This is a genomic window from Microcoleus sp. S28C3 (assembly GCF_036700785.1).
Lineage (GTDB): Bacteria > Cyanobacteriota > Cyanobacteriia > Cyanobacteriales > Microcoleaceae > Microcoleus > Microcoleus asticus.
Map to the genome: position 1 here is coordinate 1 of NZ_JAUBPO010000048.1, position 57,466 is coordinate 57,466.

The following is a 57,466-nucleotide window of genomic DNA, read 5'->3' on the forward strand; positions in this document are numbered from 1 at the left end:
GGGAATCTCTCTCTAAATTCACCATAATTTCTACTCAGCTCCTTCTGAGTAAATTTGTGCTTAGTCTAAACTCCAGTAACCAATAACCAATAACCAAATATAATGTCTTTAGAAATTCAAAACTTAACTGGGGGTTACGGCGAAGTTGCGATCGCCCACAACATCACTTTATCTTTACAACCTGGTGAGTGGTTGAGTCTCATCGGTGCCAACGGTTCTGGTAAGTCTACTTTCTTGAAGTTAGTTAGCCGCATCCTAACTCCGCAGCAAGGAAGTGTGTTGCTTGATGGCAAAGCAATTCATACTCAACCTGCGGCTGTTGTCGCTCAAAAATTAGCGATTTTGCCGCAGCAGCAAACAGTGCCAGAAGGTTTGACGGTAAGGCAATTAGTGAGTTTGGGACGTTCTCCTCATCAGAGTTGGTGGCAGTGGGAATTGAGCAAGGAAGATGCGGAAAAGGTGGAAGTTGCGATCGCTCAAACTGGGATTGAGGAATTTCGCGATCGCCCTGTCGAACAACTCTCAGGAGGCGAACGCCAGCGCGCTTTTCTCGCCTTAGCTTTGGCTCAAAATCCGCAAGTTTTGCTGTTAGATGAACCTACTACTTATTTAGATATTTGCTATCAGTTGCAATTGTTAGAATTGCTTAACCAACTAAATATCCAACAAAAATTAACGATTATTACGGTGCTGCATGAAATTAATTTAGCTGCTAGGTACAGTTCGCGGATTGCTATGTTAAATAAAGGCAAACTTTTTTGTGTAGGAACTCCCGCACAAGTTTTAACTCCTGAGAATTTAGCTCAGATTTTTGGCGTAGAAGCTATCATTTTAGAAACTTCTGTAGGCTTGCAGATTTGTGCGATCGCTCCCACTCTTCACACTTAATGTTTTTATGATAAGTATAACCTTGCCCTAGCACTAAGTTCTCAATTTATTCATAATTATTTCTATTAACTGATTGCCGCAATCCGCTGTTATATCTGAGTGTCACAGGCTTTAAACTATTGCCTAGTCTTGATTCCCAAGGGTGGAATAAAACTTAAGAGATACTTAAAAAATCCGCATTCAGGCAACAAAGGCGGTTTTTTATACAAAATATACCGTAAATTATTGATATTTAAATCATTAAGCGCTAAAGTGCGATCGAACTTCCCGTCCATTCTGTCTCTACCGCGCCTAAACTCGCTGTAACTCCAGCCTAAACTATGTACAAAACTTTGTTTTCTCGTACCGCTATCCTGCTGCTGAGTTTAGCATTTGCCGCTTGCTCCGCCGCAACTCCACCACAACTTCAGCAATCAACTCCTGCTGTTTCGCCATCAGCAAATCAACCACAAACAACTAACAGCGAATCAGTAGAAAAAGTTGTAGCTTTAACACCTTTAACCGCCGATATTATCCATCAACTCGACAAAACCAAACTTGTAGGAATTCCCGGCAGCAAATTAGTCAGCAGCAACTCCAAATTTACAGGAATTACCGCAGTCACTGGCGAACGCACCCCTCCCAATTTGGAAAAAATTATCGCATTGAAACCGGATTTGGTGGTAGGTGCGTCGGGATTTCACGACCAAACAATGCAGAAATTGCAGCAGCTTGGAATTAAAACTTTACTCACTCAAGTTGATAGCTGGACAGCCCTAGAAGAGTTAACAACAACCTTAGCTAAATCCCTCAAAGCCAATCCCGAACCTCTGTTAAAACGCTACCAAACATTTTTAGCAGACATCCCGAATCAAAGCCCCGCCACTTTAGTTTTGATAAGCCGACAACCGATTTTATCGCCCAATAAAAGCAGTTGGGCTGGAGATTTACTGGGTAAGTTTAACGTAAAAAATGTCGCAGCCCAATTGCAAGGAGATAGCCCCGTTCGAGGCTACGTGACGCTTTCAGCGGAAAAGATTTTAGAGGCTAATCCCGAAGTAATCATTTTAGTCGATCGGGGAGAAGGAATTTTAGACCAATTTAAATCGGATTCATTTTGGAATCAACTAACAGCCACAAAAAATAATCGAGTTTACGTTTTTGACTACTACGGATTGGTCAACCCAGGTAGTATCGAAAAAATTGAGCAAGCAACTGCTAAACTTAAACAAGTTTTCGCTAAAAAGTAGAGCCCCGATTTTGAGAGATAAAAAATTTCTTTCTCTAAAAGTGAGAAAGCTAACAGCACTCAAAAGCACGCAGCGATCGGAAACCTGGTTTTTGAGCCTGATTCCCAATGCTGTCCGATCGATCGGCCTTACACCGGTAACAGCGGCACACCGCGCAACAGGCGCAGGGAATTGATACAAGCCGGACAGTCGCAGCCAAACATCGCCACGGCGGCATCGCTTTCTTCTTCGGAAAAGTCCAGCATTGCCACCTGTTCGTCAGCAGGGCGCTGCCAACTGATTTTTGGTTGAGAATTAGCAGCAGCGGTTTTGGCGGGGAGGCGCACGCAAGTCAGGCGCTGAGTGTGGGGCGATCGCACACACTTGGGCGAATCAGCCGATTGGCCTGGTGTTTCAGTAATTTGAGCGGGATTTGCGATCGCGCTTAAAGACATCACAGATCCAAACAGCGTTGGACTTACCAATAAAGTGAGGAGCAATCGATTCATTTGTCGTCCTTCAGAACTTCAACGTATACAGTAGCCGATTATCTGTTGCAATTCAACAAAGTTTTCGTCCGACATCAGTACGATTTGCCGTAATTAAGGCTTAAAAGCCGCATATTTGCTACCAAAACCTTGAACAATTATCCGCCTATTGAAAACCAGCATTTTCTGATAAGTATCACCTTTGCTTCCCTGTTTAAGATTTGTTGCAATTTGAGTAAATTTAGATTGCGAGTGATAACAAATTCATCCTATGCGGGTAAACTGATTTCAGCAAGGACAACTCGCAGCAGCGGACAAGTTTACCTCAAAAACCAGGTGGGGAGTGATGAGTACAGTTTTAGTTGTGGAAGATTCCCGCAGCCAGCGCGAGTGCATTTCACATCAGTTGAGATGCAGCGGATTGAATGTAATTCAGGCATCTGACGGTGTGGAAGCGCTGGCTAAAATGGAGAAAAATTGCCCCGATTTAGTATTATTAGATGTCATAATGCCCCGTTTAGACGGCTACGGCGTTTGCCGTTTAATTAAAGCTAATCCCGAAACTCGGAACATACCGGTGGTATTTTTAACAGGGAAGGGACAGCAGTTAGCTTTATTTTCGAGGTTCCAGGGCGATCGCGCCGAGGCTTATGTTAGCAAACCTTGGCAGCCGAGGGAACTTTTGGCAACGATAAAAAAAGTTTTGCTCAATGCCAATATTAAGTTCGATCGAGCTTCTGCTGACGCTTGGACGGAATACGGAATTTTAAATTTAAATACAGTCGAACTTTATCAAAGCCACGCCGATGCTTGGACAAAATACAGCCCCCAAATTATTAAATTGTACGATTCCAGCTTAGCAGCTTTCGAGCAAGCTTTGGCAATAGAACCGAGTCACTCGAATGCTAACAAGTATCGCAACCGAGTTCAGACAATCCGGGCAATTTTGAGGAAAAAATTAGAGCAAACTAAACCTTGCAAAGTCTGCGATTATTATTACGGTAGGGACGGGCTAAACTGTGCGGTTCATCCTGCTGGCCGCCCTCAAGAACTGTGTCGCGATTGGGAATTAAATTAAATAAACTTAAATGAAAACAAATAACCGGGCTAACTTGGAAAAGTTGCTGCAAGAAAGAAACGAACATCCCGAAAGAATGGATGAAATTGATGAAAAAATTAATGCAACTTTCCGCAAAAATTACGCAATTTTAGTAATGGATATGTCGGGATTTTCGCGCACGACAGTCCGCTACGGAATCATTCATTTTTTGGCAATGATTCACCGGATGCACGGAATTGTCAAACCAATAATTTCAGAATGTGGCGGTACTGTAGTCAAGGAGGAAGCCGACAATATTTTTGCAGTATTTACCGACGTAAAATCGGCGGTGGAAGCTGCGATCGACTCTGTGAAACAAACGGCGGCTGTTAACACGACACTGCCGCCGGAAATGGACATTCACCTCTGCATTGGTATTGGTTGCGGCGATGTTTTGATGCTGGAAGGAGAGGATATGTACGGTTCCGAATTTAATCTGGCATCGAAGCTGGGAGAGGATTTGGCGGAACGGGGAGAGATTTTGCTCACCTCAGCAGCCTTTGAAAATTTGGAAGGTGACAAGCAAGATTGGGAAAGAATGGATTTTTCGATTTCGGGTTTGGAGTTGGTGGCATACAAACGGATACTGTCTGCTTAATTTATATATTCGCGATTAAAATCGCATTTACACAAACTTTCGTCCGCCTGCGCAGACTAAGAAATAAGTGGGATTTGGTATGACATGATTGACGATCGCCAAAATTGGCAACGTATGAATTTAGCTGCCCTTCAACAGCGGCTGGCTTGGCTGCAACAACAGCCAGACAAAGTTATTTTTTGCAAAGATTCTGGTGTTCACTATGTTGCAGTCACAAAAGATCGATCGCACATTAAGCTATCTTTAGTAGAAAAAGTTAATTTGCATACAGATTTACTGCAATCTGTATTCGATTTCAACAATCCTTTACATCTAGTGTCTGAATATACTCAGGCGATGATGTTGGGTTTAGTGTGGCAAAACCAACCTCAAAGAATCTACATAGCTGGTTTTGGCGGCGGCAGAATTCCCTTAGTGTTGCACCACTATTTGCCCGAAACTGTTATAGAATGTGCCGATGTCGATCCGATCGCGATCCAAGCAGCTACACAGTGTTTTGGGGTGCAGTTGGACGATCGCCTGAGTGTGACAATTCAAGACGGCAGAGAGTATCTGGAACAGCAAAAACCCGATATCCAGTACGAGATCATCATGACCGACGTATTTTTTGGCAACGGCTACTTTCCGCACAGGCTGGCCACCAAAGAATTTTATCAACTCTGCGAAAAACGCTTGTCAAGGGAAGGAGTTGTGCTGGTAAATCTGCTGCAAAGAGATGAGTTTTATGCGGAAAAAATCAAGACTTTTCAAAGTGTCTTTTCTCAGGTATGCGTGTGTCCGTGGAAGGACATTAACAGCGTTTTGATTGGTACTAAAAGCGCTCTTTTAGAGAAAGACGAGATTGTTGCTAGGGCAAAATATTTGCAAGATGGCTATCAATTTTCATTTCCATTAACAGACAGATCACAGGAAGTAAAATTAGGTACTGAATTGGCGGAAGCTATACCTAATTTAGATCGATCTCAAATTTTGCATGACGATGCGCCGCCTGTTGGTTATTTTGATTCTTGGTTGCTTTGATATTGATAATAAGTCCGGGTTTACTCTTTGTGGAACCGGCATCTTGCCTGTTCCTGATGCGGCTTTCACGGTTTTGATGCGTAATCAGATGATGTGATTTTTTGCCAAATTTTCAGCATAGATCGCCGATCGAGAAAAATTCTATAATAAATCCATATTCTAAAATCTATAATCAAATGGCGACACCAGTTGATTTTCCTAAATATCTGCAATCCCTGGTTGAGTCTTATAAAAAACAACAGCATCTCTACACCCTGACGGATTTACAGGTGGAGGTGCGGGTGGAAAAGCCACCGGAGGATCGATCGCAACCTCGATCCGCAGAAAATAAACCAGAAACGAAAATCGATCGGCTGGAAGTGCTGGCGGGAATCCGCAAGTACGTGCAGCAGGGAAATGTGCTGCTAGTGGGCAAGCCAGGTTCGGGAAAATCGACGGTTTTGCAGCGTTTTCGGTGGGAATTGGCACTAGAAGCGCTCAAGGAGGGCGATCGACAGATTCCGGTGTTGGTGCAGTTGAGGAGCGATCGCTCGATCGTAGATGCAATCTGTGCCGGATTTCGACAGGGAAAGCTCAGGGTTAGCCCCGACCAGGTGGATGATTTGCTGCTGGATCGCAAGTTGCTGCTGTTGTTGGATGGGGTGAATGAGATGCCATCGCAACAACGGCGGCAGGAATTGCAGCAATTTCGCGAGGAAAATTCCGATACGCCGATGATTTTCACGACGCGGGATTTGGCGCTGGGTGGGTTTTTGGGTATTGAGAAAAAGCTGGAGATGTGTGCGCTGACGCAACCGCAGATGCGGGAGTTTGTGCACAAGCATTTGCCGCAACATGGGGATTCGCTGCTGCGACAATTGGGTGATCGCCTGCGAGAGGTGGCGGAAACGCCGTTGTTGTTGTGGATGCTGTGTGAAATATTTGAACCTACCCGGAAAATTCCCCAGAGTAAGGGCGAGTTGTTTCGGGAGTTCGATCGCCGATATGACAAGTTTAAGGATGTTCCCTTGGTTTCGGAGGATTTTCGGCGGTTCAAGTCGGATCTTTTGCAGCAGTTGGCTTTTGCGATGTTGCAGGGCGACTCGCAGCGCCCCACGGATGGCTTGGTGGCGATTTCTCGCGATCGGGCTGAGGGGATTTTGGAGTGCTGGTTGCGCGATAAGAAGGAACAGGAACCCCTAAAGAAGGCGAAGGAATGGCTAGAAGATTTGCTGAAACATTATCTGTTGCAGGAGGCTGCAGAGCTGGATGACATTGAGTTTCATCACCAATTATTTCAGGAGTATTATGCGGGGCGGGCGTTGCTGAAACTGTTTGATGATAAGCATCCTGATGCGATGGATGCTCAACGGTTACAGCATTTCTATTTGAATTATTTTAAATGGACGGAGCCTCTGGGGTTCATGCTGTCGTTGTTGCCGGATGAGGTGCAGGCGGTGCGGGTGGTGCGGCTGGCTTTGGAGGTGGATGTGATGTTGGGGGCGCGGCTGGCGGGGGAGGTGCAGCGGGATTTTCAGAAGCGCACGGTTGGGTTGGTGGATGGGTTGGATGTGCCGGGGTGGTTAAAGGTTGGGCTTTTGGGGGAAGTGCGATCTGATGAAGCGATTCCGAGATTGCTCAAATTCGTTGAAGATTCAGACTCGGATGTGCGTAGTAGCGCGGCAAATGTGTTAGGCAAAATTGGTTCCGAGGCAGCGATTCCGGGATTAATTAAACTCGTTGAACATTCAGACTATGATGTGCGTTGGAGGGCAGCAGATGTGTTAGGCAAAATTAGGTCCAAGGCTGCGATTCCGGGATTGATTGAACTCGTTGAACATTCAAACTCTGATGTACGCAGAAGGGTGGCAGATGCCTTAGGCAAAATCGGTTATGAGGAGGTGATTCCCGGATTACTTCAACTGGTTGAAGATGCAGATTTTCAAGTGCGTAAGATAGTAGCAAATGCTTTAGAAAAAATCGATTCCGAGGCAGTGATTACGGGATTGCTTAAACTTGTGCAAGATTCCAATTATGGTGTGCGTAAGAGCGCGGCAATAGCCTTAGGCGAAATTGGTTGTGAGGACGTGATTCCCGAATTACTTAAACTGGTTGAAGATTCAGACTGTAATATGCGTTGGAGGGCGGTAAAAGCCTTAGGTAAAATTGGTTCTCAGGTGGCGATTTCGGAATTGCTTAAACTCCTTGAACATTCAAACTCTGATGTGCGTAGTAGCGTTGTAAAGGCTTTAGACGAAATCAATTCCGAGGCATTGATTCCGGGATTGCTTAAACTTCTTGAACATTCAAACTCTGATGTGCGTAGTAGCGCGGCAGATGTCTTAGGCGAAATCGGTTCCGAGCTGGCGATTCCCGGATTGCTTAAACTCCTTGAAGATTCAGACTCTTATGTACGCTGGATTGCGATATATGCCTTAGGTAAAATCGATTCCAATCTGGCGATTTTGGTATTGCTTAAACTTCTTGAAGATTCAGACTCTGATGTACGTTGGATTGCGACATATGCCTTAGGCGAAATCGGTTCCGAGGAGGCGATTCCCGGATTGCTTAAACTCCTTGAAGATTCAGACTATGGTGTGCGTATGAATGCGGAAGATGCCTTATATAAAATCGGTTCTGCGGCGAATCCAGGATTACTTAAACTCCTTGAATATTCAAACTCTAATGTGCATTTGAAGGTGGCAGATGAGTTAGGTGAAATCGGTTCCGAGGAGGCGATTCCGAGATTGCTTAAACTCGTTGAAGATTCAGACTCGGATGTGCGTATGAATGCGGCAAATATGTTAGCCAATATCGCTAAGCAGCACAAAGAGAAAGTCGCCTCCCATCTCCCCCACCTCCTCACCTTAATTCCCTCCGAATCCGTCAAAGAAGTTCACCGCCTCATCCTCGTCATCCAAGCCGCCTGCAAATACTACAACTACGAGATACGTCAGTTAGCTCTACTCCCGGAAAGTGGCAAGCAGTCGGCGAATGCTTCTGCTAACGTATACATACAATCTGTCGAGAAATTCAAACTCATGTCAAACGAACCACCCATCTTCCACCAACAAAATGCCACCATAGGCGTTAACTATGCCGCTGAAAACAGCAATCCCAAGGTTATTCAAAAAATCGAAGCCGCCCAGCAATCCTCCCCTGAAGCTGCACTAAATGCAGTAGTGCAAATTATTCAGGCATTGGAAAAAAAGTATACCTATGTGCAAGACGAGGAACAAGCACGCAATATTATTGATGCAGAATTTAAGGAAATCAAAGAGCAAAAACCCATCGAGTGGCAAAACCTAATCAGCTTCAAACGGGTTTACAACGGTGGCAAAAAAGCAGTGCTGAAAGTTGGCGAACACTTCGCCGAATCAAGCGTCTGGGGCAAAGCAGGCGTTGGCTTCATCGAAGGCATATCCGAAGACGTGAAATAGCCAGCCAACCCAAAAGTTTGCTGAAATATTGCAACATTTTTAATAAGGCTTTCAGGGCGGGCGAGACGCCCACCCCAGAAGAAAATTTACTCTTTGTGGAACAGGCCCAAAAGCCTGTTCCTGACAGAGATGCAAGATGTAAAATAAAACAGCAGTAAGCTCTATGCAAACCGGAGGCTCACAGCATGATTCAAAATCCCGCATACTATCAGATGGTGCTAGAAACCTTGTGCACCGCCCTAGAGGATGCCCGCCCCGCTGTCAGGGCGAAAGCAGCAGAAGCACTGGGAAAAATAGGAGATGTCGCCATCGCGCCCATATTAGTTAAAGCCTTCAAAGACACCTCGCCAGAAGTCCGTTCCAGCGTCATCCAAGCCCTCGGACAACTGATACTAAATGAGGCTTAAATACTCCTTTCATTTCTTAGTCCCCCTCGGCTCGGACTTCGTTTGTGTAGACGCGATTTCAAGATCCGAGTAATCTTATCATTTCATACATTCAACCATCTGCTGTTCGAGCTTAGCCAACAATGTATCAACATCTGTTGCGGCTTCCTCAAAACAAACAGGAGGTTCAGGCTTAGGTTCAAAAAGAATTAACTTAATTTGACCTTCACCGATCGCCAAAATCGCCACTTCCTTCTCAGGCTTGTGAGCGTTCAACACACCTACAACTTCCTGAATATGACTTCTCACTTGACGGTTCAACTCCTCAACCGCCTCTTTCTTACAATACACAAAACGCGCAGTTTCTGCAATATCAATTGCTAAAATCTCCTCGCTTTCCTCTCCCCTTTCCAGAAATAGCCCCCAAGCCAAAGCAGCCAATTCATGTTGATTAGCTTTCACGAATTTATCTAATTTGCGGCTCCAGCTATTTTCGTTGGGTTTGGACTCAGGGCTATCAAATAGAAACATTTTCTCTTCTTGTTTGTATAAACTAATATTTTACAGTCAGCAGTCACTTGTCAGTTGGCAGTTGTCATTAGTTAGAATTAAAATTACCAATTATATCATGTCTGGTTGATTCGCGATCGGATAATTTTCGATATCGTAAGGGCGGCTTTTACCAACAATCTACGTGTCAAACTAATTATCTCATAAACCCGCCCCACCGATATAGTTATGATGCGACCAGACATGATATTAGCAATTACTAATTACCAATTCCCAATTACCCAAAACCGCTGCGTTTCTATCTTATACCAGATTGCACGCGCCAGAGCGCCGCATAAACTCCGTCCTGTTCGATCAGTTGTTCGTGCTGCCCCGATTCTACCACTAGCCCCTCTTCCATGACACAAATGCAATCGGCATTGCGGACAGTAGAAAGACGGTGGGCGATCGCAATTGTAGTGCGATTCTTGGTAATCCGTTCGAGCGATCGCTGAATAGCCGCCTCCGTCTCGTTATCCACCGCTGAAGTAGCTTCGTCAAGGATCAAAATCGGCGGATTCTTCAAAACAGCCCGTGCAATTGCTATTCGCTGCCGCTGCCCCCCCGACAATTTTTGACCGCGTTCCCCTACAATAGTGTTGTAACCGTCGGGCAATTGCGAAATAAACTCGTGAGCCTCCGCAATTTTAGCAGCATTTACTATCTCTCGATTGCTTGCCTCAAAACTGCCGTAAGCAATATTTTCGGCCACCGTACCGTGAAACAAAAACACATCTTGACTCACCAATCCGATCGCTCTGCGCAAATCTTTTAAATTCAGGTTATTTAATTCTATACCGTCGAGATAAATATTGCCGTACTGTACCTCGTACAGCCTCAAGATGAGTTTCACCAGCGTACTTTTTCCCGAACCAGTAGCGCCAACAATCGCAGTAGTTTTTCCAGCAGGCAGAGTCAGGGAAAAATACTGCAAAATCGGCTTTCTTTGATTGTAAGAAAAAGTAACATTTTTAAATTCCAACTCACCCTTAATCGAACTAACCGGCCGCCGAATATCACCCGTGTGAATCGCGATCGGAGTATCCAACAAATTCATCACCCGATTAGTAGAAGCCATGGCGCGCTGGTATTGATCCAGAGTATCTCCCAGGCGAGTCAGCGGCCACAACAACCGCTGAGTCAAAAACACCAAAACGCTGTAAGTTCCCACAGACAACCTGCCCGCCACAACCTCCAAACCGCCCAGAAATAGTGTTGCAATAAACCCCAAGAAAATCACAACCCGAATCAGCGGAATAAAAGCTGCCGAAAGTGCGATCGCCCGTCGGTTGCTTTGGCGGTAAGCTTGGCTTTGTGTTTCGATGCGCTGAATTTCATAGTCTTCGGAAGTAAAACTTTTAATAGTAGTAATTCCCATCAAATTATTCGACAGTTGCCCGTTCAGAAAACTCACCTTTTCCCGCACATCAGCATAGAGAGGAGCGAGGCGATCTTGAAAGGCGATCGATCCCCAAATAATAAAAGGTATCGGCAGCATTGACAGCCCAGCAACACCAGGAGAAGCAGCAAAAAAAGCCGCGCCAATCACAACAACAGTGGTAATTACCTGAATTACCTCATTAGCGCCGTCGTCCAAAAAACGTTCGAGTTGATTGATATCATCGTTGAGAATAGAAATCAAACCGCCAGTGCTGCGTTCTTCAAAATAAGCTAATTCTAATTCCTGCAAATGGCTGTAAGCTTCCAGGCGCAAATCGTGTTCGATATCCTGAGCCAAATTGCGCCACAAATAATCATAGGCATATTCAAAAACAGATTCCAAAGTCCAAACAATCGCGCTCAAAAGAGTGATAATTGCCAGTTGCCAAAAGACATCTTTGATGCCCCACTGAGCGAGGATAGAATCTTGCTGTTTCACCACCACATCAACGGCAATACCGATTAATGCTGGCGGCGCTAAATCGAAGAATTTATTCAGCAGCGAACAGATACTTGCCAGCCAAGCTTTCAGGCGGTAGCGGCGGCCGTACTTCAGCAGCCGCTTTAGGGGATGGACAGGTTTTGATGGATTTGGTGATGCTTGAAAATCATTCATAGGGCATGGGGCATCAGAAATAGGGCAGAGAATTAAAAATTAGTAGGGTGCTCGGCGCGCACCTTACCCTTGTTTAATTTTTAATTCTCAAAAACCCCGTTCCTAGGCTTTAAACGTTAACACTGGCTTCATTTTAGCGACTACACCAACTATTTGCGCCTCAACCTGAACGTCAATTACTGGTTGAATTGGCTTGTAAGCTGCCGGTGCTTCTTCGATTCTGCGTTCTTCGCGCAAGGTAATGCAATCTACGCCGGTTAATCCCAAAGCGGAGTCAGTTTTGTCAACACCTTCGCGACTCATATCGAAGCGCGATCGCGCCCTTCCTGCACCGTGAGATGCCGATCGCAAAAATCGATCGTTCCCCTTCCCAACCAGCAAATAAGACGGCGCGCCCATCGAACCCGGTACAATTACAGGCTGGCCCAAATGTGCGGGACAAGCGCCCTTGCGCGTTACCCAGCCGGCACCTTCAGCTAAAGTGATATTGTGAGGCACATCGTATACTAAGGGAGCTTCGACATCGCCGAAAACTTGCCGCAAACGCCAGCGCAGAAGTTCTGCTAGCAGCAAACGGTTGATAAAACCGTAGTTAGCGGCTGTTGCTTCCGCTTGCAGGTAGCTGTTCACAAGTTCGGGATTTGCTGCGACAGACAGCGGAAAAAGCCGGGATTCAGGATGTTTCAGAGTTTTCGGCCAGGCGTCGCAAGCTCGATCGCGCCACATTCCGCCGATGTATTTGCCGACATTCCGCGAACCCGAGTGAACCATGAAAGCGATTTGTCCCGATCGAACTCCCCAAGTATAAGCCGTAGCTCGATCGACAACTTCCTCAACCACTTGAATTTCCACAAAGTGATTGCCGCCGCCGATAGTACCTAAGCCGCCATCCCTGACTAAGCCGTCGTTTGGGACTAATTCTTCGGGAGCCCATTTCACATCGCCATTCATGGAACCGCCGAGGAAAGTGCGATCGCACTCTGACGCCAACTGCTGGAAATCCGAATTAGCTGCGCTGCCGGTTGGCTTGTCTCGCAAAGCATCCAGCCATCCGGGAATCCCGTGTTGGAACATCGCGCCAGCAGTTTTTGCAGTCATGCTGACATCGCGAGTACCGAAGAAATAATCGCCTTTGAGCAATTCTACAAATCGATCGCGCTGACTGAGGAATTGTTCGATCGACAAATCCGCAACGTGTAACCGCATCCCGCAGTTAATATCGGAACCTGTGGCCGCCGGAATCACCATTCCTACTGTTTGGACGATCGAGCCGATCGCCACCCCCGAATCCCCCGGATGGAAATCTGGAGTAGCGCAAGCGCGGCAAACGCAGCCGCCTTGAGGGTGACGAACATTCGCCAAACTTGCTAACTGTTTGAGCGCCTTTGCTTCCACAGGAAAATCCTCTGGGAGCAAAACTTCTGCTGTTGGAGCATCGGCATCTTGCCCGTGTTCTTTCAGAGAACTATTCAGAGAAATAGAGTAGACTTTATTGTCGTAACTAACATCAAGACCTTGCCGAGACAAAGCTCGCAAAAGCCTGTTCAAGTTTTTTGGCTGCTGCATAAATAGTCTGTTGCGGATTGCATAGCAATCCCCAAGAGTTGAAGAGATTTTTTAGGGAACAAAAGACTTGGGTTCAGCAGCCGCAATCTTTTTCAAGATAAGTTGAAAGGCAACTTGTCTAATGACTAAATTTATGACATATCAGAAATGATATGTCAACTATTTCATTGAATTTTTAATAAATATATATCATTTACCAAGCAGTGTCAGAAATTCGGTTTCTGCCTAGATAAATCGCATCCAAACCAAAGATTTTGCAAAGAAACCCGGTTTCCTTTGTCAGCGCCTCATCCAGCATTCCAGCCTTCATTGCAGGAAGTAGGGGCAATCCCGCGCGGTTGCCCATCCCCCTTAAAGAAAATACCTAACCGTCGTCACCACCCGACTTCTTTTAGCCCGCAAAGCCGCTTTCAAAAAGAAAGCAGTTTGATTGTGCAGCAGTCCCTCCCACCAATTTCGCGTCACAAAAGCCGGAATGATCAGCGTTAAATATACTCCCGGTCGCTGCTCTTCAAACAAAGTCAAAAAGTGAGTCAAAGCCTCACCAACAGAACGGTAAGGCGATTCCAAAATTTCCAAAGGAATGTCTGACTGCAAATCTTGCCAAGCCGCTTGTAATTTTTCTCGATCGGTCAAACCAATATCTACGTGAACTGCCACAACTTCATCAGCAATTAAACGAGCGTAATCGAGGGCCTCGAAAGTTCCTCGGTGCAACTGCCCGATTAACACCACTGCCGGATGTGTCACCGTCTTAACTCTAGGTCTGCGAAGATAAGACCTCGGTTCTATTCCCTGAATGCTCAAGCGAGCCGCTACATACCGATAGTGCCGGTGAATAGCTAAAAATAGACTGACTACGATCGGAATAGTTACTACGACAACCCAAGCTCCCAAAAGGAATTTTGTAGCGAGAATTACAGCCAAAACTCCCGTTGTTGCCACTGCACCAATACCGTTCATCACAGCACTAACTTGCCAACCTTTACCTCGCTCCTTAAACCAGTGAATTACCATTCCGGATTGGGAGAGAGTAAAAGAAGTGAAAACTCCAACCGCATACAGGGGAAGCACGGCACTTGTATTGCCTTGAAAGATGATAATTAAAAGAGCAGCGCAGAAGCTTAGCAGATTAATGCCATTAGAATAAACCAGTCGATCGCCCAACAGCGACAACTGCCGGGGCAAGTACCCGTCCCGCGCCAAAAAATAACAAAGTCGCGGAAAATCAGCATAACTCGTATTCGCCGCCAACAGCAAAATTAACAGAGTTGCTGCCTGCAAATAGTAATAAAATATACCGACACCAAAAATCTGTTTTCCCAATACAGAAAGGAGCGTTTCATGTTCTGTAGGAATCACCTGATAAATATGAGCCAAGTAACTAATCCCCAAAAACATCGCTCCCAGAATTCCCCCCATATAGCTCAAAGTCAGGCGCGCATTCTTCCATTCAGGAGGCTTAAAAGCCAACACCCCGTCTGATATGGCTTCAACTCCAGTCAGGGCTGTACAGCCCGCCGCAAAAGCGCGCGCGAGCAGAAATAACCCCAAAGGTTCCTTAGCTGGAATATTTTGTAATGTCGGCATAACCTGACCTGTTGCTTGTTGGAATAAACCGCAGCCAATCAAAACAAAAATCCCAACGAGAAACGCATAGGTGGGAACCATAAATACATTGCCAGATTCCCGCAATCCCCTGAGATTGGCAAACATGATTAGGACAATAAAAAATAAGCACAGTTCAACTGTGTAGGGGTGCAGCGAGGGAACTGCTGAAGTCAAGGCTGCCACCCCAGCCGAAATACTGACTGTGACGGTGAGGATGTAATCAATCATCAGCGAAGCTGCCGCGATCAAACCAGGATAAATACCTAAATTTTCTCGCGCCACAATGTAAGCGCCACCGCCGTTGGGGTACGCTTTAATTGTCTGTCGGTAAGACAGCGCCACGATCGCCAACAGTAAAATAATAATTCCAGAAATAGGCAGCGATAAACTCAAACTGCTACTCCCCGCTAGTAACAGCACGAGCAGAGTTTCTTGAGTAGCGTAGGCAACAGAAGAAAGTGCATCGGAAGCCAGAACAGCTAGTCCAGTAGCGTTGCTCAGCCGTTCATGAATAGATGCGCTGGTGGGGAGAGATTCACCCAGTAAAAATCTCTTGAGTCGAGAATAAGTGTACATTGAAACTCAATATATAGGCGTCCACAAATCATAATCGAGACGGGGACCGTTTTAAGTATTTTTTGGCCTATAAGTTGTAATTCTCTCTCGCTTGTTGAGTCAGCTTCAGCTTGTGTTTGAGAGCTTGCCAATTTTCGGCTTCGATATCGCTGATGAACTCGTCGAGACTGTCGCGGTAAATAGAGAGCGATCGCAACAATTCCTCTCGATTGTATTTCGCCACCATCACTCCCAGTTCGGGATTGCCGCCCCCAACGCGGCTCGTATCCCGAAAACCCGAACTCGCCAAATGTTGGGCTAAATTAACAATATCCCGATCGCCCTCTCGATCGCAGGCAGCAACCAGCGTCGCGCTCGCCATGAGCGGCAAATGAGAAATCCAAGCCACAGCTCGATCGTGCTCTTCCGGCTCACATCGGTAAACTTTAGCACCCAGCGATCGTGCAATCTCCTCAACCTTATCCACCGCAAGCGCCGGCGTTTGAGCCTGCGGCGTCACCACATAAGGCCGGCCCACAAACAAATCCTTTACCGCCGCCTCAATCCCGCTTTCAGTATTCCCCGCCATCGGGTGTCCCCCCACAAAATTCGGCCACAGAGAAGACACAGCCTGCACTATGGGTGTTTTTACGGAACCGACATCCGTTACAATAGTATCAGGGGAAAGATAGGGCACCAACTCTCGGACAATCTGCTCGATCGACCCCAGCGGCGTGCAAATAAAAACCATATCGGCTGCTGCCATCAGAGACAGGTTGATGCTGGCTTCATTGACAACACCGCGAGCTTGCGCCCGATCGCAAGTCTGCTGCCGGCTCGAAACCCCAAAAACATTAAACCCGCGCGATCGCAAATCCAGCCCGATCGAGCCACCAATTAAACCCAGTCCTACAATACCGATATTCATAGCAATAAAATGGGGATATTTGATACGGTGCCGCCCCCATGACAGTCGAGGAACTCCTGAAAAAATATGCTGCCGGAGAAAGAAACTTTGCCGGAATCAACCTAACTGAGGCCAACCTCAGCGGTGTCAACTTGAGCGGAGCAAACCTCAAGGGTGCGAATCTGAGTGTAGCAAACCTGAGCGGTGCCAACCTCACCGGTGCCAATCTCACCGGTGCCAAACTCAACATCGCCAGACTCAGCGGCGCCCATCTCGGTGGCGCCGACCTCACCGACGCCGACCTCAACGTCGCCTACCTAGTGCGAGTTGACCTCAAAAAAGCCACACTCACACGAGCTAAACTGATCAGAGCCGAGCTAATTCGAGCCGAGCTCAGCGGAGCCAACCTCAGCGAAGCCAACCTCAGCGGCGCCACCCTCACCGAAGCCACCCTCCGAGGAGCCAACCTCGCTCAAGCCAACCTTCGAGGCGCTCACCTCAGCGGCGCGTGCTTGACAGAAGCCAACCTCGAACAAGCCAACCTGCAAGGCGCCGACCTCAGCCGAGCCGACCTCAGCGGCGCCGACTTGCGAGGCACAGAACTGCGGCAAGCCAACCTCACTCAAGCCGTACTCAGCGGCGCCGACCTCAGCGGCGTCAATTTGCGCTGGGCCATCCTCAGCGGCTGCAATCTCCGCTGGGCCGACCTCAGCGAAGCCAAATTGAGCGGTGCCGACCTCAGCCGAGCCGACCTCTGCCACGCCAACTTGCTGAATGCCAGTTTAGTTCACGCCGACCTGTCAAATGCCTATCTGATCCGCGCCGACTGGATTGGAGCCGACTTAACCGGAGCCACCTTAACCGGAGCCAAACTCCACGCCGTTTCGCGGCTCGGCATCAAAACCGAAGGCATGACCTGCAAGTGGGTGGATCTCAGCCCCAACGGCGACCACAGCCAAATTTACTGGTTAAACTCCGGAGGAACCCACGAATTTTTTCACGAAACCTTGCCCACAGTTCGGATTGTGATTGACTCGCCCTTAGATCAAGGCGCTCATTTTGCCCTGGCTGCAACTTATTACCAAATTGCCCAACAATACCCGAGTTTAAGTCAGCCGCCCACGATCGAAGTCAGCTCCAGGCGCACCGTACTCGCCTTTAAAATGGACAGCGACGATAAATTATTTGCCACCGCTTACGTTGCCATCATTCCTTTTAACGACGCCGCCACAACTCAAAAAAACCTGATCGCTTTGATGAAAATGATTCAATCTCACGATGCAGGCAAACTTAACGTCAAAGAATCCAAACACGTCCAATTATGCAGCAAAGCTCTCAACCAAGCTATTAGCAAAGTAGACCAAATCAAAATTTCAAGTTCTTTTCCAAAAATCGGCGAAAGCATCAATTTTTTTCAGATTCCAACACAGATGATCTTAATTAATTCCCGCGACCAAAGACTCAGCGTATATCACCACCCAGCCTTCGGCAAGCGCTTGATTAAAAAATATGACCCGAACAACTCAACCTCTGGCAAGTTAGCCGAAAGCACAAAATTGGCTCAAGCTAATATAAATACCATTTTGGATTTTATAAAAGGCTTCCACAATATAGATGTTTAGGCATATTGCATCAAGTTACAAAAAATGCTTATTCTAGTTTAAAGGTTGGCACAACAAAGCTTTGTTCTAGCTAACACATCAGGGAAATTGAAAAGCATGGATGCCGAAGAACTAATCACCAAATATGCAGCAGGAGAAAGAGACTTTACTGCCATCCTCCTTTGCGAGGCAAATCTCAGCAGGATCGATCTCAGCGGGGCTAATTTCAGTGAGGCAATCTTGAGCCTCACCAACATGAGCGGCACCAATCTATCAAACGCCAACATGAGAAAAGCCAAACTCAATGTTGCCAGACTCAGCGGTGCCAATCTCAACAAAGCCAACCTCAGCGGCGCTATCCTCAACGTGGCTAACTTGATTCGAGCCGACCTCCGCGAAGCCCAACTCGTCGAAGCTACAATGATCAGAGCCGAACTGATCAGAGCCGACCTCAGCAGTGCTAACTTGAGCGGTGCAAACCTCAGCGAAGCAGATTTGAGAGAAGCAACCCTCAGAGAAGCCAATCTAGAGCAAGCCGACCTCAGCGGAGCTCACCTCAGAGGCGCTTCTCTAACAGCGGCCAACTTGGAACGGGCCAACTTGCACAGAGCCGACCTCAGTAGGGCAGACTTGCAAGGAGTCAACCTCTGCAATGCCGAACTCAGACAAGCTAATCTTTCTCAGGCAAACCTCAGCGGCGCTGACTTGCGAGGCGCTAATCTCCGGTGGGCTGACCTCAGCGGGGCGAACCTGACCGGCGCTGACCTCGACGAAGCGAGATTGAGCGGGGCAAACTTGTACGGGGCAAATTTGAGCAATGTCAACCTGTTGAACGCTACTCTGGTACACGCGGATTTGACCCAAGCGAATTTGATTCACGCTGATTGGGTGGGCGCAGATTTGACGGGGGCGGCTCTGACGGGGGCAAAAATTTACGCGGTGTCCAGGTTTGGTGTGAAAGCAGATGACATTACCTGCGATTGGGTTGACCTCAGTCCTAACGGCGATCGCAGCCACATTCAGCGCTTTACTTCAGAAGAATCTCAAAGGTTTTTCAATGCTACACCCCCGACAGTTCAAATTATTGTCGATCGACCCCTAGACCCTGACGCTAACTTTATCCTCGCGGCTACCTACCGTCAGATTGCCCGTCAATACTCAGGTTTGAGCAATCCTCCCAGCATAGAAGTTAATTCCCGACGCACAATCATCTCATTTAGAATAGACCAAGACGAGCAACTATTTCCCACAGCTTTCGTTGCCATTATTCCCTTTAGCGACGCGGCATTTACGCAGAAAAATCTCATTACTTTGATCAAAATGATTCAACCCCAAAGTGGTAATAACCTGGGTGTCAGAGTCTCAAATATGGTAGTGCAATTGAACGTGACCCTGACCAAAACAATGAGAAAAATAGGGGAAATGAAAATTCAGCCGGTTCGCCTCGATCGCGAACCTGTGTCTAATTTTTTCCAATCGCCTACCCAAACTGTACTGTCTAACTCCAGCGCCGAAAATTTGATGGTTCACTATCACCCAGACTTTGGCAGAAACTTGACCAATTTGCCGGGAGTCAACAAAACCTCTATCAGCCCTGCAATTAAAGCCCAAAGATTCACAACCCCGCCGCTAAATACAGTCGTTGAATTTGTCAAAAGCTTTTATCAGCTCGGCGATTAAATACTATAAATTAATTTGAGATAATTTATATTCATGGTCTATAAAAGTTAGCGTACTGCCCTTTCAGTCAGGTAAAAAAATGGAAGCTGATGAACTTCTCAAACGATTTGCAATCGTCAAAAGATACAAAGAAGGTGACAGAGATTTCACAGGAATCAACCTGAATGAAGCTAATCTCAGCCGCATCAACCTCAGCCAATCAATTTTAATGCGGGCTAGCTTATTTGTCACCAACATCAGCGGCGCTAACTTGAGCGAAGCTAACTTGAGCGAAGCTAACCTGAATGTGGCTAGACTCAGCAGCACCAATCTCTCGCGGGCAATCTTAAACGGGGCTAGTCTCAACGTAGCAAACTTAGTGAGAGCCGATTTAAGTGCAGCTCAATTAATCGGAGCATCCCTGATTAGAAGCGAATTAGTCCGCTGCGAACTCAGCAACACTAACTTCACCGGCGCCAACCTGACTGAAGCAGATTTAAGAGAGGTAAAATTGACGCAGGCTAACCTGTGCGGTGCTAATCTTTCCGGTGCAAATCTCAGAGGTGCTTCGGCTTCTTCAGCTAACTTTGAAGGAGCTAACTTGCACGGGGCGGATTTGACGAAAGCAGAACTTAGCGGCGTCAATTTGAGCAATGCCGATATGAGACAAGCTTCTTTGCAGCAGGTGAATCTGTGCGGTGCCGATTTGAGCGGAGCTAATCTCAAATGGGCTGATTTGAGCGGAGCTAACCTCAACGGTGCAGATCTGAGCGATTCTAAATTCAGCGGAGCCAACCTCAACGGAGCAGATTTAAGAAATACTAATTTAGCAAATGCTAGTTTGGTTCACGCTGATTTGACAGAAACTAATTTGATTAATGCAGATTGGGTGGGCGCTGATTTGAGAGGAGCAAATTTAACTGGGGCAAAACTGTATTTGGTTCCCCGGTTTGGTATCATCGCAGACGATATTACTTGCCAGTGGGTTGATCTCAGCTCCGCCGGCGATCGCACTCAGATTCAAAAATTTAATTCGCCCTCAGAATCGAGAAAATTTTTAAATCGCACGCCCGGGTTAGTGCGAATTGTGGTAGATGCACTTTTAGACCACTCAGCCAACATCTTTTTAGCAACCGCTTACAGGGAAATAGCTCAACATTACCCGGCGATGAGCTGTCCTCCTAATATTGAAGTCGGCTACCGCCGGACAATTCTTACTTTTAGATTTGATAGCGACGAGCATTTATTTGCAGCAGCTTTTTTAGCGATTCTTCCTTTTAAGGATGCTGTACGAACTCAGGACAATATTGTGGCGATTGGCAAAACTATTGAAAGTCAAAACTTGGATAAAAAACGGATAGTGCAGTTGTGTAAAGCATTGATTGCAGCGAGGGATAATTTAAATAAATTGATATATTTGCTTTCTACTATCCCAATCGTCGATCGGACAACTAAGTTTTTTGAGTCACCTACACAAACTATTTTAATTAGTTCGGGAGAGGAGAGCTTGACGGTGAATTCTCACGGGAATTTTGGGAAAGGAGGTGCAATTCATCAGGATAGTATATTCAGTGTGCCTCTCGGTCAAAAAGTAGTTGATTTTCTGGCAAGTTTTGATTATGTTGAGTGAGGAATGTTAACAGTACAATCGATTGATTGAGGTAGAAGTCCACAACTCGCTGCTCCGCTTCCTGCGATCGAACTCCGAGCCGCACTGGCCGCATCATTTAACGATGGCGCGACTTGTGGCGCGGGCTTTGCGCTTGGGGCGCAGCGCCCTGATCCAAACGGGGCTTCCCGCTGGAGCTTACCGACAGCGGTATCGAGTCAGCTATTTGATGCCGATTTTGATGTGGCCGGAGCCTGTGATTTTAGTGGCGCCGAAACCGCTGCTGGAACATTTGCAGGCGGTGGAAATTCCGCGTTTGCAAGAGTGGTTGGAAACTGATAAGTCGATCGAGACTTATTCCGATAATTCCACTGGACGAGGATTGATGCTAGCAGATCCCGAGTCTTGGCTGGCGGCTCGCTTGGCTGCGGATTCGCCACTTCAGAGCAATATTCCGACAATTATCGACGGTGTGGATGACTTGGAAGTTTGGACGCGCGAGCAATTGACGGCGTGTTTGCAACCGGCTGACTGGAACGATTTAATGCAATCTCAGCCTTTGGAAGCCGATGCAATCCTCCAAGGGCGGGTACTGCTAACGCGGGCTTTCTTTCAGCATCCGGCGAAACCAGAGGAGTGCTATTTGCTGGAAACGGCAGAGCAAAATATTTTGGAGGGGCTGTTTGAAAGGATCGAGCCGAATTCGCTGATTCCGGCTGCTTGGAGCAATTTTTGGCAGCGGTGGGAAGCAAACGGAAAACTGCGGTGGGCGCAAATTCATCGGGAGGCTGGGTCATTTTCTCTGTTCTGCGCGCCGGTTCAGGTGGCTGAGGTTTTGAGCAAAATTTGGGATTGTCAGCCTGTAGTGTTGATTGGGGGGGCGGTGGATGTGGAACCGAAGGCTCCGATCTTCCGGCAAATGCTGGGACTGCCAGAATTGACGAGCGTGAAGTTTTCGCCCGATCGACAAAGCGAATTAATTCAACTGTACATTCCCAACTGGCTGCCGCTGCCGAATACGCCGGAATTTCAGGGAGTTTTAATTGAAGAAATTCGGACTTTGCTGTTTATGAGCGCGTCGGTGGCGGGTTTAACGGTGCTGATTGTGGGTGATGTACCGCTGAAGGCTAGGCTGGCAGCAATTTTGGCTGCTGAATTCGGTTCTCGGGTGCAGGTAGAAAAAACAGATGTGGGCGAGAATGCGATTTTGGTGACTGGGTGGGAGTTTTGGCGGGAACATCAGGGGGAATTGAGCGCGCCTCACTTGCTGGCGATCGCAACTTTGCCGCTACCTTCTTTGGAGAATCCTTTGGTGACGGCGCGTGTGGCTTATTATAAGGAGCAGCGCAGGGATTGGTTTCGGTTGTATTTGCTGCCGGCGGCGCTGAATGAGTTGCAGCGGGCGATCGCGCCTGTGCGAGAACGTCAAGGGGTGGTGGCGATTTTCGACAGCAGGGTGATTCACCGCAGTTACGGACAGCAGGTTTTAGCGGCTTTGAGTCCTTTTGCAAGGATTGATTATTTGGATACGACTTGGCTGACGCAGGCTTGAGATCACCTGTTGGCGTATAATTTGGTTAGGTATCCAGTTGAAATCTAATTTAGCAGACAAAGATTATGGGCGAATCTAAGCGTCGCAAAGAGTCGATCGGCGACGAATACGGTAAAGAAGAACGCATCCTTCCCTGGCTGCCAATCACGAAAACCCAAAGCGAAGATTTTGTGAAGTGGACAAGTCGCGGAAGCTGGATGGGGATTAGCCTTTTGGTGGCTTGGTGGATTGTAGTGCGATTCGTCGGCCCAGCGGCGGGTTGGTGGCAGGTTAACTGATGCCAGACTCGACAAATGCCTGTATTCTTGGCATTGTGTCGAGTTTAACAACTGGGAAACAAGCGGCTGATTTTTTAGGAAAATTTTAGTTGCGAATTTGGATTTGGTATGGTATCTTAATTATCTGCGGGCAATTAGCACAGTGGTAGCGCACTTCCTTCACACGGAAGGGGTCACAGGTTCAAATCCTGTATTGCCCATCGAAATTATTTTCTGATTCCTCTTATTTCTTAGTCCCCCTCTGCTGGGACGAAATTTTGTGTAGCCGCAGTTTCAACTGCCCTCAGCTTCTTAAGCTTCAACATATTCGCAAATAGAGACAGGTTCGGGAATCGGAAAAGCATCCTCTTGTAGTCCTTCAATATGGAAGGCGATCGCCTCTTTAATTAAATGCCTCACCTCTTCTAAACTTTCAGCCACAGCTACACATCCAGGTAAATCGGGAACATAAGCACCGTAGCTAGTTTCACCCTTCTCAATTACAACAGCATAACGCATTAATCTTCCTCCTCTTCTAGTTGAGCTTGCCGCCAAACACTTTTAAGCGTACCAATTGGCATATCAACGCCTAAATTACCCGACACCGTGACAGTCCCAGCCTTTTCTGGGTGTTTAAATTGACGATGACTGCCCTTTGTTCTAGCTAAATACCAACCATCATCTTCTAACATTTTAATAACTTCTCTAACTTTCATTTTTCATCTATAAAACTCATCAACTCCCGCACTTCTATCCCCATAATATGCTCTAACTTCAGCAACCTCTCCATTGTAACCTGCGCCGCTGATAAAAAACCTCATCCTGCTTTGGGTTCCAGAGTCCCGACGATCGTAATCTCTCCCTAATTGGGTCAACTGGCCGGAGTTCAGCGTCAGTGAGCATTTTTTAGAGTCTGTTTGTAAAGAAATTTAGATTCCTAAATCCCCTTGCTAATGATTCATCCAATTACTAAGCTTGAGAGTTGAGTTTTCTACCCAATATTCTCGTCCAAGTTTTATCAATCCTCTAGGCAACGGATTTTTGGCTAGCGGATTATGTATCAATACAAAATCGTTTCCAGGGTAATTTGGATAATTTAGTGCATCTACATTTGAAAATAAGATAGCACTGATTACGTCATATTTAGAATTTAAAAATATATTTGTTGACACAAGGCTACCTGATTCATTATAAGATGCGCCTTGATATTGATGATGTACATCTAATACTTCTAAGGAGTCGATATTTATTTCTATAACTTCATTTCCAAATGGAAGAACACAACGAACTATTCTAGGAATATCTATCTCTTTGCTTGCCGATGGGATTGCACCACCATTCACAGCTATAACATAGCAATCATCTTCTAAAATGATTTTTTTCTCAGTATATAAATAGTATTTCTTATACTTTTTATCTATCACAGAACAGTAACGTAGTTTGATTTGCTCATCGGGAACATCTCTAACTACTCCAAACTCTATTTCAGGAACTGCATTAGCACTCCTACCTGCTGTTGGGGCTACGGCTTCCAACCATACCTTCAATTTTCCACTCAAAATCAGTAAATCTGGTCCCCCTTGACGCTTATTATATTGATCTAATGATACTCCTTGTTTAATCAAAGAAAACCCTAAGTACATTTCCCAAAACCGAGGATGAAAATCTTTTCTTACTTCTTGCAAAAAATCCTTATCTGCATAAGGCTCATACAAAGACCACATATGCTCAATATTTTTCTTGTCATCCTTCAAAAACATAGATTGAATAATTTTTTCGTCTTCCGAAAAAGTGAGACCGTCTCTAAGACTATTATATAAATCATCTTCAGCAGGTTCAAAGGTAAAAAAAGAAGACATGGCAATTCTAAATTAAAATGAAACTCTAAGCAGCTAACCGTTCCGTAAACTCAATCAACTCATCCACCTGTTTCTCCCTAAACCACCGCTCCACCGCATCCTGTCCAAACCTATCCAACGGTTCCTCATACAAATCCGCCACCTCCAACCGCCGATTCTTCAAAAACACATTCTGCACCGCCCGTAAAAACCGAATCAGATTCGCATTAAACTGCCGCTGGCTAATAAACTCCTCAAAATTCCGCCGCACGACCTCCTGATAATCCGGCAATGCCTCAATCTCCATCAACTCCCGCAAAAACGCCAGCAAACTATTCACCTTCAAATTAAACGCCTTGCGAATATTCGACTCCGACAACTGCACGTTTCCCCCGCCTAATTCTTGCCGCATTGTACGTTCTAACGCCACCAGTTGCAAGTCTGTCACCGTTTCCCCATTCCGAATTGCCGCGATCATCGGGTGAGTCTCCACAATTTCCAACACCTTTTCCTTAAGCCGCTGGCGGTGTTCCTCCTTGATCATTAGACAATGTTCAACAAGACCAAATCCGCGATCGCCCAAAACTTCCCTTCTATACTACACATATGCTACACTAATATCGTAGCTCGTGCCCCGCAGGAGGTTCCCTCATGGCAAATGCCAATATTTCTCAAAATTTCAACTTAATCATCCCCGCAGGAACCCAAATTGTCACCAAAATCGAGGTCAAAAACCCCGCAGGCGACCAATCTTGGAAACCGGGATTAGTAGGGGTCATCGTTCAATCGCCTACGGACAATTCCCACGCATATTTAGTCAAACTCCCAGACGGAACACAAGTTAGTTTGCGGCGACACGAACTCAGCATCCGCAAGCAGTTTCAGAGCGAAGGATTGCAGTCAGGAGGAGATTTTCTTGCAGAATACAACCTCTATGATTCTGTAATTTACCGCTGCATTGTTGGTTCGAGAGCTTACGGTCTTGATAACGAGCAATCCGATACAGACAGACGCGGGATTTACCTGCCACCGGCAATACTTCATTGGTCGCTTTACGGGATTCCAGAACAATTGGAAAACAAGGAAAATCAGGAATGCTATTGGGAACTGCAAAAGTTTCTGGTTTTGGCACTAAAAGCTAATCCAAATGTGCTAGAATGTTTGTACACGCCTTTAGTAGAAACTGTTTCTCCTGTAGCACAAGAATTGCTGGAAATTCGGGAAATCTTTCTTTCTCAATTGGTTTATCAAACTTACAATAGCTACGTTTTGTCTCAATTTAAAAAAATGGAGCAAGACCTCCGCAATACCGGGGAAATTCGTTGGAAGCACGCGATGCACTTAATTCGCTTGCTGCTGTCAGGAATTACGGTGCTCAAGGAGGGGTTTGTGCCGGTTCGCGTGCAGGATTATCGATCGCAACTTTTATCTATCCGCAACCAAGAAGTATCCTGGGAAGAGGTGAATCGCTGGCGGTTGAGTTTGCACGGTGAGTTCGATCGCGCTTTTGCTGCAACTTCCTTACCGGAACGTCCTAATTACGAGAAAGCGAATCTGTTTTTGATAGAAGCGCGTAGAGGTGCGATCGAAATCGGATCTTGAAATCGCTTCTATACAAACAAAGCCCGCCTGCACGGACTGAAATAAATGACAGAATACATTTCCGATTTAGCCCAAATTATCTCCGTTCAACCTTATCCGCTGCTGTTTGCGACTGTCAGCGGTTCGCACTTATACGGCTTTCCTTCCGCAGATTCTGACTTCGACTTGCGGGGAGTACACATCTTACCGCTACCGAAAGTAATTGGACTGATTTCTGGAGAAGAAACAATCGAAGTTTCTGAGGTTCGGGAGGGAATGGAACTAGATTTAGTAACTCACGACATTAAGAAATTTTTTGAGTTGCTGTTGAAGCGCAACGGCTATGTGCTAGAACAACTGTATTCGCCGCTCATAGTTTACAGTACAAAGGAACACGAGGAATTAAAGGAGATCGCCTCTGACTGCATTACCAAGCACCACAGCCACCACTATCTCGGGTTTGCTCAAACTCAATGGAAATTATTTGAGAAAGAACGCCCGCGTCGGGTTAAGCCGCTGCTGTACGTTTACCGGGTGTTGTTGGCTGGGATTCACTTGATGCAAACCGGGGAAGTCGAGGCGAATTTGGTGAAACTTAACGAGAAGTTCCAGTTGTCGTATATTCCTGATTTGATCGATCGCAAGCTGGCTGGGGAGGAAAAATCTGTGCTGGAAGATACAGATATTGAATTTTATCAGCAAGAGCGCGATCGGCTAATCAATATATTAGAAGAAGCAAGTTTTACAAGTCATTTGCCGTCAAATCCTAATGCAAAGGTTGCTCTTAGCGATTTTCTGGTAAAGGTGAGGATCTCCTCTCTAAGCTCTTCCACCTCTAATTAGCCATTTGGTGGAGCAAGCAGCCTATATATTAGTCGTTTGGTGCGCCGAAGAGCGCAGAACCTCCAGTCCAAAACGCATCAGTACCAAATAAACCGGGCTTTTAATCGCCAGTAAAAGCCCGAATGCAGTATATTCGTCTATCAAACCCGGTTTCAAAAGATTTACTTTTATAGGTTTCTGTTTGCTGGTTCGCTAAGGGCAGGTATGCTGAAATTTTGATACTCGGTAGCTTGTGGGCTTTTTCCTGGTATGTAAATATTCCAATTTACCCCGCCTAAATAGGTCTTGATATATGAAATCAAGGCGTGGATAAATACAACGATGCCCACCATTTCAAATGACTCTTCAACGGTCGTTAATATCACGTAGGATATAGTCCCCGGGCCCGCTGTATAAACTATGTATCCCGCTAGCATTTCCACTCCGATGGCTCCTCCAATATAAAGAGCGCTTGCTGCAACAAACAATTTTCTTGTAGAAACCGGAAGGTGGAACAGAAACTTACTGTAGGATAAGAGAAATACCGCTACTAGAAAACCTATCGGCACAACCCAACTAAAGTAAAGAAATCCTGTAGCATTTATCAGGCTTCGCATCGGGTTAACAAGCTTTTCATGCAATTGACTCACTTCGTCTAAAGATAGATATAAAAAGATGAACGATAAAATTTTCCAGTGATGCTTGTAGCGACAACTATCCAAATTTTTCGCATAGGCGATCACACCCAGCAAGACAGAACTAAACAGCAATGCCAAAAATGAGTAGAAGGTTGGAATGTTCCCCTCGTAATCAACGTTGAATCCGTTTGCCAAGAAATCTCTAGACGGGTAATCCGGCAAGAAATACAAAGTCATCTGACTTAAGAAAGATAGTACAGCTAGACAGACCACCACTCGAAGCAGCAATTGGGTTACAGCTCCTGGATTTAGAGGAATTTGGAATTTCATGTTCTCTTAACCGTTCTCTTAACCTTTGGTTAAATGTATGTTATCAATAAAAATCTTTTTCCCGTATATCTACAGACATAGAAGACTCATTCTGGTGAAAGGGCGCTTTTGTTACCGTAAGATTACTGTAAGATTAAGGAATTTAGCAGACATCGATCGCCTTTAATTTTATTGTTGCTATAGAAAAAATGTTTTATTTCCAGAGGACTAAATTATATCTATCCGAAGATGAAGCTAAAATCCTTACTACGGTAGGTAGATATCTAAATTAGATCGATGTCTGCCAGAAAAACTCGGCTTCAGGAAGCCGAGATCCCTCAGTATCAAAGATTGCTGCAATCAAAGGCGAGCGCCGATCGATCTCAGTGAAAACCATGAGATGAAATAAGAGACCGATCGAGTGATTCGCCGCCATTTGTTAACCTCGACTCCCCCCAGCGAGAGTAAAATATTTCCTTGTCAAAGTCAATTAGCTTTGAGTCAATTGCTTATTTCCCAAGTTTTTGCTGCTTTACTTATTTTTCGTACCTGCGCGGCGTGTAAACCCAAACATCTCCATATTTGCGGGGAATAATCCGAGTCTGACTCGAACCGACAATCACTAAAGTTCTCATATCGGCGTCTTGCGGCTGGAATTCGCCGAGGGTGCAAACCCGCACAGATTGACCGGGCCGACCGAGGTTTCGCCCCAGTACGACGGGGGTTTTAGGATCGCGACTTTGCAACAAAATCTCGATCGCCCTAGAGAGTTGCCAAATCCGCTGTTTCGAGATCGGATTGTAAAATGCGATCGCGAAATCTGCGATCGCAGCGGCGGAAATCCTCTGTTCAATGACCTCCCAGGGCTTGAGAATATCCGAAAGCGAAATCACGCAAAAATCGTGTCCGAGGGGTGCTCCGATCGCAGCAGCGGCCGCCTGCATGGCTGAAATGCCCGGTGCTACCCGAATATCTATGCCCTGCCATTCGGGTTTGGCATCAAAGTCGATCGCCTCAAACACCGCCGCCGCCATCGCAAAAATCCCCGGATCTCCCGACGAAACCACGGCGACCGATTTTCCCGATGCTGCTAAATCTAGGGCAAAACGGGCGCGATCGATCTCTTCGCGGTTGTCGGAATCGTGCCGCTGTTGCCCTTCCCGCAGGGTTCCGGCTAAGTCGAGATAGAACTTGTAACCAACCCAATCCGTGGCTTCGCGCAGGATTTCTTTAACTTCCGGCGACATCCAGGGCGCGCCGCCGGGGCCCGTACCGACGATCGCCAGTTTGCCGCGGCTAATTCCGATCGCCCTAGCATCAAAGGGTTGGGCGGCCAGGGCGATCGCGCAATTCAGGGCTAAAGTGCGATCGCATTCGATTAACTGACTGTTTGCACCGGCTGCTGTGAGGGCAATTTGTGCGGCCTGATTTTCGATGAATTCAATAGAGTTTAATTCGACAAGTTCGGAGAGATTGAAAAAACGGACGGGAACTTGAAATTTTTCTGCAACTGCTTCTAATGCCGAATTTCCCATCTCATCTTTTAAGGCAAAAAATCCTGCAATTGCAGCGGCAGCTAAATTTGTTTTTGCCAGTAATTCCCGCAAGCAAGACACGGCTATTTCTGGCTGAATATTCGATAGGTTCGCGAGGGCAACTGCCGCAATTTTCGGATGGTAAACCAAACAATCTGGCGCAGGCAAAACTGCTTTTTCGGTAACGCGGATGGTCGATCGGGCATCGGGGGCGATCGGCAAATTGCTCTCGGAAAGCCAGCTTGCAGCGCCTTCTAGGCGTACTTTTGCCCCGGCGAGCAAATTTGAAATAAAAGTTTTCGCGTCCTCTGGATTCGCCAAATAATAGCCCTGGGGAGGGCTTAGCAGCGCGGTGCGAAACCGAATATCTCCGGTGGTGGTAATTGCAGGTTGTACGCCCAGGGCTGCTGCAATCTCTCTGGCCAAATCATTAACGCCGTGCAAACCGCCCAGCAGAGGTACTACGGCGCTTCCGTCTTCTGCGACGGCTAAAACTGGCGGTTCGGCGCGTTTGTCTGACAGCAGCGGGGCAAGGGTGCGGATGATTATTCCGGCGGCGCAGATGCCGATGATTGGGGTTTCTGTTGCAAACAATTCCCGCAATGTTTCGCCGAAGTTGGTAAAGTTGATGTCTGTGTCGTTCGTGCGATCGATTAAACCGTAAATCTGGGAACCGGGGAAATGTGCGGAGATTTTTTTGGCGATCGGCAGGCTGTTTTGACCTAAGATAACTATTGCGGGAGGTATTCGATTCACTGTTGTAAATATGGCTGTGTTTGGATTGGTTTGATTATTTTAATTGGTTCTTACATTAATAAGACATATTTTATGAACCGCGAAGGCGCGAAGGGCGCGAAGGAAGAACAAGAAGTGAAGCAAGTAGTTTTTATCTTTTATTAGTGGCACAGGCATCTTGCCTGTGATTTTCTGCAATTAGTCTATCATTAAAAGAAGCAAATATTTCGAGGTAGGGCTGTGAAACGCATTGTTTTAATTGCAGGGTTTGAATCTTTTAATGCTGATTTGTACCGCAAAGCTGCCGAGTTGGCTGTTTCTGGGTGTCAGGGATTGGAAGTGCGGGTTTTTAGCGATCGTGCCCTCGCAGATGAACCCGATGCTGTAGCAGCCGCCCTCTCTACTGCTGATGTGTTTTTCGGGAGTTTGCTGTTTGATTACGATGCGGTAATGTGGCTGCGAGAAAGGGTGCAACATATCCCAATTCGCCTGGTTTTTGAGTCTGCTTTGGAATTGATGAGTCTTACTCAAATCGGCGCTTTTAAAATTGGCGACAAACCGAAGGGAATGCCGAAGCCTGTTAAGTTTATTCTGGATAAGTTCAGCAACGGGCGAGAAGAAGATAAGCTGGCTGGTTATATCAGCTTTTTGAAGGTGGGGCCGAAGTTATTAAAGTATGTGCCGGTGCAAAAAGTGCAAGATTTGCGCAACTGGCTGATTATTTACGGTTACTGGAATGCGGGCGGTGCGGATAATGTTGTTTCGATGTTTTGGATTATTGCCGAAAAGTATTTGGGGCTGAAGGTTGCAGAAATTCCGCCGCCTGTGGAAACTCCCAATATGGGTTTATTGCATCCCGATTATAATGGTTATTTTGAATCGCCCCGGCAATATTTGGATTGGTATCTCGGTAATCAAAGTGCTAGGGGCGGGCAAGATGCCCGTTCCACAACAAAAGAAGCTAGACATCTTAATAGAAAGGGTTATAACGGGCATCTTGCCCGTTCCACAAAATTTGAGACTAATTTGTCTGAAAATTTAGACCGGGTTTCTAACGGGCAAGATGCCCGTTCCACAGAATTTGACACCAATTGGTGTCAAATTTCAGACATAGTAAAATCTCCAGTTGTGGGAATTTTGCTTTACCGCAAGCACGTTATCACCAAACAGCCTTATATTCCTCAATTAATTCGCTATTTTGAAGATGCGGGAATTGTGCCTTTGCCGATTTTTATCAATGGCGTTGAAGGCCATGTGGCGGTGCGGGATTGGATGACTACTGCTGATGAAACTGCGCGGCGAAAACAAGGCAATATTGAAACTCTTTCGCTTTCTAAAGATGCTGTGGAAGTTGACGCGATTATTTCTACTATTGGCTTTCCTTTGGTTGGCGGGCCCGCTGGTTCGATGGAGGGTGGGAGGCAGGTGGAAGTTGCTAAGCGCATTTTAACTGCTAAAAATGTACCTTATTTTGTGTCCGCACCTCTGCTGATTCAGGATATCCATTCTTGGACTCGTCAGGGGATTGGGGGTTTGCAAAGTGTGGTATTGTATGCTTTGCCTGAGTTGGATGGCGCGATCGATCCTGTTCCCCTGGGCGGTTTGGTGGGTGAGGATATTTATCTGGTGCCCGATCGCGCGAAACGCCTGACAAGTAGAATTAACAATTGGGTGAAACTGCGGAAAACTCCGCCATCTGAACGGAAAATTGCGATTATTCTCTACGGGTTTCCTCCCGGTTACGGGGCGGCGGGTACGGCTGCTTTATTAAATGTACCGAAATCGCTGCTAAATTTCCTGCACAAACTTCAAGCAGCAGGTTATACAGTTGGAGAAATTCCGGCTGACGGCGAGGAGTTAATTCGCAGGGTGAAAGAGGCGGATGATGCAACCGCAGATGCAGGCGGATTAACGCGGATGAACGCAGATACGGAGGGAATTTACGGCAATACTGTTAATGTTAAAACTCTGGAGAAATGGCTGGGCTACTTGTCAACAAGCCGCATCGAAAAACAGTGGAAATCTCTGACTGGTACGGGCATTAAGACAGACGGCGACGAGTTCCAAATCGGCGGCATTCAACTGGGGAATGTTTGGATAGGTTTGCAGCCGCCGCTGGGAATTTCTGGCGATCCGATGCGCTTGATGTTCGATCGCGATTTGACGCCTCACCCTCAATACGCTGCTTTTTACAAGTGGCTGCAAAATGATTATCAAGCTGATGCTGTGGTTCACTTCGGAATGCACGGCACTGTTGAATGGTTGCCGGGATCTCCTCTGGGAAATACTGGCTATTCTTGGTCGGATATTCTGTTGGGAAGTTTGCCCAATCTTTATATCTATGCCGCTAACAATCCGTCGGAATCGATGTTAGCTAAACGTCGCGGTTACGGCGTTTTAATTTCTCACAACGTGCCGCCCTACGGTCGCGCTGGTTTGTACAAGGAATTGATGGCTTTGCGGGATTTGATTGCGGAATATCGGGAAGATACGGCAAAGAATTATGTGCTGAAGGAGGCTATTTGTAAGAAAATTTTAGATAGCGGTTTGGAGGCTGATTGTCCGTTTGATGATGCTCAAAAATTGGGGATTGCTTTTAGTTTTGAGAATGTGGGAATGTTCAGTGCTGATGCTTTTAACCGCTATCTTGTGAAGCTGTACGAGTATCTGCAGGTGGTGGAATCTCGCTTGTTTTCTTCTGGTTTGCACGTTCTGGGGGAACCGCCTAATTCTGAGGAAATGACCTCTTATCTTGAGGCTTATTTTGGGGATAGGTTGTCGGAGGAACAGGTGAAAGCAATTGTTTCGCAAACAAGCACAGGCAAGATGCCTGTGCCACAAGAGGGGTTTGGTGAGGTTGTTGAGGAGGGTTTGTTGGTGCGGGATTTGTTGTTGCAAACTTCGGATGAGTTGACAAATCTTTTGCGGGGTTTGAATGGGGAATATATTCTGCCTGCACCGGGTGGGGATTTGTTGCGGGATGGGGCTGGGGTGTTGCCAACTGGTCGGAATATTCATGCTTTAGACCCTTATCGGATGCCTTCTCCTGCTGCTTATGAAAGGGGCCGCGAAATTGCTCGGAAAATTATTGAGAAGCACCTTAAGGAACAGGGAAATTATCCTGAGACTGTGGCAGTGATGCTGTGGGGTTTGGATGCGATTAAAACGCGGGGCGAATCTATTGGAATTCTGCTGGAATTGGTGGGGGCTGAACCTTTTAAAGAAGGTACTGGCCGCATTGTTCGCTATGAATTAAAGCCGTTAGCTGATGTCGGTCATCCCCGGATTGATGTGTTGGGAAATCTTTCGGGGATTTTCCGAGATAGCTTTGTGAATATTATTGAATTGTTGGATGATTTGTTTGTGCGGGCGGCGGATGCTGATGAACCGGAATCGGATAATTTTATTCGCAAACACGCTTTAATTTTGCAGGGACAAGGTGTGCAGAATTATTCCGCAAGGTTGTTTTCTAATCCGGCTGGGGATTTTGGTTCTTTGGTTAACGATAGGGTTGTTGATGGTAGTTGGGAATCGGGGGATGAGTTGGGGAAAACTTGGGAAAGTCGCAATGTTTTTAGCTACGGGAGGAAGGATAAGGGGGAAGCGAGGCCGGAGGTTTTGACTCAGTTGTTGCAAGGGTGCGATCGCATAATTCAAGAAATTGATTCTGTTGAATACGGTTTAACTGATATTCAAGAGTATTATGCGAATACTGGCGGTTTGAAGAAAGCCGCAGAAAAGCAGCGCGGCAAAAAAGTCAATACCAGTTTTGTCGAAAGTTTTTCTAAGGATACAACTCCTCGCAATTTAGAAGATTTGCTGCGTTTGGAATATAGAACTAAGTTGCTCAATCCTAAGTGGGCTAACGCGATGGTCAATCAAGGTTCTGGCGGCGCTTATGAAATTTCGCAGCGGATGACGGCGTTAATTGGTTGGGGCGGAACGGCTGATTTTACTGATAGTTGGGTTTACGATCAGGCGGCTGATACTTATGCTTTGGATGAAGAGATGGCGAAGAAGTTGCGGGAGGCAAATCCTGAAGCTTTTCGCAATATTGTAGGGCGAATGTTGGAGGCTAACGGGCGTGGTTTTTGGCAGCCGGATGCGGATAAGTTACAGCAGTTGCGCGAGTTGTACGAATTGACTGATGAGAAGATTGAAGGGGTGGCAGTGTAGTTTTTTTAGTCTAAATATGTAGGGGCGGGCTAGAAGCCCAACCCACAATAGTTTCAAAATTTCTCAGGTGCAAGCATTGGAATTAATATTACCCACAGCCAGGACACGGCACTGCCGTGTCCCTACCATTAATCGCGGTAGGGACACGGCACTGCCGTGTCCTCTATGTCTGAATGCAATCGGGAACGATATTAGAGGCGCGGCTATTAAATACCCCGATCGCCCTGCGGTTTTGCTACAGGAACTGACGGTTTATTGTTTGGAGAATTAAAAGCTCGATCGACCATATCTCCAAAGGGAACAAACTGCGGTGCAGATGATTGAGTTCCTGTTCTGAACGTTGTAACTGGCCCGCCGCCGTCTTGGGCAAAATTAATCAATCTCGTTAAAGCATCACCGGGATTTTTAGCATTGCGCTTGTCTAGGGTGAACAGCAGATTTTGAGAGTTGCAGCGCCCCCGTCCGTTCACGTAACAAACTACGGGCAAGTTATTAACAATTCCTGTTGTTAACTGCAAGTTGCTCAATCTTCCGCCATTCTGGGCAACAGCTTTGGTCAGTCTATTGGAAACAATTTGACAGCGCTGCCAAGGTGTATATTCGCGGCCGAACTCGGTAGATTTCCAAAGAATCATCGGATCGGTCGTGACATTTCCGCGCCGCGCAATTGTCACAAAATTGCGACCGGAAGTAACGCACTGAAATGTTGTTTTAGTGTTATTCAAAGAGTTGCTGGCTGGAGCTGCTTGCACTTGGCTTGCAAAGGCGACAGTACCGGCGAAAACTAAAGCGGATGCTAATAAGGGTGCACTCAATTTCATAATAACTCCTGCCGCTAAGGCAGCTAAATTTATCTAGGAAGTCATAGTTGTAGGGACAGGGCAGTGTCCTGTCCCTGCCTATTCACATTCTGCGGGTTGGCTGTCGCACCCGGATATTTTTCAAAGATTAAATTAGGTTATTGCACCTCATATCTGTAAGTACAGCGCACTGCTGTGTCCTTGTTTCAAAACTTGGGAACGCGGCTGTAGAGACACGGCACTGTCCTTTCCTTGTTCCAAAACTTCGAGGCCACGGTGGCACAAGTTTCCTAGATAGTCTTTTTAGCTACATTCTGCAAAGCCAGGAGAGTCAACAATGGTAAGTAAAACTACAAGGACAGCTCCGAAATTGGCTGGCAAATAAATTTTTATGAAACCTCGAATCATTGTTTGCGGGTTGGGCCACACGGGACACAAGGTTTTTTGTTTGTTGAGACAGCAAGGAGCTATTGTTGTTGGTATTAGCGATCGCCCAATTCGCGGCGAAACTTCAGATGTGGTTGTCGGCAATTTGCAAGCAGCTTCTACCTTGTTGGCGGCTGGCATTCAAAATGCTCACACTTTAGTAATTGCAGCAGACGATGATGCTGTGAATTTGGCAATTTTGATGCAGGCGAGGATTCTCAATCCTCAGATTCGCATCATCAACAGATTGTTCAATACTAGCTTGGGCGACAGGATTGACCACACTTTGCCCGAGCACACTTCCATGAGCGTTTCATCATTGGCTGCTCCGGTTTTTGCCTTTGCGGCTCTCGGAAATCAAGCGATCGGACAGTTGCGTTTGTTCGATCGCACTTGGCCGATTCACGAAGAATATATCGATGAAACACATCCTTGGAAAAATCGCAAACTGAGCGATTTGTGGGAGGATCGATCGCGAATGTTGATTTATTATCTCCCGGCTGCTAACAAAACTGATTTAGTATCGGCGGTGCTTGCCGATCGGCAGTGTCAGCAGGGCGATCGGCTAATTGTTGCCACTCAGCCGACTATCCACAGCCCCCAAAAAACTTTAACTCAAAAACTGCTCAAAACATTAACTAGCCTGCGCCGATTTCAGCAGCACAGCCAAGCAGCAGTAATTGTTGTACTGACACTGCTTTCAATGATTGCCGTTGCTACTGCTACCTATATTTGTGTTGACGATAATATCTCAATTGTCGATTCTCTCTATTTTTCAGTAGGGATGATTACCGGAGCCGGAGGCCATGAAAAAGTAGCCGAACAAGCTCCGGAAAGCATTAAACTATTTACAATTGTCATGATGTTAGTTGGAGCCGGCATCGTCGGCATCTGCTACGCGCTGCTTAACGATTATGTATTGGGAACTCGCTTTACCGAATATTGGGATGTGGCGCGAGTGCCGCAGCGCAATCATTACATTATTTGCGGACTCGGAGGAATGGGTATCCAAATTGCTAAAGAACTGTACACTAACGGTTACGATATTGTGGCGATCGAGCAAGATCCGAACAGCCGATTTCTGAGCACGGCTCGCTCAATGAAAATTCCGGTAATTCAGGGAAGTGCCAGTTTGGCCGCAACTCTGGAAGCTGCTAATGTTAAGGAAGCGGCAGCACTTTTGGCTGTTACTAGCAGCGATATGTCTAATGTCGAAATTGCCTTGAGCGCTAAAGGATTGGCGCCAAAACTATCAGTTATTGTCCGCAATCAAGACCCACATTTTGCTTTGATGGTGCAGCAAGTTTTTGAGTTTGAAGGAGTTTTGAACCCTACGGAATTGGCTGCTCCAGCTTTCGCAGCGGCGGCGATTGGAGGCAGAATTTTAGGGAACGGAGTGACGGCTGACAGTCTATGGGTTTGCTTGGGCACATTGATTACCCCAAAACATCCTTTCTGCGGCCACCGCATTCAAGATGCCGCTAAGTCTGCTGATTTTGTGCCTCTGTATGTGGAAACTAATTGTCAAACTATTCACGGCTGGGATTTACTGAATTTTTGTTTGAGTACGGGGGATGTTTTGTATTTGACGATGCCGGCGAATCGGTTGGAGCAACTGTGGAGAACGACCTCGGAATTAATTAAAACTTAATGGTTTGACGCGGAGATTTATGTGGCAGCTCGCTCAATTGCAACTACAAACCTGATAAAATGGGTTCTGTCTAGTAAATAAGACTTAGGACTAATCCTCAGAAATCCGGTTTCTTAGGGCAAGTTCTAGTATAAATAATCAACAGACTCTCAATTAGTTGCGATTTAGAATGAGAAAATTTTTAGGATTAGTTGTGTTTGGGATTATCGTGGCGATCGCCTCTGTAGCTGTCGCCGCTCAACCTTTGTTTCTCGCTTATCCTCCCGCCAACCACAAAACTACATCAGATCGCATCTTTTTAATCGGTACAGCGCCCGCACCGGGACAAGTGTTAGTAAATGGCAACCAAATTTCGCGCACCGCATCCGGGCATTTCGCCCCGACTTTTCCGCTGCAACTCGGCGAAAATCTCTTTACCTTGCGTTACGAAAATCAGGAAGTCAAAATTAAGGTGACGCGCCAGTCGAATCAGCCGGAAGCCCCTGTAGGATTGGCTTTTGCTAAAGATTCCCTGACGCCGAAAGTCGATGTGGCGAGTTTGCCGGGGGAATATATTTGCTTTGGGGCGATCGCACCTGCGAATGCTCAAGTTTCGGTAAAATTGGCGGGCATTACTATGCCTTTAAAAGCGCGATCGCAAGTCGAACTACCCGACAACAAATCTGTACTGTTAGGTGAAAACTCCCCGATTAAAAAAGGCGGCAGCGAACAGTATCAAGGCTGCGGTAAAACCCCTGAGAACGCCCTCTCATCTAAGGGAGAAACAGTTGATTTAGGCGTGCCATCGTTTGAGCTAACAATGAACGATCGAACTATCAGCCAACAGGGTACTGGCAAGATTTCTATTCTTTCTCCGGCTGACTTAGAAATAGCCGAAGTAACAGCAGATCCTGGTGTCGCCAGAACCGGAGCGAGTACAGATTTTTCTCGGATGACACCGCTGCCGAAGGGAACGCGAGCAACAATTATCGGGCGCGAGGGAGAATGGCTCAGACTCGATTACGGTGCTTGGATTAAAGCAGCGGAAGTGCGAATTGTCCAGGATTCCGTGCCTCCGCGATCGATTATTCGCAGCGCCAGCTCGCGTCAAGTTTCCGGCTGGACAGAAGTATTATTCCCCTTAGAAACACCAGTCCCAGTCACTGTGCAGGAAGGAGAAGGCACTTTTACTTTAACGCTATACAATACCACCGCTCAAACTGACATTATTCGTGTCTCTGATGACCCGGTAATTTCACGTTTGGTATGGCAACAAATCTCGCCGCAGCAAGTACAATACACTTTTAATCTCAAATCTACCCAGCAGTGGGGCTATAAGCTGAGATACGACGGCACAACTTTAGTGCTGTCTTTAAAACACCCGCCGGCGAATACAAGCATGATGCCGAATTCGCAAGCAAAACCCTTATCGGGAATTAAGATTCTCATCGATCCGGGACACGGCGGGCCGGAGGATGGAGGTGCGGTGAGTCCAGTGGGAATTAGGGAAAAAACAGTAGCTTTAACAGTGTCGAAATTGGTGCAACAGGAATTGGTCAATCGGGGTGCGAATGTGCTCATGACGCGGGTAGAAGATGTCGATTTGGATTTGCCACCGAGGGTGGAAATGATTCAAAAAGAAGAACCTGCGATCGCAATTTCAATTCACTACAATGCTTTGCCGGATAACGGCGATGCCATTAAGACTAAAGGCGTCGGCGCTTTCTGGTTTCACCCGCAAGCGCACAGTTTGGCAATGTTTTTGCACAATTATTTAGTTGCCAAGTTGAACCGTCCGAGCTATGGTGTATTCTGGAACAACTTAGCCATGACCCGTCCTGCCGTTGCTCCATCTGTTTTAATGGAATTGGGATTTATGATCAATCCCGAAGAGATTGAATGGATTGTGAATCCGACAGAACAGAAGAAATTAGCCGAGGCGATCGCTCAAGGTGTTACCGAATGGTTTGCCTCTGTCAAATAACAGTTAGTAGTAACGACTGAAGTCCTTCTCAAAAAAATCACAGTCAGGACTTCAGTTCGGTCAATCCAAGGAAATGAAATAATGCTAATTTTTACTCAATCAAAAGCCTTTTTTATTGCAGCCGTCGTTGCAAGTTTTAGCTTCTCACTTTACAGCTTTCCTGTTTTCGGCAAGCAGCAAAGCCTTGCTCCCGCAAAAGCAGAAGCTTTAAAAAAGCAAACTCATTGCTCGTTTATTACAGGTGAAGGTGGCGCTGTTAACATTCGCAAAGGCCCAGGCAATAAGTACCCGGTTGTAGCTAAACTCAAAAGAGGAGACGGAGTTAGGGCTGTCAGCAGACAAGGTAATTGGGTGAAAATTGCGGCCAGATTTTCAGGAAATCCTCCTAATGAAACTTTTACAATCCTTGACGGTTGGGTGAACAATCAATTTATTAATGGCTGTTCCGAAGACCAATTTGACAGGTGGCGGCAATAGGGGATTTGGTTTGTAGTAAGGACTTCATTCCTGGGTTTAGATGATGACTTACATTCTTCACTACAAACCCAACCGGGAGATTTTGAAAATTGGCACAAAAAAGACGATCGCCCTGATTCATTCTTGCATTCTCAACCAGCTAAACACCTGTTCGGCGGTGATATTAAGGGGAATCATTTCGGGTACAGGAAGGACATCGCTACCTTCGCAGAATTGAGGTTGTTGGTTGGGTAAAAACGCTAAAATCGATCGATCGTCTGGATCGATTAGCCACCCCAACTGACAATTATGTTGAAGACAGTGAATAATTTTTCTAGTTACGCGATTTGAGCTTTGCTCTGGCGACAGGATTTCGATCGCCCAATACGGTGCAATTAGCACATCACCCAACGGTTCGCCACTGTCATCAAATTGAATCTGTTCCCACAATAGTACCGCAATATCTGGAACAATCGATCGCCCGCCAAAGGTACACCGCAACTCTGGAAAAGCATAAGCTACCTTGGGAGTTTGGGTCACCTGATTAATTTCGTTGCAGGTTCTTAATTGCAATAGGCTGTGCTTTGTTTTCGGCATAGGTTTTTGGATAATCTCGCCCTCAATGTATTCGCTAGCCGGTTTAGTTTCTGGCAGTTTCAGAAATTCTTCAAGGGTGAGACGCCCAGTTGCGATTGTCATAAATACATTCCTCAATTATACCTATCTTCAGTGTAATCAAAAAATATTTATTTTGCATAAAAATTGTGTTAAATAGCCTAATTTTGCGGAACAATCTGTTGTTTAAATTCAAACAAATTAGGATTTGTAGGGTCATAAAAAGCCCGCAACCAATGCACGTTTGGAGAACCAAAAGTTTCAACTCTCGTAAAATTTTTCATTCTCGGTAGTTGAGTCTCATCGGTAAAATAGGGTAAAGGTTTATCGATGCGGAAATAGTGAGTATCGCCGTGGACGAATACAACTTGCCCTGGGAAATTGCCTGTTTCTGTTTCCAGAGTGGCGATAAAATCGTTGTAGCCACTTCTTCTTTTGTCCGTCGGATCGAGTTCAAATCCCGGATTTGCCTGTGCAACTAACACAATTCCTTTGCTGTTGCTGCGTTTGGCTAAAGCAAAACATTCTTCGATCCAGGCTAAGTTAGCTGAATTGCGATCGGCATATTCTGCATCTGCCTCGGGAGTGCGGCCAAAATTGTTGTTGCTTCCCGGCATATTAATCGCAAAAAATACAATGCCATGATAAATCCAGCGGACATTTTCGCGGTATTTAGCAAACTGCGGGTTTTCGCTTTGACGGGTGAGAGTTAAGGTGCGCTTTCCCAAACTTTGATTACCGTTGCTAAATATTTCCCGCAGTTTAGCAAGTCTTTCTACTGGATCGTAACTGCCGTTATTTGAACGGTGACAATCCGTCCATTCATTGTCACCATAAACTAGAATAAACGGTATCTCAAAATTGTCAAATAACTGCTTGCGGCTGATAAAAGTTGCATCATCGCAGACACTAGAACCGTTTTTAATGTCGCCGTCGTGGACTACAAACGCTGCAGGCGATCTATTGATATCTGCAATCAAACTCGGAAATTTTGCTTCCTGTTCCGCACTGTAGGGCAAATCGCCAATCAAGGCAAATTCAAAAGGTTTATCGCCAGAAGTTTGAGCGTAAGTTAAAACACCAAAACTTGTAATTAATACAAAAACAATAAAGGCAATAATTAGATAGTTTTTTTTCATCTATTTAGCCGTAACTAATTTAGTTATGATACCATATAAGCCGAAAAATCACTCTCAAAAATCATGAATTTTAGTCGGTTGCTTTCGGTAATTGCCATGCTTTCGATCGCAGGCTGCAATATTCAAACGCCACAAACCAACACACAGCCTACAGAAAGTCGATCGCCAATTGCAGCCCCTGTTCCCGCCGAACCAAAGTCTGAGATCGAAGAAGCAAAACTAATTGCTGTCGGCGACATCATGATGCACAGTACCCAAACGCGATCGGGCTACGACGCAAAAAATAAAACATACAATTTTGACACTTTCTTCGCACCAGTTAAAAGTATCTTATCAACAGGCGATTGGGTCATCGGAAATCTCGAAACACCTTTAGCGGGGGAAGATGCGGGCGGATATACGGGATATCCGCTATTTAACGCACCGGCTCAATTAGCGGATGCGGCTAAAAAAGCCGGATTTAATATCTTGACAACCGCGAACAATCATGGTTTAGACCGTGGAGAAAAAGGGGTAATTAGGACGATCGTCAATCTGAGCGATCGTAAAATTGCTTCAACAGGAACAGCCCGATCGGCAACGGAGGCTTCACGAATTTTAATCAGCACCAAAAACAACATTTCCCTAGCTATTCTCGCTTACACCTACGGCACAAACGGCATTCCCATACCCAAAGGCAAAGACTATTTAGTTTCCCTAATAGACGAAAAAAAGATAGTCAAAGACATTGTTAAAGCCCGAACCAAAGGAGCAGATATTATCGCAATTTCCCTGCATTTTGGGAATGAATATGAGCGACAGCCAAACCCGCAACAAAAACAATTAGTTCAAAACCTATTAAAAGCTGGTGCAGACATCATTCTCGGCAGCCATCCCCACGTCGTCCAACCTTACAAAATTTTTAACTTCCCCGGGAAAAATGGCAAAACCCGCAAAGCTGTAGCAATTTATTCAATGGGAAACTTCGTTTCCGGTCAGAACAAAAATTATACAGACTTAGGCGTAATTTTGCAAGTAAATATTCGCAAAACCTTTCCCGAAAAAACTACAGAAATTACCAGCATCAAAACCATTCCGACTTGGGTACACCGCTATACTCAGAACAATAAAACGAACTATCGCGTTTTGCCCTTAGAAACAACTGTCAGCCAGAAAAAAGATACACTGCTCGCAACTTCACAGTATCCTGTTTTAAAAACATACCTGCAAAAAATGAACAATCATCTTAACTCTTTGAATAGTCAGAAAAAATCAAAGTAATTTGGCATTGAAAATTGGGAATTGGGCATTGATGATTGGAATTGGAGGCAGAGCCGAGCGATTTGTATCCCCAGGCAGTGCCCATTGCTAAGGTAACAGTTTAAGCTAGGGAAGCATTTGTCAATCAGCAATTATGATCAGAATTTACTCAAGTTTTTGGTAGAAAACTTAGATTTGGGCGATCGAACAATCAGGTAGAATCTTCAGCAAAAAAATTTATCCAAGCTTGGATATTCTTTCCAATTAGTGCGAAATGGGCAGCAAAGACCTGAGCAGCAGAATAGCGCATCAATTGATCCCTCGTAAGCTTTACAAGCAATCATGTATCCAACGGAAGAGGGTGTAGTGGAGTAGAGCGACTTTTCTTTTTGTGATTATATTCTTCGCATACGCCAAGATAATCTGATGGTTGATATCTGCCGAATATCTCAGCGAAAATGTTAGGCAATTTTCGATAAGGAGAAACACCCATATCTTTAAGCATGATGTCAATATATTGTTGAAAGCGAGTGTTGACTGCACAGGATCGCGAAGGTTCAAATTGAATATTTGCGCGTTTCCACTGGCGGATACATTCAATACTTTTTTCCATATTTTCGCTGGAAGGTAACTCAAGTTCACCACGCAAGTATGCACACAGCCATTGTGCGGCAATTTCGACAGCAGGCACGTGCATATATCCATGATTGAACCCGGCAAAGGCAATGCCAGGAATGCGAGGATGAAGCAAGTGGCGATATAACTGCACGCCATCGGGTTCGGTTTCTAAGATTTTTCGATATTTATCAGGCAAAAATGGAAAAATTGGCGTTTGCGAACCCAAAGATAGAATGACTAAATCGCATGGAATCTCGCAACCATTTTTCAACTTTACTGCTTCTGGCGAAAAACCAGATAATTCTGCACGGTGGGGCGAGATTTTTCCTTCTGCAATAAACGGATAGTAATCTTCAGGCGCAACCGCTGTGGCTGAACGTAAATCAGGCAATAGTTTGTGGTCTGGTTGTACAGCTTTGATGCGACTCTGGGCGGCTTGGTCTTTTCCAGAAACATTTCGCTGAACTTGAAAGCGGAAGATGGATGCAATCAAATCCCAAAAACCTGAAACAATGAAGCCAAGGCGATTGTGCAGGAAACGTTCAATGGCGGTTGGATGTGACCAACTTGTCATCATCACTGTTCCAAAACGGCTGAATAATGGGTAGGTAAAATGTACGCCCAAAATCCATTCTGGGATAAGCCAGCGCGGTGTACGAAATACATGATTTACTTGCGCGCCTTGTTTGGCTGCGAAAGTCGCCATGTCCAAAGCACTTTTTCCGAAGCCAACGATTACAACTCGTTGATTGTCGAATATATCAAGCGCGTGCACATCCCGTTCAGTGATGATTTTCCCGCCGAAATCTTTGATACCTGGAAATTCAGGTTGATACTTTCCTTCTGTATATTGCCCAACTGACATAACGACGTATCCAAATAATTTTTCGTGAACGCCATCCTGGTTTTTATATTTTAATAGCCACCCATCTTCTGTTTCTTTGAGTTCGATAACTTCATGATTTAACCGCACATCAAGCTTTAAATGGTTGACCGCTTGTTCCAAATAATTCAGGATTTGTTCTCCGGTGGGATGTAAATCAGGCGTGAATGGCCAGGGAAAATCAGATAAATGATACTGTTCCCTGATATTTTGCAGGTGTACGTTTGGGTATGCAAGTGCCCATACTCCGCCAAGCTTTTCGGATTTCTCGAAAACAACTGCTTGGAAACCATTTTTCTTGAGAATATGAGCTGTCGTAATGCCTGATATTCCCGCGCCAATAATGGCAATTGGCATACCGTTTTTGTATTGCATATATTTGAGTCTCCTTATTTGGTATGGTTATTAGAGTAATTCTCCTGACGCAGTGACAAAAAACCGGAAAGCCTTGCACTGAGAAGAGTTTAAATTTATCGCTCTCACACAGACAGAGGGGTTGTCACCCCGTCAAATCCGCGACCTTAACGCCAACTGCTGATAGTAGTCTAGGTAGTTGTAGACTAAGGGGAGAGCAATTCTTGCCGTCTGGCTGGTACAAGCTCAGTTGAGGCGCGCTGGCACATTCCGATGCCCCAAGGATGTAACTAATAACTCATAACTAATAACTGCTTAATTAACCAAGCGATCGCTCGTTCAACATCAGCAACCTGCTCAACATCGAGAATCTGCGGCCGCTGCACCATCACCACCGGAATTCCCAGTTCCCTCGCCGCGAAAATTTTGGCATAAGTAGCAGATCCGCCGCTGTTTTTACTCACAATTGTATCAATCTGATATTCTAATAGTAGTTGCCGCTCGTCTTCCAATGAAAAAGGCCCCCTTGCTAATAACAATTTACCGTTAGGAACAGGAGAATTGAGTGCAGGAGGATCGATCGCCCGCATCAAAAACCAAATAGCATCCAAACCCGCAAACGCAGCCAATTCCTGCCTGCCAATGGTGAGAAACACCCGCTGAGACTGCCCTAATAAAGCCTTTGCAGCCTCCGAGTGGCTGGCAACTTCAATCCAGCGATCGCCCTCCACCATCTCCCAAGCTGGACGCACCAGCATCAAATAGGGAACATTACATTCAGCAGCAGCAACAGCAGCATTGGCAGAAATCTGAGCCGCAAACGGATGAGTAGCATCAATTAACAAGTCGATCGGGCGATCGAGCAAAAACGTCGCCAGCCCAGCCGCCCCACCAAACCCTCCAATTCGCACCGTACCCGTTTTTGGGGTAAAAGGTTGCTGAGTGCGTCCTGCTAGCGAAGATACCACCTCTATTTCAGCGATTTGAGACGCTCTTGCCGCCAGTTCAGCAGCATCCCCCGTCCCGCCCAAAATTAGCAACCGTTTTTTCACCAAATTATCCTTAGTTGCGACTACACAAACTGGCGGTTAAAACCGCAACTACACAACCAAAGTCCGCCTGCGCGGACTAAAGAAAATCCAGGGTTTTAGAACCTGCGGAGGCAGGTTTTGTCTGTGTAGCTGCGACTTAAGTCGCCGAGACTTTTCAAACATCTTCTAACCAACGCCCGCAATTTCGGTTAATAATATGTTTAGTAAAGTTTAAACTACCAACAACGATGATTCGCTCACTTTTCACATTTTTTACAGTATTAATTGTAACCGGGTTAGTGTGGTTGGGAAATATCGCGCCCGTTGCCGCACAAGTACAACCAACAGATATCGCCGAGCCCCAACAGGAATTGGGAGAACTCGTTCAAAAAGCTTTTCAAGCTACAAATGAAGGTCAATTTCCCGCCGCTGAAACTTTTTGGACTCAAATTATTGACAAATTTCCCTCACAAGCAGCCGCTTGGAGCAACCGAGGCAATTCTAGAGTCAGCCAAAACAAGCTGCAAGCAGCTATTTCCGACTACGAAAAAGCGATCGAACTAGCTCCCGATGCCCCCGATCCCTACCTAAACCGCGGCACGGCTTTAGAAGGTTTAGGACGCTGGGAAGAAGCGATCGCCGACTACAATCATGTGTTAGAATTAGACCCCAAAGATCCAGCCGCCTACAACAACCGAGGCAACGCCGAAGCCGGTTTAGGAAAATGGGGGCCAGCAATTGCCGACTACAGCAAAGCCTTTGAATTAGCCCCCGAATACGCCTTTGCCCGCGCCAACCACGCCCTCGCACTTTATCAAAACGGGCAAACCAAAGAAGCAATTCGCAACATGAAAAACATCGTCCGCAGATACCCCCAATTTGCCGACATGAGAGCCGCCCTCAGCGCCTGTCTTTGGGAAGCAGGACAGCGCGGCGAAGCTGAGAGCAATTGGGTAGCCGCAGTCGGTCTCGATCCCCGCTACAAAGACATCGATTGGGTTGCCAATAACCGCCGCTGGCCACCAGTTGCAGTCAGCGCATTAGACAAGTTCTTGCACTTGAAATAATCTCCAAGGCAAAGTTGGCGGTTGTCATTGGTTATTGGTTATTGGTTATTTCGATAACTGACAACTGACAACTGACAACTAACAATTAATTAATTCTCGAATCCGGGCAGCCGTCAACTCTTCGACATTCCTGAAAACCGCTGCTGCACCAGCAGTTTTCAGCGCGGCAGCATAAGCATCGCAGCGCTCAGAATCATCCAAAACATGAGGTGGCAAAATTCCAGTCCCCAGCCAAATCCGGTTTGGTTGCACTTCCCGCGCCTTCACAACCGTGTAAATATCGGCAACAGTATCTCCTGCGTAAATTACAGGCAAATTGTTTTCTAAACCGTGCAGGTTTTCCAACTGTTCAATTGTCGCGAAAAGTCCAGCCGGATCGGGTTTTCCCGGTGCATCTTCCATCCCCACCAACACGGGGGAATTTAAACTCAGTTTCCCTTCCAGAACATAAGCAGCTTCATCCCGCATCGCCCCGCTAAAAAAGCCCCAAACAATACCCTCAACTGTTAAATTTTCCAGGTAAGCCGGACTTAACAGCAGCGGTTCGGCACAAATGTAACCAGTCCAATTTTTCTCATCAGCCCCGCGATAGCGATTTTGGAAAAAAGCCACTAATTCGTCATAGTCGATCGCGAGTTGGTTTCTCGATCGCCCAATCCCCTCAAAATAACGGCAAACTAACTCGAAAGACGCCTGCCAGTCATTATTCCACACTCCCTCAGACTTCAGAGAGTCGATATCGAGAGAATTCGGGCGAAAAGCACCCGCCGTGAAATGTTCCACCGCATCCGCGATCGCCCGCCGGTAGGAACCGGACACATCCCGCACCACACCGTCAATGTCGAAGACTAAAATAACTCTGTTCACAACTTAACTATCCTTGTACCTAGGGCGGGTGAGAACCAAAATTTTATCTGTTCCCAGCCCCTGAGTGGAGCTAAAACCAGCCGCGCCACAAAACTTTTCATGGCCGATGACCAATTATCGAACAGAGTGTGCTACGCTTAGCGATTGTAGAAATTTTTAACAAGTTCGATCGGAACCCTGGAGGTTTGCTTGTCTAAGTTCATCTTAAAAGTTCTCTGGCTAGAAGAGAATGTTGCCCTCGCCGTTGACCAAGTTGTCGGCAAAGGAACTAGCCCGCTGACATCCTACTTTTTCTGGCCTCGCAAAGATGCGTGGGAAGACCTCAAAAACGAACTCGAAGCCAAACACTGGATTGCTGATAACGATCGCGTCGAAATCCTCAACCAAGCGACAGAAGTAATCAACTACTGGCAAGAGGAAGGCAGACGGCGCCCGATGACTGAAGCTCAGTCAAGGTTCCCGCAAGTGACTTTTACCGGCAGCAACTAAGCCCAGCTTTAATTTGCTACCCATATAAATTGCCTGTTATGGCTGACGAGGGGATGGAGAGAGGGGAGAAGGCGAGGGGATTTGACGCTTTTTCCACCTCGCCGTGAAACATACAATTTAAATGCGCTACAGCTTATTTTGATACTAACTCCGATTTTCAGAGCTACTCAGGTTTTGGGCTTGGTCGATTTGAGAGTTAAGATTTGAGATTTATCCAAAATCAAGCTCTCAAATCGGATTTTCTACAATCTACGAAGACTGAGCAACTAAACCAAATAAATCTAAAATCGGCTTTTTTATACTCTTAAATTGTACAGTCAGCTCTCAACAGCCTTCCCTCCAACCTCCAACCTCAAAATCCATCCTTTAAATCTTGTACGCGGCTTCGTTGCCGAACTTCCTTCTTCCTTCTTCGCGGAATTTATGGGCGCCGAAAGTACGATCGACCAAACCGAACAGCTACCGCTGGTAGTAAATCCCGACATTCTCCAGCAAGCTATCCTCTACAAAATTAATACTCGCATCATCGCTCGCGGAGAATTAGTTTTCCCCTGTGTACCGGGAATGGTAAGCCACTATCTCAAGGCGATAGAACAGCTATTTCGCACTCTCGACAGACCCCTGCCAGAAGAACGCAGAGACGAACTCAGCAAGCTTTTAGTCAACAAGTTAGAACAAGGCTACCGCACCTCCACAGCATCGATGCTGATCCTGCAATACGAATCGGTACAGCCGCCCCAAACAGGTTTAGCCTGCAAAGTGATTGTTACTACCTCAACAATGGGAGAACAGTACAAAAGCTGGGTAGACACCAGAGAACCTCCGCTTTTCGGCTCTCATCCAGACGCAAAATTGATGGCAACTGCTGCTAAATTGGGCACACCCGATCGAGTGCGGATTTTGGACGTGGGGGCTGGTACCGGCCGCAATACCTTGCCGCTGGCGAGATTGGGCTATTCTGTGGATGCGATCGAACTAACTCCCGCTTTTGCAGAACAATTGAAAGCGGCAGTAACAGCCGAAAACCTTCCCGTGACAGTTACTGAAGGCGATGTGCTCGACCCCTTAATGCGGATGAAACCGGCCCGCTATCAGTTGGCAGTTGCCGCCGAAGTCATTTCACATTTTCGAGACAGCGATCAAGTACGGCTTTTCCTCGCTAAAATGTGCGATTCCCTGTGTCCGGGAGGTCTGTTGCTGTTCAGCACGTTTTTAACCGTCGGCGACTACCAGCCAGATGTCCTGGTGCGACAAGTTGCCCAACTCTCCTGGTCTACTTTATTTACCCCCCAAGAACTCGCCACCGCAATGGAAGGGTTGCCCTTAGTCCAAATATCCGACGAATTGGTGTTTGAGTACGAACGCCACAACCTGCCAGAAGGAGCCTGGCCGCCGACGCCCTGGTTTCCCAGTTGGGCCACCGGTCGAGATGTCTTTCCGATGGCAAACGGACGCCCGCCAATGGAATTGCGCTGGATTTTGTGTCGCCGCAGTTAAAAAAATCAGTCATTCGATTTTAGATTTTCGATTTTAGATTTTCGATTGACCCCACGGATAAATTCGGGGGCTTGTACCATCAAGAAATTCTTGGTCATTTAGAGACGGACACAGCAATCGCAACCCTTGAACGGCGGTAACAGTTGCATCAGCTCTTTTTTTCCCAAGTCATAAAGCCGGCTCGCTGTCTAATGTTACGAGGCCGTTACACAAAAATTTACAAAAATATATATTAAAATGTAAAGATAGCGAAGTTCGATCGCCCCTGGGTGAGAAACCCCGTGTCTGATTACATCCAACGCTTGCAAACCTTTTATTTCTTGCGAAAAATTGGCTTGCTAACGGCAATCGGGTTTGAATAAAAGTCGATCGCCATCTCAATCGGTGCAACTAGAGTTAAGATCAGTCCAACAAACCTATTCCTCCAGATAGATGACGTTTTAAGGAATAGGATAAGCCAATAGATTAGCTCGCTAGTTAGCGATGCTCCTGAGAAACAAATATGCTTTTAACACGTCCACTACAAGCGTTTGGAGCAATCTTCGAGCACAAACCTTCAACAAATAGATCATTGATCGAACAAAAAAGTAGTAAAAATTCTTGGGAGGGGAATATTGATCCCGCTGTAAACGAACAAATTGACTGGTATATCCAAATGGAAATGCTAATGAGTAACGCTAAATCTTCCTGCACCGATGAAGAGATTACTGCTTGGCTGCGCGGATTGCTGACAATTGCTTGGGCAGACGGCAACTTTGACGAAGACGAGCAAAAAATGATTGCGAATCTAACTCAGGATGAACTACATCCGGTATCTTTTGAAGCAAGTTTTGAACCTATTGCCTCAGAGGAACTAGCTGCTGTTTTAGGGAAAAGCACAGCCAACGGCGAGAATTTTTTGAGGACAGCAGTAATGGTAGCCTTGGCAGACGGTACGTACTCGCTCAGCGAAGACGAGGTAATTCACAACTTTTGCACAGCTTTGGGTCACAAGGTCGAGGCGATAGAAGCTCTCCGACAAACGATACAACAGAGCAAGTCCGATCCCCAGGGGCCCAGCAGCCAAATAGTCTTTGATGCGAATGTCGCCCCCGTCGCCGGAACACCGCTTTCATCTCGACTACCTCAACCTCACCAAAAAAATGTCCTGCAACCAGTCAAAGACTGGCTTGACGCCTGGGAAGTTCACGACCCCAGAGTCGCACACTTTGTCTGCAAAATGATTCCGCCGCAGTGTCCGTTTGAACGAGATGTCGTGTTATTCGGACGTAAAATCGTGCACATTCCGGCGATGTGCAAGATTAACCCGCTTTACGAACAGTTGGTGGGGATGCGCTTTCGAGCTCTCTGCTATTTGGCAGATGAATGTAAGGAAGATGTATCGATATATTGTTAGTAGTCAGTGGTCAGTAGTCATTAGTCATTAGCCATTCTTGTAAAATCTTGGATTAATGACTGTAACTATTAACCAATGACTACTAATATAGTCCAAGACGCAAAAACGTGGTTTTTCTACAAAAAAACATCGTTACAGCGATCGCCCCAGTAGAAAAACCAGGTTTATTCAGTTTTTGTGGGTAAGTCCTGCTAATATTAAATCCGCTTTGATAATACCAAGTCAAAAAAAGTTTTTCTACAATCCTCAATCTTATACAAATTATTAAAAGTCGCAGACCCAAGAGCCGGACACGGCAGTGCCGTTTCCCTACAGATACTCGGGTAAAATCTTTCGATATGCACTACTTTTCAGAATTGGTATAACTATATTTTTCCGGCGACTATAAGTCGCGACTACACTTGCTTGGAGTCCGCCTCTGCACACTCAAGGAAAAGAGGAATATTGTACTTGGATCTGGTATCATAGCTAATGACTAATGACTACTGACTACTGACTATTGACTACTGACTAAATTATGCAATTTATCGATCGAGCAGATATTCAAGTCGCAGCCGGCAAAGGCGGCGACGGTATGGTAGCTTTTCGCAGAGAAAAGTATGTACCGGCGGGCGGGCCGAGCGGCGGCACGGGCGGGCGGGGCGGTTCTGTGTTTATGGTAGCGGTGGAAAGCCTGCAAACGCTGCTGGATTTTCAGTACAACCGTATTTTTAAAGCCGAAGACGGGAAGCGCGGCGCGCCGAAGAATATGACTGGGGCTTCTGGGGACGATCGCACGATCGAAGTTCCCTGCGGTACAGTTGTTTACGACGCGGAAACTCAGGCAATCTTGGCAGATTTAGTGACGCCCGGACAGACTTTTTGCGTTGCCAAAGGCGGTAAAGGCGGTTTGGGAAACAAGTGTTTTCTGACCAATTCTAACCGCGCTCCCGATTATGCGATGCCCGGTAAAGAAGGAGAACACAAATTTTTGCGTTTGGAATTGAAGCTATTAGCTGAAGTGGGAATTCTGGGGATGCCCAATGCTGGCAAATCCACCTTAATTTCAGCTTTGTCTGCGGCTCGCCCCAAAATAGCAGATTATCCGTTTACAACTTTAGTCCCAAATTTGGGTGTAGTCAGAAAACCCACCGGCGACGGTACTGTTTTTGCCGATATCCCGGGATTAATTGAAGGGGCTCACGAAGGTGCGGGTTTGGGTTACGAGTTTTTGCGGCACATTGAGCGGACTCGGTTGTTGCTGCACTTAATTGATGTTACGGATGAAGATCCGATCGCCAATTACGTCACAATTCAGGAAGAATTGAAGGCTTACAGGCGTGGTTTAGCCGATAAACCGCAGATTTTGGCTTTTAATAAGGTAGATGCGATCGATCTTGAAAGCGAAGAAATCGGTAATTTAATCAGCCGACTTAAAGAAATTAGCGGTGCTCCTGTTTTGTTGATTTCCGCTGTGAGTCGAGTTGGGTTGGATGAATTAATGCAACAAGTTTGGCAAAAACTCGACGAGATGAACGAAAAAGAGGTGGCGGAACAGTTAGCAGTCGCGAGTGTCTAATCGCTTTCCGGTTCCTGGAATTTCCGTGAATGGGTAGGTGTTTTTTTGAGGGGGTCAAATCTTTCGGCTGTATGGTTTGTGCGGCAAGGGTTTGAGCCTCTGTATCTTGAAAAGTAGGTTCACGGAAACGCTGGAATTATTGCTGAGTATGGCTTTCATGGTTGTTGAAGTTTGTGTCTCTTGACAGGGCGGTGGCTGAAATGATATTTTGTAGATGCTTCACGGAACAGTACCTTGAAAACTAAATACTGTAAGGCTTCTGACACGGGCTGCCGCAATTAACCTAACTCCCTATCAGGGATTGAAACGATTTAAGAGATGTTTATTATGCACGGGAAAGGTTAGGCCGCAATTAACCTAACTCCCTATCAGGGATTGAAACTCAGCTTACATTTATCAATACGATTTGTGGGCGAGGGCCGCAATTAACCTAACTCCCTATCAGGGATTGAAACCTGACTGTCCCAGGCAGACCTAACACAAAAATTGCCGCAATTAACCTAACTCCCTATCAGGGATTGAAACGGGCCGATCGGCGCGGCGATCGACGTGGGAACGGATCAGGAGCCGCAATTAACCTAACTCCCTATCAGGGATTGAAACAAGAAAATTACAGAACTTAAACAAGGTCGCGGGAAAGCCGCAATTAACCTAACTCCCTATCAGGGATTGAAACAAAAGATAAGTTTTGAATATACCCCAAAGGGGGTAGCTTGCGCCGCAATTAACCTAACTCCCTATCAGGGATTGAAACTGAAGAATCGACTAAGTGCAGGCGATTAAATATTGCGCCGCAATTAACCTAACTCCCTATCAGGGATTGAAACACCAATACAACTGATACTATCCCAGTGCTTACTGCCGCAATTAACCTAACTCCCTATCAGGGATTGAAACTTGATACACACAGAGTCACCAGGGCGGATGCAAAGCCGCAATTAACCTAACTCCCTATCAGGGATTGAAACTTGCCTGAACCAATCGCTTGTATTTGTCAGCTTGTTTAAGCCGCAATTAACCTAACTCCCTATCAGGGATTGAAACTGAAAAAATCAATAGCTAAATCCGGGTCGAGTAACCGCCGCAATTAACCTAACTCCCTATCAGGGATTGAAACATATCTGGATTAACGATTGATGATAATATTTACTGCCGCAATTAACCTAACTCCCTATCAGGGATTGAAACTTGAAAGAAGCCAGCGGCTTTAACTTGCTCGGCTCAAGCCGCAATTAACCTAACTCCCTATCAGGGATTGAAACTTGATTGTTTGAATAATTCAGAAGATTTTGGTTTATTTGCCGCAATTAACCTAACTCCCTATCAGGGATTGAAACTTAAATGATAACTTGAGACCGACGGATGAAACTGCCGCAATTAACCTAACTCCCTATCAGGGATTGAAACTTACCTATAGATTCTTTTAGCCCAAAACCTTGCCACGTGCCGCAATTAACCTAACTCCCTATCAGGGATTGAAACAGAACTACACCCCGGTGCAGTTGGAGCTGCGAGAATAGCCGCAATTAACCTAACTCCCTATCAGGGATTGAAACTTAGATATGCTCGAAGATATCAAAGAAGCATATGCGCCGCAATTAACCTAACTCCCTATCAGGGATTGAAACACTATATTTGTTGGCATCAATCCTACTCTAATTGCCGCAATTAACCTAACTCCCTATCAGGGATTGAAACAAACCTGCTGATTTTGATGATAAAGAAATTGATGTCCCTCCGCCGCAATTAACCTAACTCCCTATCAGGGATTGAAACCCTCATCATCTGTTTTGTACCAACCCAAACCAAAATAAAGCCGCAATTAACCTAACTCCCTATCAGGGATTGAAACTGGCTGTGTTCAGTGCTGGTCTTGCTCCTTGGGCGCCGCAATTAACCTAACTCCCTATCAGGGATTGAAACAATTAAAAATAAACCTCTTAGAAGGTTTTTTCTGCCGCAATTAACCTAACTCCCTATCAGGGATTGAAACATTAATGCACCTATTGCCTTCCTCTAGGGCTTTGTGCCGCAATTAACCTAACTCCCTATCAGGGATTGAAACTTGAATATTTCGACTTGTACGCCTCGACTGAAGCCCAGCCGCAATTAACCTAACTCCCTATCAGGGATTGAAACGAAATATTCAAATCCTTAAACAAAGACAGGGGATTCATCACAAGCCGCAATTAACCTAACTCCCTATCAGGGATTGAAACCTAGCAGTGGTCGGTTGGTGGATGTGTGGGAATCAGAGCCGCAATTAACCTAACTCCCTATCAGGGATTGAAACCCAGCACTTCCTGTACTCTCGCCGCACTCTCGCGCCGCAATTAACCTAACTCCCTATCAGGGATTGAAACTCTGTGATATTTGAGCCGCGAGTAAATATCAAAGATGGCCGCAATTAACCTAACTCCCTATCAGGGATTGAAACTCTGGGCAAGGCACTGAAACTTCAAACCCGTGAGCGGAAAAGCCGCAATTAACCTAACTCCCTATCAGGGATTGAAACTTACTGGTGAAAATCCAAGGCGATTTTGTCGGCTGGGCCGCAATTAACCTAACTCCCTATCAGGGATTGAAACGAAACTATCCCCCAAACAAAATTCGCAACGCCGGCAATGATCGAGCCGCAATTAACCTAACTCCCTATCAGGGATTGAAACATAATAAGGTTGGCTCCGATTTGAATGCGCCAGCCGGCGCGGTCAGGCCGCAATTAACCTAACTCCCTATCAGGGATTGAAACTTACCTCCTGTAAGTTTCAAAAACTAAATAAAAGACTCAGGCCGCAATTAACCTAACTCCCTATCAGGGATTGAAACAGCTCCTATTTTCATTGAGATATTTTGCTAGTTCTGAAGCCGCAATTAACCTAACTCCCTATCAGGGATTGAAACACGCGATTCGACAGCTACAGTGTCAATCGGGTTGTGCCGCAATTAACCTAACTCCCTATCAGGGATTGAAACCAAAAACACGGAACCCTGCGCGGTAATCCTGTCCCGCCGCAATTAACCTAACTCCCTATCAGGGATTGAAACGAAGCGGCGCTTGCCGACCTGAAACAGAATTCAGCGCCTGCCAGCCGCAATTAACCTAACTCCCTATCAGGGATTGAAACGCATACTTTGCGCAGCCTACCAGCCACCCAGCGCATCCCTAGCCGCAATTAACCTAACTCCCTATCAGGGATTGAAACCTACGCCGCTGATTGCGCTAGACTTGGCAAAATTCAGGCCGCAATTAACCTAACTCCCTATCAGGGATTGAAACTTAGGTGGTAAGTTTACCCCTCGTCCTGGTGATATGCCGCAATTAACCTAACTCCCTATCAGGGATTGAAACCATATTTTTGGGTGGAGGGGGTGGAGGGGCGGCAATACCGCCGCAATTAACCTAACTCCCTATCAGGGATTGAAACCAAGAATTCAAAATAGGTCAAGAAGTTTATCACAAATCGCCGCAATTAACCTAACTCCCTATCAGGGATTGAAACGGTGGAGGAAAAACGATCGCCTGGACGATCTTCGAGCCGCAATTAACCTAACTCCCTATCAGGGATTGAAACTCACGCTGTTGACATCTTCCGCCTAACCTGTTAGGTTGCCGCAATTAACCTAACTCCCTATCAGGGATTGAAACTCGCTTCCTCCCTTCTGGGGTGGATTGCGAGCACACACCCGAGCCGCAATTAACCTAACTCCCTATCAAGGATTGAAACGTTAAAATCTCTGGTAGAGCTTATGGCGGTTCGGCGGCGGTGCCGCAATTAACCTAACTCCCTATCAGGGATTGAAACGGCGAAGAAGTCGTATCGCCCAGCAAATAGATAAGTTAAATTTATGCCGCAATTAACCTAACTCCCTATCAGGGATTGAAACACCCCAACGCGATTTTCCGTGTAACCGTCAATTGCAAAAGCCGCAATTAACCTAACTCCCTATCAGGGATTGAAACTACACCAATTCAACTTCAACGACGGCTCACTTTAATTGCCGCAATTAACCTAACTCCCTATCAGGGATTGAAACTGGGCAACAAAGCGTTCTCCCTCCCAGCATTCACGCCGCAATTAACCTAACTCCCTATCAGGGATTGAAACAGGTGTTGTCTATATTCTTGCTATTGAGAATTATTTGCCGCAATTAACCTAACTCCCTATCAGGGATTGAAACTACCTTGTTTACAGGACTTACAAAATCTACATCAGGCCGCAATTAACCTAACTCCCTATCAGGGATTGAAACAAACGAATCAGCAACACTGGCAAAACTATTGATAACATGAGCCGCAATTAACCTAACTCCCTATCAGGGATTGAAACGCCGCAAATTGCGCTCAGAGATTTTTACCTCTCGCGCCGCAATTAACCTAACTCCCTATCAGGGATTGAAACCCTGGTGATGGCGTTCAAGCACCTGGTTATGTGACGCTCAGGCCGCAATTAACCTAACTCCCTATCAGGGATTGAAACTCTGGTGCATCTGTTGCACCCGCAGAAGGTGATTTATTGCCGCAATTAACCTAACTCCCTATCAGGGATTGAAACTGATCCAAAGAACCGCCACCGCCAGCCGAACCCATGCGGCCGCAATTAACCTAACTCCCTATCAGGGATTGAAACTTCATTATGTTTTTCCAGCATCCAATCATAAAAGGCTAAGCCGCAATGGTTCTTCTGGGTTTTTGGTGAAAACCGTATAATGAGATACCACTACTTGATTTCTACCCTATGGATATTCATCTTG

General features: G+C 46.1%; 43 protein-coding genes, 1 tRNA gene and 1 CRISPR repeat array. Of the genes, 25 read left to right on the plus strand and 19 right to left on the minus strand.

Going from position 1 to position 57,466, the window contains the following annotated elements; genetic code table 11:
* Positions 1 to 102: 102 nt before the first annotated feature.
* Together QUA13_RS15755 and QUA13_RS15760 are read left to right on the plus strand one after the other, a co-directional pair.
* Positions 103 to 888, plus strand: coding sequence for an ABC transporter ATP-binding protein (locus QUA13_RS15755; RefSeq protein ID WP_333199906.1), 786 nt, complete (start codon positions 103 to 105; stop codon positions 886 to 888).
* 320 nt (positions 889 to 1,208) lie between these two features.
* On the plus strand, positions 1,209 to 2,117 hold the full coding sequence (locus QUA13_RS15760) for an ABC transporter substrate-binding protein (RefSeq protein ID WP_333199908.1): 909 nt from the start codon (positions 1,209 to 1,211) through the stop codon (positions 2,115 to 2,117).
* Between the two features lie 128 nt (positions 2,118 to 2,245).
* Here the strand turns inward: QUA13_RS15760 and QUA13_RS15765 are convergent, their stop codons facing one another.
* Positions 2,246 to 2,605 carry a hypothetical protein gene (locus QUA13_RS15765; RefSeq protein WP_333199910.1) on the minus strand — a complete coding sequence of 120 codons (360 nt, stop codon included), beginning with the start codon at positions 2,603 to 2,605 and terminating at the stop codon, positions 2,246 to 2,248.
* 325 nt (positions 2,606 to 2,930) lie between these two features.
* Here QUA13_RS15765 and QUA13_RS15770 point away from each other — a divergent pair, with 325 nt between their 5' ends.
* The 5 genes from QUA13_RS15770 (at position 2,931) to QUA13_RS15790 (ending at position 9,127) form a co-directional block, all read left to right on the plus strand.
* Complete coding sequence (locus tag QUA13_RS15770; RefSeq protein ID WP_333199912.1) at positions 2,931 to 3,662, plus strand: response regulator; 732 nt, start codon at positions 2,931 to 2,933, stop codon at positions 3,660 to 3,662.
* A 10-nt stretch (positions 3,663 to 3,672) separates the two neighbouring features.
* Positions 3,673 to 4,281, plus strand: a complete 609-nt coding sequence (locus tag QUA13_RS15775; protein ID WP_333199914.1) for an adenylate/guanylate cyclase domain-containing protein — start codon at positions 3,673 to 3,675, stop codon at positions 4,279 to 4,281.
* Between the two features lie 84 nt (positions 4,282 to 4,365).
* Positions 4,366 to 5,301, plus strand: coding sequence for a fused MFS/spermidine synthase (locus tag QUA13_RS15780; protein ID WP_333199916.1), 936 nt, complete (start codon positions 4,366 to 4,368; stop codon positions 5,299 to 5,301).
* Positions 5,302 to 5,477: 176 nt separating this feature from the next.
* A complete protein-coding gene (locus tag QUA13_RS15785) occupies positions 5,478 to 8,720 on the plus strand; it encodes a HEAT repeat domain-containing protein (protein WP_333199918.1) in 3,243 nt (1,080 codons plus the stop codon).
* 185 nt (positions 8,721 to 8,905) lie between these two features.
* On the plus strand, positions 8,906 to 9,127 hold the full coding sequence (locus QUA13_RS15790; protein WP_333199920.1) for a HEAT repeat domain-containing protein: 222 nt from the start codon (positions 8,906 to 8,908) through the stop codon (positions 9,125 to 9,127).
* A gap of 78 nt (positions 9,128 to 9,205) precedes the next feature.
* On the opposite strand, the gene ccmS is transcribed toward QUA13_RS15790, so the two are convergent.
* The 6 genes from ccmS to QUA13_RS15820 all read right to left on the minus strand — a co-directional run bounded on the left by ccmS (position 9,206) and on the right by QUA13_RS15820 (position 16,371).
* Positions 9,206 to 9,637, minus strand: a complete 432-nt coding sequence (gene ccmS, locus QUA13_RS15795; protein ID WP_172188674.1) for a beta-carboxysome assembly chaperone CcmS — start codon at positions 9,635 to 9,637, stop codon at positions 9,206 to 9,208.
* A 277-nt stretch (positions 9,638 to 9,914) separates the two neighbouring features.
* A complete protein-coding gene (locus tag QUA13_RS15800; RefSeq protein WP_333199923.1) occupies positions 9,915 to 11,711 on the minus strand; it encodes an ABC transporter ATP-binding protein in 1,797 nt (598 codons plus the stop codon).
* Positions 11,712 to 11,813: 102 nt separating this feature from the next.
* Positions 11,814 to 13,277 (minus strand): RtcB family protein, encoded by a 1,464-nt coding sequence (locus tag QUA13_RS15805; protein ID WP_333199925.1) that lies wholly within the window; start codon positions 13,275 to 13,277, stop codon positions 11,814 to 11,816.
* Between the two features lie 193 nt (positions 13,278 to 13,470).
* The gene (locus QUA13_RS15810; protein WP_333199927.1) at positions 13,471 to 13,623 is read right to left on the minus strand and encodes a hypothetical protein; all 153 of its coding nucleotides are present in this window, start codon (positions 13,621 to 13,623) and stop codon (positions 13,471 to 13,473) included.
* Between the two features lie 5 nt (positions 13,624 to 13,628).
* On the minus strand, positions 13,629 to 15,464 hold the full coding sequence (locus QUA13_RS15815) for an APC family permease (protein WP_333199929.1): 1,836 nt from the start codon (positions 15,462 to 15,464) through the stop codon (positions 13,629 to 13,631).
* Positions 15,465 to 15,531: 67 nt separating this feature from the next.
* Positions 15,532 to 16,371: a prephenate/arogenate dehydrogenase gene (locus QUA13_RS15820; RefSeq protein ID WP_333199931.1), complete on the minus strand. Its 840-nt coding sequence runs from the start codon at positions 16,369 to 16,371 to the stop codon at positions 15,532 to 15,534.
* A gap of 38 nt (positions 16,372 to 16,409) precedes the next feature.
* On the opposite strand from QUA13_RS15820, the gene QUA13_RS15825 reads away from it, so the two are divergent.
* From QUA13_RS15825 to QUA13_RS15850, 6 genes are all read left to right on the plus strand, one after another.
* Complete coding sequence (locus QUA13_RS15825; protein ID WP_333199932.1) at positions 16,410 to 17,972, plus strand: pentapeptide repeat-containing protein; 1,563 nt, start codon at positions 16,410 to 16,412, stop codon at positions 17,970 to 17,972.
* A gap of 96 nt (positions 17,973 to 18,068) precedes the next feature.
* On the plus strand, positions 18,069 to 19,631 hold the full coding sequence (locus tag QUA13_RS15830) for a pentapeptide repeat-containing protein (protein WP_333199934.1): 1,563 nt from the start codon (positions 18,069 to 18,071) through the stop codon (positions 19,629 to 19,631).
* Between the two features lie 79 nt (positions 19,632 to 19,710).
* Positions 19,711 to 21,240 carry a pentapeptide repeat-containing protein gene (locus QUA13_RS15835; RefSeq protein ID WP_333199936.1) on the plus strand — a complete coding sequence of 510 codons (1,530 nt, stop codon included), beginning with the start codon at positions 19,711 to 19,713 and terminating at the stop codon, positions 21,238 to 21,240.
* A 22-nt stretch (positions 21,241 to 21,262) separates the two neighbouring features.
* Positions 21,263 to 22,771, plus strand: coding sequence for a helicase C-terminal domain-containing protein (locus tag QUA13_RS15840; protein ID WP_333199938.1), 1,509 nt, complete (start codon positions 21,263 to 21,265; stop codon positions 22,769 to 22,771).
* Between the two features lie 65 nt (positions 22,772 to 22,836).
* Positions 22,837 to 23,049: a DUF2839 domain-containing protein gene (locus tag QUA13_RS15845; RefSeq protein WP_333199940.1), complete on the plus strand. Its 213-nt coding sequence runs from the start codon at positions 22,837 to 22,839 to the stop codon at positions 23,047 to 23,049.
* A gap of 128 nt (positions 23,050 to 23,177) precedes the next feature.
* Positions 23,178 to 23,249, plus strand: a tRNA-Val gene (locus QUA13_RS15850).
* 91 nt (positions 23,250 to 23,340) lie between these two features.
* On the opposite strand, the gene QUA13_RS15855 is transcribed toward QUA13_RS15850, so the two are convergent.
* The 4 genes from QUA13_RS15855 to QUA13_RS15870 all read right to left on the minus strand — a co-directional run bounded on the left by QUA13_RS15855 (position 23,341) and on the right by QUA13_RS15870 (position 25,410).
* Positions 23,341 to 23,547, minus strand: a complete 207-nt coding sequence (locus tag QUA13_RS15855; protein ID WP_293125396.1) for a type II toxin-antitoxin system HicB family antitoxin — start codon at positions 23,545 to 23,547, stop codon at positions 23,341 to 23,343.
* Entirely contained in the window at positions 23,547 to 23,744 is a 198-nt protein-coding gene (locus tag QUA13_RS15860) for a type II toxin-antitoxin system HicA family toxin (protein WP_265237275.1), read from the minus strand. The genes QUA13_RS15855 and QUA13_RS15860 overlap by 1 nt, the downstream gene beginning before the upstream one ends.
* A gap of 234 nt (positions 23,745 to 23,978) precedes the next feature.
* Positions 23,979 to 24,887, minus strand: coding sequence for a hypothetical protein (locus tag QUA13_RS15865; RefSeq protein ID WP_333199942.1), 909 nt, complete (start codon positions 24,885 to 24,887; stop codon positions 23,979 to 23,981).
* Between the two features lie 25 nt (positions 24,888 to 24,912).
* Entirely contained in the window at positions 24,913 to 25,410 is a 498-nt protein-coding gene (locus tag QUA13_RS15870; RefSeq protein WP_333199944.1) for a type I restriction-modification enzyme R subunit C-terminal domain-containing protein, read from the minus strand.
* A gap of 107 nt (positions 25,411 to 25,517) precedes the next feature.
* Here QUA13_RS15870 and QUA13_RS15875 point away from each other — a divergent pair, with 107 nt between their 5' ends.
* Together QUA13_RS15875 and QUA13_RS15880 are read left to right on the plus strand one after the other, a co-directional pair.
* Entirely contained in the window at positions 25,518 to 26,468 is a 951-nt protein-coding gene (locus QUA13_RS15875; RefSeq protein ID WP_333199946.1) for a DNA polymerase beta superfamily protein, read from the plus strand.
* Positions 26,469 to 26,513: 45 nt separating this feature from the next.
* Positions 26,514 to 27,290, plus strand: a complete 777-nt coding sequence (locus QUA13_RS15880; protein ID WP_333199948.1) for a nucleotidyltransferase domain-containing protein — start codon at positions 26,514 to 26,516, stop codon at positions 27,288 to 27,290.
* Between the two features lie 167 nt (positions 27,291 to 27,457).
* Here the strand turns inward: QUA13_RS15880 and QUA13_RS15885 are convergent, their stop codons facing one another.
* A complete protein-coding gene (locus tag QUA13_RS15885) occupies positions 27,458 to 28,237 on the minus strand; it encodes a hypothetical protein (RefSeq protein WP_333199950.1) in 780 nt (259 codons plus the stop codon).
* A 515-nt stretch (positions 28,238 to 28,752) separates the two neighbouring features.
* The gene (gene cobJ, locus QUA13_RS15890; protein WP_333199952.1) at positions 28,753 to 30,507 is read right to left on the minus strand and encodes a precorrin-3B C(17)-methyltransferase; all 1,755 of its coding nucleotides are present in this window, start codon (positions 30,505 to 30,507) and stop codon (positions 28,753 to 28,755) included.
* A gap of 219 nt (positions 30,508 to 30,726) precedes the next feature.
* Between cobJ and QUA13_RS15895 the strand changes: the two genes are divergently transcribed.
* Positions 30,727 to 34,662 (plus strand): cobaltochelatase subunit CobN, encoded by a 3,936-nt coding sequence (locus tag QUA13_RS15895; protein ID WP_333199954.1) that lies wholly within the window; start codon positions 30,727 to 30,729, stop codon positions 34,660 to 34,662.
* A 206-nt stretch (positions 34,663 to 34,868) separates the two neighbouring features.
* On the opposite strand, the gene QUA13_RS15900 is transcribed toward QUA13_RS15895, so the two are convergent.
* Positions 34,869 to 35,483, minus strand: coding sequence for a COP23 domain-containing protein (locus QUA13_RS15900; protein WP_333199956.1), 615 nt, complete (start codon positions 35,481 to 35,483; stop codon positions 34,869 to 34,871).
* 370 nt (positions 35,484 to 35,853) lie between these two features.
* Here QUA13_RS15900 and QUA13_RS15905 point away from each other — a divergent pair, with 370 nt between their 5' ends.
* The 3 genes from QUA13_RS15905 (at position 35,854) to QUA13_RS15915 (ending at position 39,979) form a co-directional block, all read left to right on the plus strand.
* Complete coding sequence (locus tag QUA13_RS15905) at positions 35,854 to 37,539, plus strand: NAD-binding protein (protein WP_333199958.1); 1,686 nt, start codon at positions 35,854 to 35,856, stop codon at positions 37,537 to 37,539.
* Between the two features lie 169 nt (positions 37,540 to 37,708).
* Positions 37,709 to 39,502, plus strand: a complete 1,794-nt coding sequence (locus QUA13_RS15910) for an N-acetylmuramoyl-L-alanine amidase (RefSeq protein WP_333199960.1) — start codon at positions 37,709 to 37,711, stop codon at positions 39,500 to 39,502.
* A gap of 81 nt (positions 39,503 to 39,583) precedes the next feature.
* The gene (locus tag QUA13_RS15915) at positions 39,584 to 39,979 is read left to right on the plus strand and encodes an SH3 domain-containing protein (RefSeq protein ID WP_172188714.1); all 396 of its coding nucleotides are present in this window, start codon (positions 39,584 to 39,586) and stop codon (positions 39,977 to 39,979) included.
* A gap of 117 nt (positions 39,980 to 40,096) precedes the next feature.
* Here QUA13_RS15915 and QUA13_RS15920 read toward each other — a convergent pair whose 3' ends face one another.
* Positions 40,097 to 40,657: a Uma2 family endonuclease gene (locus QUA13_RS15920; protein ID WP_333199962.1), complete on the minus strand. Its 561-nt coding sequence runs from the start codon at positions 40,655 to 40,657 to the stop codon at positions 40,097 to 40,099.
* Between the two features lie 77 nt (positions 40,658 to 40,734).
* Positions 40,735 to 41,712, minus strand: coding sequence for a hypothetical protein (locus QUA13_RS15925; RefSeq protein WP_333199964.1), 978 nt, complete (start codon positions 41,710 to 41,712; stop codon positions 40,735 to 40,737).
* Positions 41,713 to 41,775: 63 nt separating this feature from the next.
* On the opposite strand from QUA13_RS15925, the gene QUA13_RS15930 reads away from it, so the two are divergent.
* Positions 41,776 to 42,972 (plus strand): CapA family protein, encoded by a 1,197-nt coding sequence (locus QUA13_RS15930; protein WP_333199966.1) that lies wholly within the window; start codon positions 41,776 to 41,778, stop codon positions 42,970 to 42,972.
* 319 nt (positions 42,973 to 43,291) lie between these two features.
* On the opposite strand, the gene QUA13_RS15935 is transcribed toward QUA13_RS15930, so the two are convergent.
* Together QUA13_RS15935 and QUA13_RS15940 are read right to left on the minus strand one after the other, a co-directional pair.
* Entirely contained in the window at positions 43,292 to 44,827 is a 1,536-nt protein-coding gene (locus QUA13_RS15935; RefSeq protein WP_333199968.1) for an NAD(P)/FAD-dependent oxidoreductase, read from the minus strand.
* Between the two features lie 269 nt (positions 44,828 to 45,096).
* Positions 45,097 to 45,858, minus strand: a complete 762-nt coding sequence (locus QUA13_RS15940) for a cobalt-precorrin-6A reductase (RefSeq protein WP_333199970.1) — start codon at positions 45,856 to 45,858, stop codon at positions 45,097 to 45,099.
* Positions 45,859 to 46,085: 227 nt separating this feature from the next.
* On the opposite strand from QUA13_RS15940, the gene QUA13_RS15945 reads away from it, so the two are divergent.
* Positions 46,086 to 46,904 (plus strand): tetratricopeptide repeat protein, encoded by an 819-nt coding sequence (locus QUA13_RS15945; RefSeq protein ID WP_333199972.1) that lies wholly within the window; start codon positions 46,086 to 46,088, stop codon positions 46,902 to 46,904.
* A 78-nt stretch (positions 46,905 to 46,982) separates the two neighbouring features.
* On the opposite strand, the gene QUA13_RS15950 is transcribed toward QUA13_RS15945, so the two are convergent.
* Complete coding sequence (locus QUA13_RS15950; protein ID WP_333199974.1) at positions 46,983 to 47,771, minus strand: TIGR01548 family HAD-type hydrolase; 789 nt, start codon at positions 47,769 to 47,771, stop codon at positions 46,983 to 46,985.
* A 177-nt stretch (positions 47,772 to 47,948) separates the two neighbouring features.
* Here QUA13_RS15950 and QUA13_RS15955 point away from each other — a divergent pair, with 177 nt between their 5' ends.
* The 4 genes from QUA13_RS15955 (at position 47,949) to obgE (ending at position 52,711) form a co-directional block, all read left to right on the plus strand.
* Entirely contained in the window at positions 47,949 to 48,260 is a 312-nt protein-coding gene (locus QUA13_RS15955; protein WP_278187374.1) for a 30S ribosomal protein PSRP-3, read from the plus strand.
* A gap of 423 nt (positions 48,261 to 48,683) precedes the next feature.
* Positions 48,684 to 49,757, plus strand: coding sequence for a class I SAM-dependent methyltransferase (locus QUA13_RS15960; RefSeq protein ID WP_445242718.1), 1,074 nt, complete (start codon positions 48,684 to 48,686; stop codon positions 49,755 to 49,757).
* Positions 49,758 to 50,418: 661 nt separating this feature from the next.
* Positions 50,419 to 51,153 carry a Mo-dependent nitrogenase C-terminal domain-containing protein gene (locus QUA13_RS15965; protein WP_333199980.1) on the plus strand — a complete coding sequence of 245 codons (735 nt, stop codon included), beginning with the start codon at positions 50,419 to 50,421 and terminating at the stop codon, positions 51,151 to 51,153.
* A gap of 517 nt (positions 51,154 to 51,670) precedes the next feature.
* Entirely contained in the window at positions 51,671 to 52,711 is a 1,041-nt protein-coding gene (gene obgE, locus QUA13_RS15970) for a GTPase ObgE (RefSeq protein WP_333199978.1), read from the plus strand.
* Between the two features lie 271 nt (positions 52,712 to 52,982).
* Positions 52,983 to 57,342: direct repeats of the CRISPR family, unit length 37 nt; unit sequence GCCGCAATTAACCTAACTCCCTATCAGGGATTGAAAC.
* Positions 57,343 to 57,466: the final 124 nt, after the last annotated feature.

Excerpts from the sequence above, each read along its gene's own strand:
- QUA13_RS15915 (WP_172188714.1), top strand. The coding sequence starts at position 39,584 with ATGCTAATTTTTACTCAATCAAAAGCCTTTTTTATTGCAGCCGTCGTT.
- QUA13_RS15845 (WP_333199940.1), top strand. The coding sequence starts at position 22,837 with ATGGGCGAATCTAAGCGTCGCAAAGAGTCGATCGGCGACGAATACGGT.
- QUA13_RS15830 (WP_333199934.1), top strand. The coding sequence starts at position 18,069 with ATGGATGCCGAAGAACTAATCACCAAATATGCAGCAGGAGAAAGAGAC.
- QUA13_RS15870 (WP_333199944.1), bottom strand. The coding sequence starts at position 25,410 with ATGATCAAGGAGGAACACCGCCAGCGGCTTAAGGAAAAGGTGTTGGAA.
- QUA13_RS15910 (WP_333199960.1), top strand. The coding sequence starts at position 37,709 with ATGAGAAAATTTTTAGGATTAGTTGTGTTTGGGATTATCGTGGCGATC.
- QUA13_RS15825 (WP_333199932.1), top strand. The coding sequence starts at position 16,410 with ATGACAGTCGAGGAACTCCTGAAAAAATATGCTGCCGGAGAAAGAAAC.
- QUA13_RS15765 (WP_333199910.1), bottom strand. The coding sequence starts at position 2,605 with ATGAATCGATTGCTCCTCACTTTATTGGTAAGTCCAACGCTGTTTGGA.
- QUA13_RS15965 (WP_333199980.1), top strand. The coding sequence starts at position 50,419 with ATGCTAATGAGTAACGCTAAATCTTCCTGCACCGATGAAGAGATTACT.
- QUA13_RS15945 (WP_333199972.1), top strand. The coding sequence starts at position 46,086 with ATGATTCGCTCACTTTTCACATTTTTTACAGTATTAATTGTAACCGGG.
- QUA13_RS15960 (WP_445242718.1), top strand. The coding sequence starts at position 48,684 with ATGGGCGCCGAAAGTACGATCGACCAAACCGAACAGCTACCGCTGGTA.
- QUA13_RS15880 (WP_333199948.1), top strand. The coding sequence starts at position 26,514 with ATGACAGAATACATTTCCGATTTAGCCCAAATTATCTCCGTTCAACCT.
- QUA13_RS15855 (WP_293125396.1), bottom strand. The coding sequence starts at position 23,547 with ATGCGTTATGCTGTTGTAATTGAGAAGGGTGAAACTAGCTACGGTGCT.
- QUA13_RS15920 (WP_333199962.1), bottom strand. The coding sequence starts at position 40,657 with ATGACAATCGCAACTGGGCGTCTCACCCTTGAAGAATTTCTGAAACTG.
- QUA13_RS15770 (WP_333199912.1), top strand. The coding sequence starts at position 2,931 with ATGAGTACAGTTTTAGTTGTGGAAGATTCCCGCAGCCAGCGCGAGTGC.
- QUA13_RS15885 (WP_333199950.1), bottom strand. The coding sequence starts at position 28,237 with ATGAAATTCCAAATTCCTCTAAATCCAGGAGCTGTAACCCAATTGCTG.
- QUA13_RS15800 (WP_333199923.1), bottom strand. The coding sequence starts at position 11,711 with ATGAATGATTTTCAAGCATCACCAAATCCATCAAAACCTGTCCATCCC.
- QUA13_RS15905 (WP_333199958.1), top strand. The coding sequence starts at position 35,854 with ATGAAACCTCGAATCATTGTTTGCGGGTTGGGCCACACGGGACACAAG.
- obgE (WP_333199978.1), top strand. The coding sequence starts at position 51,671 with ATGCAATTTATCGATCGAGCAGATATTCAAGTCGCAGCCGGCAAAGGC.
- QUA13_RS15820 (WP_333199931.1), bottom strand. The coding sequence starts at position 16,371 with ATGAATATCGGTATTGTAGGACTGGGTTTAATTGGTGGCTCGATCGGG.
- QUA13_RS15935 (WP_333199968.1), bottom strand. The coding sequence starts at position 44,827 with ATGCAATACAAAAACGGTATGCCAATTGCCATTATTGGCGCGGGAATA.
- QUA13_RS15755 (WP_333199906.1), top strand. The coding sequence starts at position 103 with ATGTCTTTAGAAATTCAAAACTTAACTGGGGGTTACGGCGAAGTTGCG.
- QUA13_RS15780 (WP_333199916.1), top strand. The coding sequence starts at position 4,366 with ATGATTGACGATCGCCAAAATTGGCAACGTATGAATTTAGCTGCCCTT.
- QUA13_RS15900 (WP_333199956.1), bottom strand. The coding sequence starts at position 35,483 with ATGAAATTGAGTGCACCCTTATTAGCATCCGCTTTAGTTTTCGCCGGT.
- QUA13_RS15775 (WP_333199914.1), top strand. The coding sequence starts at position 3,673 with ATGAAAACAAATAACCGGGCTAACTTGGAAAAGTTGCTGCAAGAAAGA.
- ccmS (WP_172188674.1), bottom strand. The coding sequence starts at position 9,637 with ATGTTTCTATTTGATAGCCCTGAGTCCAAACCCAACGAAAATAGCTGG.
- QUA13_RS15860 (WP_265237275.1), bottom strand. The coding sequence starts at position 23,744 with ATGAAAGTTAGAGAAGTTATTAAAATGTTAGAAGATGATGGTTGGTAT.
- QUA13_RS15760 (WP_333199908.1), top strand. The coding sequence starts at position 1,209 with ATGTACAAAACTTTGTTTTCTCGTACCGCTATCCTGCTGCTGAGTTTA.
- QUA13_RS15875 (WP_333199946.1), top strand. The coding sequence starts at position 25,518 with ATGGCAAATGCCAATATTTCTCAAAATTTCAACTTAATCATCCCCGCA.
- QUA13_RS15790 (WP_333199920.1), top strand. The coding sequence starts at position 8,906 with ATGATTCAAAATCCCGCATACTATCAGATGGTGCTAGAAACCTTGTGC.
- QUA13_RS15835 (WP_333199936.1), top strand. The coding sequence starts at position 19,711 with ATGGAAGCTGATGAACTTCTCAAACGATTTGCAATCGTCAAAAGATAC.
- QUA13_RS15865 (WP_333199942.1), bottom strand. The coding sequence starts at position 24,887 with ATGTCTTCTTTTTTTACCTTTGAACCTGCTGAAGATGATTTATATAAT.
- QUA13_RS15815 (WP_333199929.1), bottom strand. The coding sequence starts at position 15,464 with ATGTACACTTATTCTCGACTCAAGAGATTTTTACTGGGTGAATCTCTC.
- QUA13_RS15810 (WP_333199927.1), bottom strand. The coding sequence starts at position 13,623 with ATGGGCAACCGCGCGGGATTGCCCCTACTTCCTGCAATGAAGGCTGGA.
- QUA13_RS15805 (WP_333199925.1), bottom strand. The coding sequence starts at position 13,277 with ATGCAGCAGCCAAAAAACTTGAACAGGCTTTTGCGAGCTTTGTCTCGG.
- QUA13_RS15785 (WP_333199918.1), top strand. The coding sequence starts at position 5,478 with ATGGCGACACCAGTTGATTTTCCTAAATATCTGCAATCCCTGGTTGAG.
- QUA13_RS15930 (WP_333199966.1), top strand. The coding sequence starts at position 41,776 with ATGAATTTTAGTCGGTTGCTTTCGGTAATTGCCATGCTTTCGATCGCA.
- QUA13_RS15925 (WP_333199964.1), bottom strand. The coding sequence starts at position 41,712 with ATGAAAAAAAACTATCTAATTATTGCCTTTATTGTTTTTGTATTAATT.